This is a genomic window from Brevundimonas sp., assembly GCF_035627055.1.
Taxonomy (GTDB): domain Bacteria; phylum Pseudomonadota; class Alphaproteobacteria; order Caulobacterales; family Caulobacteraceae; genus Brevundimonas.
The window spans coordinates 335072-389004 of sequence record NZ_DASPMM010000022.1 but is presented as its reverse complement, the minus strand read 5'-3'; the positions used below and the strand labels follow the sequence as shown (position 1 = coordinate 389004).

Annotated in this window: 62 protein-coding genes (2 of these 62 running past the window's edge); 26 read left to right on the top strand and 36 right to left on the bottom strand. The window is 69.2% G+C overall.

Annotation, left to right across the window (positions count from 1 at the left end; translation table 11 throughout):
* The 8 genes from VEA98_RS12590 to VEA98_RS12555 form a co-directional block, all read left to right on the top strand.
* On the top strand, window positions 1-393 hold the 3' portion of the coding sequence (locus tag VEA98_RS12590) for a TIGR00730 family Rossman fold protein (RefSeq protein WP_414642174.1). Its footprint begins 393 nt before the window's first position; the window shows 393 of its 786 coding nt (coding positions 394-786); the start codon falls outside the window, past its left edge; its stop codon occupies window positions 391-393.
* An 8-nt stretch (window positions 394-401) separates the two neighbouring features.
* The gene (pyrE, locus tag VEA98_RS12585; protein ID WP_324814930.1) at window positions 402-986 is read left to right on the top strand and encodes an orotate phosphoribosyltransferase; all 585 of its coding nucleotides are present in this window, start codon (window positions 402-404) and stop codon (window positions 984-986) included.
* A gap of 11 nt (window positions 987-997) precedes the next feature.
* On the top strand, window positions 998-1735 hold the full coding sequence (locus tag VEA98_RS12580; RefSeq protein ID WP_324814927.1) for a pyridoxine 5'-phosphate synthase: 738 nt from the start codon (window positions 998-1000) through the stop codon (window positions 1733-1735).
* Window positions 1732-2133 (top strand): holo-ACP synthase, encoded by a 402-nt coding sequence (acpS, locus tag VEA98_RS12575; RefSeq protein ID WP_324814924.1) that lies wholly within the window; start codon window positions 1732-1734, stop codon window positions 2131-2133. Before VEA98_RS12580 ends, acpS begins: the two co-directional genes overlap by 4 nt.
* Before the next feature lie 343 nt (window positions 2134-2476).
* Window positions 2477-3367 (top strand): signal peptidase I, encoded by an 891-nt coding sequence (gene lepB / locus VEA98_RS12570; protein ID WP_414642180.1) that lies wholly within the window; start codon window positions 2477-2479, stop codon window positions 3365-3367.
* Window positions 3367-4086: a ribonuclease III gene (gene rnc / locus VEA98_RS12565; protein WP_324814921.1), complete on the top strand. Its 720-nt coding sequence runs from the start codon at window positions 3367-3369 to the stop codon at window positions 4084-4086. Before lepB ends, rnc begins: the two co-directional genes overlap by 1 nt.
* A complete protein-coding gene (gene era, locus VEA98_RS12560; RefSeq protein WP_324814918.1) occupies window positions 4083-5030 on the top strand; it encodes a GTPase Era in 948 nt (315 codons plus the stop codon). The genes rnc and era overlap by 4 nt, the downstream gene beginning before the upstream one ends.
* Window positions 5031-5079: 49 nt before the next feature.
* Window positions 5080-6261 carry a serine hydrolase domain-containing protein gene (locus VEA98_RS12555; protein ID WP_324814962.1) on the top strand — a complete coding sequence of 394 codons (1182 nt, stop codon included), beginning with the start codon at window positions 5080-5082 and terminating at the stop codon, window positions 6259-6261.
* Here VEA98_RS12555 and VEA98_RS12550 read toward each other — a convergent pair.
* Genes VEA98_RS12550 through VEA98_RS12520 form a run of 7 tightly spaced genes read right to left on the bottom strand, consistent with a single transcriptional unit; the run spans window position 6258 to window position 10212 of the window.
* A complete protein-coding gene (locus tag VEA98_RS12550) occupies window positions 6258-6926 on the bottom strand; it encodes a dihydrofolate reductase family protein (protein WP_324814915.1) in 669 nt (222 codons plus the stop codon). The genes VEA98_RS12555 and VEA98_RS12550 overlap by 4 nt on opposite strands.
* Before the next feature lie 8 nt (window positions 6927-6934).
* Window positions 6935-7918 carry an alpha/beta hydrolase gene (locus tag VEA98_RS12545; protein WP_324814912.1) on the bottom strand — a complete coding sequence of 328 codons (984 nt, stop codon included), beginning with the start codon at window positions 7916-7918 and terminating at the stop codon, window positions 6935-6937.
* Window positions 7915-8316, bottom strand: coding sequence for a DUF1801 domain-containing protein (locus VEA98_RS12540; RefSeq protein ID WP_324814908.1), 402 nt, complete (start codon window positions 8314-8316; stop codon window positions 7915-7917). Before VEA98_RS12540 ends, VEA98_RS12545 begins: the two co-directional genes overlap by 4 nt.
* 42 nt (window positions 8317-8358) lie before the next feature.
* Window positions 8359-8799, bottom strand: coding sequence for a VOC family protein (locus tag VEA98_RS12535; protein ID WP_324814905.1), 441 nt, complete (start codon window positions 8797-8799; stop codon window positions 8359-8361).
* Between the two features lie 52 nt (window positions 8800-8851).
* Window positions 8852-9334: an SRPBCC domain-containing protein gene (locus tag VEA98_RS12530; protein WP_324814902.1), complete on the bottom strand. Its 483-nt coding sequence runs from the start codon at window positions 9332-9334 to the stop codon at window positions 8852-8854.
* A gap of 40 nt (window positions 9335-9374) precedes the next feature.
* A complete protein-coding gene (locus VEA98_RS12525) occupies window positions 9375-9881 on the bottom strand; it encodes an SRPBCC family protein (RefSeq protein ID WP_324814899.1) in 507 nt (168 codons plus the stop codon).
* The gene (locus VEA98_RS12520; RefSeq protein WP_324814896.1) at window positions 9865-10212 is read right to left on the bottom strand and encodes a metalloregulator ArsR/SmtB family transcription factor; all 348 of its coding nucleotides are present in this window, start codon (window positions 10210-10212) and stop codon (window positions 9865-9867) included. The genes VEA98_RS12525 and VEA98_RS12520 overlap by 17 nt, the downstream gene beginning before the upstream one ends.
* A 128-nt stretch (window positions 10213-10340) precedes the next feature.
* Between VEA98_RS12520 and VEA98_RS12515 the strand changes: the two genes are divergently transcribed.
* Together VEA98_RS12515 and VEA98_RS12510 are read left to right on the top strand one after the other, a co-directional pair.
* Window positions 10341-10958 carry a flavodoxin family protein gene (locus VEA98_RS12515; protein ID WP_324814893.1) on the top strand — a complete coding sequence of 206 codons (618 nt, stop codon included), beginning with the start codon at window positions 10341-10343 and terminating at the stop codon, window positions 10956-10958.
* A gap of 29 nt (window positions 10959-10987) precedes the next feature.
* Window positions 10988-11482 carry a nuclear transport factor 2 family protein gene (locus VEA98_RS12510; protein ID WP_324814890.1) on the top strand — a complete coding sequence of 165 codons (495 nt, stop codon included), beginning with the start codon at window positions 10988-10990 and terminating at the stop codon, window positions 11480-11482.
* On the opposite strand, the gene VEA98_RS12505 is transcribed toward VEA98_RS12510, so the two are convergent.
* A complete protein-coding gene (locus tag VEA98_RS12505) occupies window positions 11483-12439 on the bottom strand; it encodes a hypothetical protein (protein ID WP_324814888.1) in 957 nt (318 codons plus the stop codon).
* A 120-nt stretch (window positions 12440-12559) separates the two neighbouring features.
* Here VEA98_RS12505 and recO point away from each other — a divergent pair, with 120 nt between their 5' ends.
* The 4 genes from recO (at window position 12560) to VEA98_RS12485 (ending at window position 17236) form a co-directional block, all read left to right on the top strand.
* Window positions 12560-13291, top strand: coding sequence for a DNA repair protein RecO (recO, locus tag VEA98_RS12500; RefSeq protein ID WP_324814885.1), 732 nt, complete (start codon window positions 12560-12562; stop codon window positions 13289-13291).
* A gap of 39 nt (window positions 13292-13330) precedes the next feature.
* Window positions 13331-15532, top strand: coding sequence for a DNA topoisomerase IV subunit A (gene parC / locus VEA98_RS12495; RefSeq protein WP_324814883.1), 2202 nt, complete (start codon window positions 13331-13333; stop codon window positions 15530-15532).
* Window positions 15533-15626: 94 nt separating this feature from the next.
* Window positions 15627-16205 carry a LemA family protein gene (locus VEA98_RS12490; protein ID WP_324814880.1) on the top strand — a complete coding sequence of 193 codons (579 nt, stop codon included), beginning with the start codon at window positions 15627-15629 and terminating at the stop codon, window positions 16203-16205.
* Window positions 16206-16216: 11 nt separating this feature from the next.
* Window positions 16217-17236: a M48 family metallopeptidase gene (locus tag VEA98_RS12485; protein ID WP_324814878.1), complete on the top strand. Its 1020-nt coding sequence runs from the start codon at window positions 16217-16219 to the stop codon at window positions 17234-17236.
* On the opposite strand, the gene VEA98_RS12480 is transcribed toward VEA98_RS12485, so the two are convergent.
* Window positions 17233-17967 carry an arginyltransferase gene (locus VEA98_RS12480; RefSeq protein WP_324814875.1) on the bottom strand — a complete coding sequence of 245 codons (735 nt, stop codon included), beginning with the start codon at window positions 17965-17967 and terminating at the stop codon, window positions 17233-17235. The genes VEA98_RS12485 and VEA98_RS12480 overlap by 4 nt on opposite strands.
* A 124-nt stretch (window positions 17968-18091) precedes the next feature.
* A complete protein-coding gene (locus VEA98_RS12475) occupies window positions 18092-18994 on the bottom strand; it encodes a flagellar motor protein MotB (protein ID WP_324814872.1) in 903 nt (300 codons plus the stop codon).
* 139 nt (window positions 18995-19133) lie between these two features.
* Here VEA98_RS12475 and VEA98_RS12470 point away from each other — a divergent pair, with 139 nt between their 5' ends.
* The 4 genes from VEA98_RS12470 (at window position 19134) to VEA98_RS12455 (ending at window position 21289) form a co-directional block, all read left to right on the top strand.
* The gene (locus VEA98_RS12470; RefSeq protein ID WP_324814871.1) at window positions 19134-19634 is read left to right on the top strand and encodes a flavin reductase family protein; all 501 of its coding nucleotides are present in this window, start codon (window positions 19134-19136) and stop codon (window positions 19632-19634) included.
* Between the two features lie 10 nt (window positions 19635-19644).
* Window positions 19645-20532: an NAD(P)-dependent oxidoreductase gene (locus VEA98_RS12465; protein WP_324814868.1), complete on the top strand. Its 888-nt coding sequence runs from the start codon at window positions 19645-19647 to the stop codon at window positions 20530-20532.
* Complete coding sequence (locus tag VEA98_RS12460; protein ID WP_324814865.1) at window positions 20460-20999, top strand: hypothetical protein; 540 nt, start codon at window positions 20460-20462, stop codon at window positions 20997-20999. The genes VEA98_RS12465 and VEA98_RS12460 overlap by 73 nt, the downstream gene beginning before the upstream one ends.
* A 107-nt stretch (window positions 21000-21106) precedes the next feature.
* On the top strand, window positions 21107-21289 hold the full coding sequence (locus tag VEA98_RS12455) for a DUF3606 domain-containing protein (protein WP_324814863.1): 183 nt from the start codon (window positions 21107-21109) through the stop codon (window positions 21287-21289).
* A gap of 14 nt (window positions 21290-21303) precedes the next feature.
* On the opposite strand, the gene lpdA is transcribed toward VEA98_RS12455, so the two are convergent.
* The 15 genes from lpdA to lipA all read right to left on the bottom strand — a co-directional run bounded on the left by lpdA (window position 21304) and on the right by lipA (window position 34483).
* Window positions 21304-22707: a dihydrolipoyl dehydrogenase gene (lpdA, locus tag VEA98_RS12450; RefSeq protein ID WP_324814860.1), complete on the bottom strand. Its 1404-nt coding sequence runs from the start codon at window positions 22705-22707 to the stop codon at window positions 21304-21306.
* Between the two features lie 81 nt (window positions 22708-22788).
* On the bottom strand, window positions 22789-23736 hold the full coding sequence (locus VEA98_RS12445; RefSeq protein WP_324814858.1) for a DUF3667 domain-containing protein: 948 nt from the start codon (window positions 23734-23736) through the stop codon (window positions 22789-22791).
* Between the two features lie 71 nt (window positions 23737-23807).
* Entirely contained in the window at window positions 23808-25073 is a 1266-nt protein-coding gene (locus tag VEA98_RS12440; RefSeq protein ID WP_324814856.1) for a pyruvate dehydrogenase complex dihydrolipoamide acetyltransferase, read from the bottom strand.
* Window positions 25070-25387, bottom strand: a complete 318-nt coding sequence (locus VEA98_RS12435; protein ID WP_324814854.1) for a DUF5076 domain-containing protein — start codon at window positions 25385-25387, stop codon at window positions 25070-25072. The genes VEA98_RS12440 and VEA98_RS12435 overlap by 4 nt, the downstream gene beginning before the upstream one ends.
* The gene (locus tag VEA98_RS12430; protein WP_324814851.1) at window positions 25384-26760 is read right to left on the bottom strand and encodes a pyruvate dehydrogenase complex E1 component subunit beta; all 1377 of its coding nucleotides are present in this window, start codon (window positions 26758-26760) and stop codon (window positions 25384-25386) included. Before VEA98_RS12430 ends, VEA98_RS12435 begins: the two co-directional genes overlap by 4 nt.
* A 3-nt stretch (window positions 26761-26763) precedes the next feature.
* Entirely contained in the window at window positions 26764-27792 is a 1029-nt protein-coding gene (pdhA, locus tag VEA98_RS12425; protein WP_324814848.1) for a pyruvate dehydrogenase (acetyl-transferring) E1 component subunit alpha, read from the bottom strand.
* A gap of 113 nt (window positions 27793-27905) precedes the next feature.
* Window positions 27906-28223: an FtsB family cell division protein gene (locus tag VEA98_RS12420; protein ID WP_414642179.1), complete on the bottom strand. Its 318-nt coding sequence runs from the start codon at window positions 28221-28223 to the stop codon at window positions 27906-27908.
* A gap of 103 nt (window positions 28224-28326) precedes the next feature.
* Entirely contained in the window at window positions 28327-29604 is a 1278-nt protein-coding gene (gene eno / locus VEA98_RS12415; RefSeq protein ID WP_324814843.1) for a phosphopyruvate hydratase, read from the bottom strand.
* Between the two features lie 230 nt (window positions 29605-29834).
* Window positions 29835-30443: a hypothetical protein gene (locus VEA98_RS12410; RefSeq protein ID WP_324814841.1), complete on the bottom strand. Its 609-nt coding sequence runs from the start codon at window positions 30441-30443 to the stop codon at window positions 29835-29837.
* Between the two features lie 124 nt (window positions 30444-30567).
* On the bottom strand, window positions 30568-30750 hold the full coding sequence (rpmF, locus tag VEA98_RS12405) for a 50S ribosomal protein L32 (RefSeq protein ID WP_324814960.1): 183 nt from the start codon (window positions 30748-30750) through the stop codon (window positions 30568-30570).
* 127 nt (window positions 30751-30877) lie between these two features.
* The gene (locus VEA98_RS12400) at window positions 30878-31429 is read right to left on the bottom strand and encodes a GNAT family N-acetyltransferase (protein WP_324814839.1); all 552 of its coding nucleotides are present in this window, start codon (window positions 31427-31429) and stop codon (window positions 30878-30880) included.
* A complete protein-coding gene (locus tag VEA98_RS12395; RefSeq protein WP_324814836.1) occupies window positions 31426-31956 on the bottom strand; it encodes a GNAT family N-acetyltransferase in 531 nt (176 codons plus the stop codon). Before VEA98_RS12395 ends, VEA98_RS12400 begins: the two co-directional genes overlap by 4 nt.
* Complete coding sequence (locus VEA98_RS12390; RefSeq protein WP_324814833.1) at window positions 31949-33061, bottom strand: NAD(P)/FAD-dependent oxidoreductase; 1113 nt, start codon at window positions 33059-33061, stop codon at window positions 31949-31951. Before VEA98_RS12390 ends, VEA98_RS12395 begins: the two co-directional genes overlap by 8 nt.
* Window positions 33058-33513, bottom strand: coding sequence for a type II toxin-antitoxin system RatA family toxin (locus tag VEA98_RS12385; RefSeq protein WP_324814831.1), 456 nt, complete (start codon window positions 33511-33513; stop codon window positions 33058-33060). Before VEA98_RS12385 ends, VEA98_RS12390 begins: the two co-directional genes overlap by 4 nt.
* A 7-nt stretch (window positions 33514-33520) precedes the next feature.
* Window positions 33521-34483, bottom strand: coding sequence for a lipoyl synthase (gene lipA, locus VEA98_RS12380; protein WP_324814829.1), 963 nt, complete (start codon window positions 34481-34483; stop codon window positions 33521-33523).
* Between the two features lie 167 nt (window positions 34484-34650).
* On the opposite strand from lipA, the gene VEA98_RS12375 reads away from it, so the two are divergent.
* Both VEA98_RS12375 and VEA98_RS12370 read left to right on the top strand, forming a co-directional pair.
* Complete coding sequence (locus VEA98_RS12375; RefSeq protein ID WP_324814827.1) at window positions 34651-36204, top strand: AMP-binding protein; 1554 nt, start codon at window positions 34651-34653, stop codon at window positions 36202-36204.
* Window positions 36205-36278: 74 nt separating this feature from the next.
* Window positions 36279-36677 (top strand): DoxX family protein, encoded by a 399-nt coding sequence (locus tag VEA98_RS12370; RefSeq protein ID WP_324814825.1) that lies wholly within the window; start codon window positions 36279-36281, stop codon window positions 36675-36677.
* On the opposite strand, the gene ygiD is transcribed toward VEA98_RS12370, so the two are convergent.
* The 3 genes from ygiD to VEA98_RS12355 all read right to left on the bottom strand — a co-directional run bounded on the left by ygiD (window position 36674) and on the right by VEA98_RS12355 (window position 38879).
* Complete coding sequence (ygiD, locus tag VEA98_RS12365; protein ID WP_324814822.1) at window positions 36674-37438, bottom strand: 4,5-DOPA dioxygenase extradiol; 765 nt, start codon at window positions 37436-37438, stop codon at window positions 36674-36676. The two genes, VEA98_RS12370 and ygiD, sit on opposite strands and share 4 nt — an antisense overlap.
* Window positions 37439-37509: 71 nt before the next feature.
* Window positions 37510-37977 carry a hypothetical protein gene (locus tag VEA98_RS12360; RefSeq protein ID WP_324814820.1) on the bottom strand — a complete coding sequence of 156 codons (468 nt, stop codon included), beginning with the start codon at window positions 37975-37977 and terminating at the stop codon, window positions 37510-37512.
* Window positions 37974-38879 carry a M15 family metallopeptidase gene (locus VEA98_RS12355; protein WP_324814817.1) on the bottom strand — a complete coding sequence of 302 codons (906 nt, stop codon included), beginning with the start codon at window positions 38877-38879 and terminating at the stop codon, window positions 37974-37976. The genes VEA98_RS12360 and VEA98_RS12355 overlap by 4 nt, the downstream gene beginning before the upstream one ends.
* Before the next feature lie 144 nt (window positions 38880-39023).
* On the opposite strand from VEA98_RS12355, the gene VEA98_RS12350 reads away from it, so the two are divergent.
* From VEA98_RS12350 to VEA98_RS12340, 3 genes are all read left to right on the top strand, one after another.
* Window positions 39024-40406 carry an MFS transporter gene (locus tag VEA98_RS12350; RefSeq protein ID WP_324814815.1) on the top strand — a complete coding sequence of 461 codons (1383 nt, stop codon included), beginning with the start codon at window positions 39024-39026 and terminating at the stop codon, window positions 40404-40406.
* A complete protein-coding gene (gene mazG, locus VEA98_RS12345; RefSeq protein ID WP_324814813.1) occupies window positions 40403-41188 on the top strand; it encodes a nucleoside triphosphate pyrophosphohydrolase in 786 nt (261 codons plus the stop codon). Before VEA98_RS12350 ends, mazG begins: the two co-directional genes overlap by 4 nt.
* Window positions 41189-41306: 118 nt before the next feature.
* Window positions 41307-41666, top strand: coding sequence for an endonuclease domain-containing protein (locus tag VEA98_RS12340; RefSeq protein ID WP_324814812.1), 360 nt, complete (start codon window positions 41307-41309; stop codon window positions 41664-41666).
* 99 nt (window positions 41667-41765) lie between these two features.
* Here VEA98_RS12340 and hflX read toward each other — a convergent pair whose 3' ends face one another.
* The 6 genes from hflX to dusB form a co-directional block, all read right to left on the bottom strand.
* Window positions 41766-43082: a GTPase HflX gene (hflX, locus tag VEA98_RS12335; protein ID WP_324814809.1), complete on the bottom strand. Its 1317-nt coding sequence runs from the start codon at window positions 43080-43082 to the stop codon at window positions 41766-41768.
* Window positions 43083-43158: 76 nt separating this feature from the next.
* Window positions 43159-43404, bottom strand: a complete 246-nt coding sequence (gene hfq, locus VEA98_RS12330) for an RNA chaperone Hfq (protein WP_055830158.1) — start codon at window positions 43402-43404, stop codon at window positions 43159-43161.
* Window positions 43405-43489: 85 nt separating this feature from the next.
* Window positions 43490-44353 (bottom strand): D-amino-acid transaminase, encoded by an 864-nt coding sequence (locus tag VEA98_RS12325; protein WP_324814806.1) that lies wholly within the window; start codon window positions 44351-44353, stop codon window positions 43490-43492.
* Entirely contained in the window at window positions 44350-45768 is a 1419-nt protein-coding gene (locus VEA98_RS12320; protein ID WP_324814804.1) for a sigma-54 dependent transcriptional regulator, read from the bottom strand. Before VEA98_RS12320 ends, VEA98_RS12325 begins: the two co-directional genes overlap by 4 nt.
* A 9-nt stretch (window positions 45769-45777) precedes the next feature.
* On the bottom strand, window positions 45778-48078 hold the full coding sequence (locus VEA98_RS12315) for a PAS domain-containing sensor histidine kinase (protein ID WP_324814801.1): 2301 nt from the start codon (window positions 48076-48078) through the stop codon (window positions 45778-45780).
* Window positions 48075-49127, bottom strand: coding sequence for a tRNA dihydrouridine synthase DusB (gene dusB, locus VEA98_RS12310; RefSeq protein ID WP_324814798.1), 1053 nt, complete (start codon window positions 49125-49127; stop codon window positions 48075-48077). The genes VEA98_RS12315 and dusB overlap by 4 nt, the downstream gene beginning before the upstream one ends.
* Window positions 49128-49274: 147 nt before the next feature.
* On the opposite strand from dusB, the gene VEA98_RS12305 reads away from it, so the two are divergent.
* Complete coding sequence (locus VEA98_RS12305; protein ID WP_324814795.1) at window positions 49275-50411, top strand: bifunctional 2-C-methyl-D-erythritol 4-phosphate cytidylyltransferase/2-C-methyl-D-erythritol 2,4-cyclodiphosphate synthase; 1137 nt, start codon at window positions 49275-49277, stop codon at window positions 50409-50411.
* Here the strand turns inward: VEA98_RS12305 and VEA98_RS12300 are convergent, their stop codons facing one another.
* Window positions 50412-52715, bottom strand: coding sequence for a fused MFS/spermidine synthase (locus tag VEA98_RS12300; RefSeq protein ID WP_324814792.1), 2304 nt, complete (start codon window positions 52713-52715; stop codon window positions 50412-50414). It lies immediately after the preceding gene.
* 84 nt (window positions 52716-52799) lie between these two features.
* Here VEA98_RS12300 and VEA98_RS12295 point away from each other — a divergent pair, with 84 nt between their 5' ends.
* Together VEA98_RS12295 and VEA98_RS12290 are read left to right on the top strand one after the other, a co-directional pair.
* The gene (locus VEA98_RS12295) at window positions 52800-53291 is read left to right on the top strand and encodes a CinA family protein (protein ID WP_324814789.1); all 492 of its coding nucleotides are present in this window, start codon (window positions 52800-52802) and stop codon (window positions 53289-53291) included.
* Window positions 53288-53518, top strand: coding sequence for a sulfurtransferase TusA family protein (locus tag VEA98_RS12290; protein WP_324814787.1), 231 nt, complete (start codon window positions 53288-53290; stop codon window positions 53516-53518). Before VEA98_RS12295 ends, VEA98_RS12290 begins: the two co-directional genes overlap by 4 nt.
* Here VEA98_RS12290 and VEA98_RS12285 read toward each other — a convergent pair.
* Window positions 53481-53933: the 3' end of a YihY/virulence factor BrkB family protein gene (locus VEA98_RS12285; RefSeq protein ID WP_324814785.1), read on the bottom strand. The gene runs 501 nt beyond the window's last position; 453 of the gene's 954 nt are visible here — the last part of the coding sequence; the start codon falls outside the window, past its right edge — the gene reads right to left on this strand; its stop codon occupies window positions 53481-53483. The genes VEA98_RS12290 and VEA98_RS12285 overlap by 38 nt on opposite strands.

The window sequence follows — 53933 nt, the reverse complement described above, 5'->3', positions numbered from 1 at the left end:
AACCCCTGGTCGACGCCGGAGCTGACCTTCCGCTTCCACTACTTCGCCATGCGCAAGATGCATTTCGCCATGCGGGCCAATGCGCTGGTGGTGTTCCCGGGCGGGTTCGGGACCTTCGACGAGCTGTTTGAAATCCTGACCCTTCGCCAGACAGGCAAGGAGCGGGCGATCCCGATCGTGCTGGTCGACAAGGCGTACTGGAACTCGGTCGTCGGCTTCGAAGCGCTGGTCCAGCACGGCATGGTCACGGCCAAGGATCTGGAACTGATCAGCTTCGCCGAGGACGCCGAGGGGGTCTGGAGCGAGTTGCTGACGCGGGGTCTGCACCCGGGCGGCGAGAACTGGGTCGATCCGCACCAACCTTCGCTTCAAAGCGAGAGCGTGACGGGGTAGGGAGGCGCATGACCTCCGAAGACGTCCTCACCGAATTCCGCGACGCCGGCGCCCTGCGCGAGGGCCATTTCGTTCTGTCCTCTGGCCTGCACAGCCCGGTCTTCCTGCAGAAGAACCTCGTGTTCATGGACGCGGCCCGCTGCGCCCGGCTGTGCAAGGCGCTGGCGGAGAAGATCACCGCCGCCGTCGGACCCGTCGACATTGCCATTTCGCCCGCGGTCGGCGGCATCATCCCCGGCTACGAGACCGCCCGCTGGCTGGGCGTGCCGTCGATGTACGTCGAGCGCGAGGGCGGCGAGTTCAAACTCCGCCGCGGCTTCCACGTCGAGCCCGGCCAGACGGTCGTCATGGTCGAGGACATCATCACCACCGGCCTGAGCTCGCGCGAATGCATCGCCGCGATCCGGGCGGCGGGCGGAGAGGTCGTTGCGGCCGCCTGCATCGTCGACCGCTCCGGCGGCCGCGCCGACGTCGGCGTGCCGCTGGTGGCGCTGGCCACGCTCGACGTGCCTGCATATCCCGCCGACGCCCTGCCGCCGGACCTCGCCGCCCTGCCGGTCGAGGATCCGGGCAGCCGCCGACTGGCGAAATAGGGGAGGGCGCGGTGGTCTCGCCCGTCCGACTCGGCGTCAACATCGACCACGTTGCCACCGTCCGCAACGCCCGCGGCGGACGTCATCCCGATCCCGTCCGCGCGGCCCGCGAGGCCCTCGCCGCCGGCGCCGACGGCATCACCGCCCACCTGCGCGAGGACCGGCGGCACATCACCGACACCGACATCGAGGCGCTCAGCGAGCTCTGCGCCGTCGCCGGTCGACCGCTGAACCTCGAGATGGCCGTCACCGACGAGATGCTGACCATCGCCCTGCGCCATCGCCCGCACGCGGCCTGCCTGGTGCCCGAGCGGCGCGAGGAGGTCACCACCGAAGGCGGCCTCGCCGTCGCCGGCCACGAGGCGCGCATCGCCCCCGTCGTCCGCGCCCTGGCCGAGGCCGGCGTCCGCGTCTCCCTGTTCATCGAGCCGGCCCTGGAGCAGGTCGAGGCCGCCCACGCCGTCGGCGCCCAGGTCGTCGAGTTCCACACCGGCCGCTACTGCCACCTCTCCGGGGCCGGCCGGGCAGTGGAGTTCGCCCGGCTGCAGGCCGCCGCCTCCCGCGCCGCCGACCTCGGCTTGGAGGTCCACGCCGGCCACGGCCTCGATTACGAAACCGCCGCCGACATGCTGGCCATCGCGGAGGTGCGCGAGCTCAACATCGGCCATTTCCTGATCGGGGAGGCGGTGTTCGTCGGCCTGACCCAGGCCGTCCACCGCATGCGCGCCGCCATGGACGCCGCCTCATGATCATCGGCGTCGGCGCGGACCTGTCGGATATCCGGCGCATCCAGAAGTCGCTCGACCGCTACGGCGACCGCTTCAGGGCGCGCTGCTTCACCGACCTGGAGCGGACCCGCTCCGACCGCAAGCCCCAGCCCGCCTGGAGCTACGCCAAGCGGTTCGCGGCCAAGGAGGCCTGCGCCAAGGCCCTCGGCACCGGCATGCGGGCCGACGTCTACTGGCGCGACATGGGGGTGGTGAACCTGCCCTCGGGCCAGCCCACCCTGGCCCTGACAGGCCACGCCGCCGAGCATCTCGCGCGCCTGACGCCGCCCGGCCACGAGGCCCGGATACACCTGACGCTGAGCGACGAGCATCCCTACGCACTCGCCTTCGTGGTGATCGAAGCCTTGCCGATGGCTTAATCACGTTATACCGCTTTGCCGCTGAAAGACCGCGGAACAGCGGCCGGGGGACAGGGTCCAGATGAGCGACGAGAACAAGCCTCACGACGAGCATGGCCACGACGCCCATCCCGCGCCCGCCGCGCCGGCGGCCGGGCATGACGACCATGGCCACGAGACTCCGGCCGCCGACGACGCGCAGGCCGCAGCCCCCGAAGCTCATGACGACCACGCGCATGAGAGCCACGGCCACGAAGACCACGGCCATCATGACGACCACGCGCACGACCTCCATCCCGTCGCCGACGCCCATGCGGCGGAGCACGCCGGCCACGGCCATGAAGCCCACGCCGCCGACGACCACGTGACCCCTGCCGAGCCGGCCGCCGTCGCCTCTTCGAAGTCGCCGGTGTGGAGCGATTCCGGCGACGCCCCGTTCGAGGACGTCGACGCCACGCCGGTCTACGCGCGCGGCAAGAAGGGCGGCCGCCGCAAGGGCAAGTCCGGCGCCGGCAACGAGACCGTCGAGATCATCAAGACGATCTTCTTCGCCCTGCTGATCGCCTTCGTCCTGCGCGTCCTGCTGTTCCAGCCCTTCACCATCCCGTCGGCCTCGATGGAGCCCAACCTGTACGAGGGCGACTACATCGTCGTGTCGAAGTGGAGCTACGGCTATTCGAAGCACGCCATCCCGTTCAGCCCGCCGCTGTTCGAGGGCCGCATCTCCCTGCCGCTGGTCAGCCACGAGCCCCGGCGTGGCGACATCGTCGTGTTCAAGCTGCCGCGCGACAACAAGACCGACTACATCAAGCGTCTGATGGGCCTGCCGGGCGACCGCCTGCAGATGATCAACAACGTCCTCTTCATCAACGGCGAGGCCGTGAGGGATGTCGAACTGAGCCGTCAGGACGTCGAGAACCTCTACGGCGGCTCTCAGGTGACCATCAAGCTGCGCGAAACCCTGGCCGACGGCCGGCAGTTCAACATCCAGGACTGGGGCCCGAACAACGTCTCCGACAATACGCCGGAGTTCGTGGTCCCCGCCGGGCACTACTTCATGATCGGCGACAACCGCGACAACTCCCAGGACAGCCGCTTCGACATCGCCGAAGGCGTCGGCTACGTCCCGGCCGAAAACCTGATCGGCAAGGCCGAGATCATCCTGTTCTCGTGGTCCGAGGGCGCGTCGCTGTGGAATCCGGTCAGCTGGTTCTCGAAGGTGCGCCCGAGCCGGTTCTTCACCGTCCTGCACTGATGGCGGCGGACCGGCGGGCCGAGGCGGTTGCGGCCCTGGCTCGCAAGCTCGGCCATGAGTTCCGTGATCCCTCCCTGCTCGAGCAGGCCCTGACCCATGCCAGCGTGGGGGAGGGGGCCGAGCGCGACGCCCGCGGCCGGCCTTTCCTCGACAACCAGCGGATGGAGTTCCTCGGCGACCGCGTGCTCGGCCTGCTCGTCGCCGACCGGCTGATGCGCGACCTGCCGACCGCGGACGAGGGCGAGATGTCGTCGCGCCTGCACGCCCTTGTCGACAAGGCGACCTGCGCCCGCGTGGCGGAGGGGCTTGGGGTCGGCGACGCCATGCGGCTGTCCCCCGGCGAGGCCAAACAGGGCGGCCGCCGCCGTGAGGGCGCGCTGGGAGACGCCATGGAGGCCATCCTCGCCGCGGTCTGGCTGGACGGCGGCATCGACGCCGCGCGCGCCGTCTTCGAGCGGATCTGGTCCGCCGAGCTCATCGCGCCGCCGCGAAAATCGCTGACCAATCCGAAATCAGCCCTGCAGGAGTGGGCGCTCGGGCAGGGCAGGCCGCTGCCGGCCTACCGCATCGTCGAGCGCACCGGCTCCGACCACGCCCCGACATTCACCGTAGAAGCCAGCGTAGCCGGATATCCGCCCTTGACCGCGCAGGGCCGTTCGCGTCAGGACGCGGAGAAGGCGGCCGCCGTCGGCCTGCTGCAGCGTGAAGGCGTGATTTGACCGATCAACAGAACCAGCGAGCCGGCTTCGCCGCCATCATCGGCGCGCCCAACGCTGGCAAGTCGACGCTGGTCAATCGTCTGACCGGAACCAAGGTCTCGATCGTCACCCAGAAGGTCCAGACCACCCGCTTCCCCGTGCGCGGCATCGCCATGGAGGGCGACGCCCAGATCGTGCTGGTCGACACCCCCGGCATCTTCACGCCGCGCCGCCGGCTGGACCGCGCCATGGTCGCGTCGGCCTGGGGCGGCGCCGACGACGCCGACGTGGTCGTCCACCTGATCGACGCCGCCTCCCACATCGCCGCCGAGGGCAAGGAAGGCCAGGCCGCCGACCGCCGCTCGGCCGAAGACACCGAGACCATCATCGCCGCCCTCAAGGCGGCGGGCAAACAGGTCATCCTCGCCCTCAACAAGATCGACGGCATGCGCCGCGACACCCTGCTGGCCCTGTCGCAGGCGATGTTCGACACCGGCGTCTACAGCGAGGTCTATATGATCTCGGCCCTCAGCGGCGACGGCGTCGACGATCTCAAGGCCCGCCTGGCCCGGTCCATGCCGCCCGGGCCGTGGCTCTACCCGGAAGACCAGTCCGCCGACGTGCCGATGCGCGTCCTGGCCGCCGAAATCACCCGCGAAAAGGTCTATCTGCGCGTCCACGAGGAACTGCCCTATTCGGCGGCGGTCGAGACCACCTCGTTCGAGGACAAGGCCGACGGCTCGGCCCGCATCGAACAGACCATCTATGTCGAGCGCGAGAGCCAACGGCCGATCGTGCTCGGCAAGGGCGGCCAGACCCTGAAATGGATCGGCCAGAAGTCGCGCGAGGAGCTGATCGAGCTGCTCGACCGGCCCGTGCACCTGTTTCTGACGGTCAAGGTCGACCCGAAATGGCAGGACAGCCGCGCCCTCTACGCCCAGTTCGGGCTGGATTACGACGTCTAGGCCGGTGTTCCACGTCCCCAGACATTCGGGCGGCCATCCCCGCGTGGCGATGGTCTTTCTCGCCGCGCTGTTCATCCTCGCCGCCGGTCTGGTCGCCTGGGTCACGGTTCGGCCCCTGCCGCAAGCCGCCGCCGCCGAGCCGCCGCCGCCCCGTCCGCCGGTGGTGGTGGTTCAGGACCTGCCGCAGCTGACCGCGCAGCTCGAGCGTTGGGGCGGCTCCGGCGCCTTCACCGGCGGCGTCCTGGTGGCCAGGGGCGACGAGGTGCTGTTCCGCCAGGTCTACGGTTCCGCCGACCGCAGCCTCGGCAAGCCTCTGGCCCTCGACTCCCGCTTCCGCCTCGCCTCGGTGAGCAAGCAGTTCACCGCCGCCGCCATCCTGCGCCTGCAGGATGAGGGCGTGCTCTCGGTCGATGATCCCGTGTGCCGCTGGGTCGATCCGTGCCCCGCCGCCTGGGCCCCGGTGCGCCTGCATCACCTGCTGTCGCACACCTCGGGCATTCCCGACCTGATGGCCCGCCCGGGCTGGGGCGTGCGCCGGGTCACTCCTGCCACGCCGGAAGAATTGACCGAGGAATCCAGGCAGTATGGCCTTCAGTTCGCGCCGGGGACGAAGGTCCGGTACGACAACGCCGGCTACAACCTGCTCGGCTATGTGGTCCAGAAAGCCAGCGGCCTGCCGCTGCAGGACTATCTGCGCGACGCCTTCTTCGCCCCCCTCGGCATGGCCGACACGGGCTTCGAGGATGACGCCTCGGACGTGGTCATGGGCTACGCCAATCTCGCCGGCGGGCCAACGCCGCAGCCGAACCACAACGTCAGCATCATCTTCGGCGCCGGGGCCCTGTATTCGACGCTGGACGACCTGCTGATCTGGGAGCGCGCCCTGCACGGCGGCAAGCTGCTCAGCCCCGAAAGCTATGCCCGGATGATCGCCGACCACGCCCCGGCCGACACGCCCCCCGAGCGCGGCCGGCCCCGCCGCGACTGGGGCTACGGTCTGTTTTCCAACAGCCTCGGACGGCGCGTGACCCCCGCGTTCGACGACCGGCAGATCTACCACACCGGCAGCTGGTCCGGCTTCCGCAACCTGATCACCTACCAGCCGGACGCGGACGTCACCGTCATCGTGCTGTCGAACAACTACCACCAGCGTGAGGCGGTCTTCCTGCTGTCGCAGCAGGGCGTGGCCGAGGCGCTGGGGCGGCCGTTCCCGACCGCCATGGCGCGCTAGGCTTCATCGTTCGCCTGCGCCTGCCGTTCGAGGCGCGCCTGCCGCGCGTCGCTGGTCGCCTCGTCCATGAAGGAGCCGGTCGGCACCTCGCCGTCGCGCCGGTAGGTGGTCACGACCACGCCCTTGCCGGTCACCTCCGTGGCGACGGGGCTCCAGACACGCGGATGGGAGCCGGAGTCGAACAGCCGTTTGCCCTCGCCCAGCACCAGGGGGAAGGTCAGGACCGTCATCTGGTCGATCAGGTCGGCGGCGAGCAGGGCGTGGATGACCTCGCTCGACCCCTGGATCAGGAGATCGCGGCCCTCCGTCGCCTTCAGCGCCCGCACCGCCTCGGCGACGTCGCCCTCCAGCCGATGGCTGTTGGCCCAGGGCGTCGGCGTTCCCGGACTGGCGACGACGTATTTGTTGGCGGCGGTGAAGGCGCGGCCGATGTCGTCGTCCTGATGCGGCCAGAAGGCGGCGAAGATCTCGTAGGTGCGACGCCCGAGGAGCAGGTCGTAGTCCTCGCCCATGGCGCCGTCCATCAGGCCACCCAGCGCATCGTCCCAGAAGGGAAAGACCCAGCCGCCGAAGCGGAAGCCGCCGCGGGGATCTTCCTCCGGCCCGCCGGGGGCCTGCATGACGCCGTCCAGGGAGACGAAGGTCGCGGTTCTGATGGTGCGCATGACGGGCCTCACTCGCTTCCCGGGATGTCTTCGAACAGGCCGCCCGGCATCGGCCGGGTCTCATCATCGAGGAAGGGCAGGATCATCGCCGCCAGCAGGGCTGGATCGCCGAACACATCGATATGCGAACTGGCCGGCAGGATGGCCAGCCGCGCCGGCGGGCTCTCGGTCAGGAAGGGCTGCGAGGCCCGCGCCGTGTCTCCGCCGCCGCGCAGCCGGTACAGCTCGACCGCGTGTTCGGGCCGCACGATGTCGTGGTCTCCGACGATGATGAAGGTGGGCGAGGTCAGGGCGCGGATGTCCTCCGCCGGCCAGTCCTGGCCCCGGTCCATGACCTTGATCTTGTCCACGACGGACGCAAAGGCGTCCGGATCGGGCGCCAGCCGCTTGAACTCCGCCTCCATCGGCGTGCCGGCGAAGATCTCCGGCGTGATCCCGTCCATCATGGCCGAGAAGCCCGGCAGATTGCCGGCCTCGTTGAAGCTGACCGAGGCGATGACCAGATGGTCGACCGCTTCCGGGTGGCGCAGCGCCAGCTGCAGGGCCGCGCCGGCCCCCATCGAATAGCCGATCACGTCCGCCTTCTGCACGCCGGCGTCGGCCAGCACGGCCGCGGCGTCGTCTGCCAGGTTTTCATAGGTGATCGGGCCAGGCAGGTCGCCCGTGCGGCCGTGGCCGCGCTGGTCCACGACGATCAGGGGCCGATCGGTCATCAGGTCGGTCAGCGGCTTCATCGCATCGGATGACATGAAGGCGCCGTGCAGGATCAGCACCGGCCGCTTGCCCGAGCCGAGATCGCCATGGACGAAGTAGCGGACCTCGCCGCCCTCGACGGCGGCGGTGTCGGCGCGCGGCGCGGCCGGAGTGGCGGTCTGGGCCGTGGGGGTCGCGGGGGCGGGCGTACCGGCCTCGGCGGAGGTCGCCAGGACCGCGCCGGCCAGCACGGAGGCGGCGGCGAGAACGGCGAAGCGATGGATCGGCAGGGGGCTCATGAGGCCTTCTCCTTCTTCAGGGCCTTGGTGGGGTCTCCCAGTCTGGCGTTCAGATCGACGGCCGCGCGGGTCAGGGCCGTGACCACGGCCGGATCGACCGCCTCACCCTCCGCCAGGCTCAGCGTCGCCATTTCGTGCTGGCCGCCCGGCTTCAGCCGCGGCTCCAGGTCCCGCAGTCTCTGGCCGCGCCAGAAACCCAGCAGGACCCGCCGCGTCTCGGCCCGGATCAGCAGGACGGGTCCGTTCGAGAGGTAGACGGGATGACCCCATTTGATCACCTCATCCATCCCCTCGATGGAGCGCACGGCTGCGCGCACGGCCTCGGCCTGCCCGCGTCGCCAGCCCTCGAGACCGGCCACATAGGCGTCGGGGTTCGCCGCGGCCGGTCCCATCTTCATCTCAGTCTCCCGTGGAGGCCGGGGCGATTATCGGCCAGGCCTTCACGGCGCCGGCTTCCAGTCGGCCGACGGCATGGTGTTGACCATCCACGGCACGCCGAATCTGTCGATCAGTCCGCCGTAGCCCGGCGACCAGAAGGTCTCGCCGAACGGCATGGTCGGCTGGCCGCCCTCGACAAGCGCGTCGTACCAGCGCCGCGCCTCGGCCACGTCGTCGGTGTGGAGGGTGACGTCGAAGCCGTTCTTGGGCTTGTCGATGTTCTTCGCCCAGTCGACGTCCATGTCCGCGCCCATGATGGCCTGGTCGCCGACCTGCAGCCAGCAGTGCATCATCCAGTCACGGTACTGCGGACCCATCGGCATGTCGGGCGGACCGTCGCCGTACGGTATGGCGGCGGTGATCTCCCCGCCCAGGACCCTGGCGTAGAACTCGAAGGCTTCGCGGCACTGGCCGCGGAAACTCAGGCTGGTCACGATCTTCATGCTCGTCTCTCCTTGAGCAGGTTGAACCGAACGCGAGGCGCCGTCCGCGCCCTTACTGATCTGCCCCTCCGGCCGTGAGGAAGGCCTCCAGCCGTTCGAAGGTGCTGGTCCAGCCATGCCTGTGGCCGACCAGGCTCTGTTCCGACTTCAGGCCTTCGTGGGTGAAGTCCATCACGGTGCCGCCGTCCGGCGCGTCGCTCAGCTGCACCGTCACCAGGGTGTCGACCGGCGGCCCGTCCTCGTGCGACTCGTCCCACCGGAAGGTGAAGACCAGCCGCTCTTCGGGCACGATCTCGCGATAAACGCCCCCCTGCCACAGCTCCTGGCCCGTGTCGGGCGAGCGCAGGCAGGCCCGCCAGGCGCCGCCGACCCTCAGGTCCTGCGAGGCGCTGACCGCCGGCCATTCGACCGGACCCAGCCACAGCACCATGACCTCGGGGTTGGTCCAGGCCCGCCACACCAGCGCCCGCGGCGCATCGAAATGCCGCTGCATCTGCAGGGTGGGGCGGGTGGCGACGTCTTCTACCAGGGTCATCGGGCGGCTCTTCGGCGGGTCCGGTCGCGGCCGGGGAGGGTCAGTGCGGCTTCTTCAGGAGCTCGGCCAACTGGTCGGCGCACTGGCCCCAGCCTTCATGGAAGCCCATCGCCTCGTGCTGCTTCATGGTCTCGGCGTTCCAGTGGCGCGCCGTGGCGACATAGTCGGTCTTGCCGTCCTCGCGCGGCGTCAGCTCGACGGTGGCCACCATGAACGGCTGCCCGGCCGGCTCCCAGTTCGGCGTCAGGGCGTCGGTCGTGATCCAGCGCTTGTTCGGCTCGACCGCCAGGAAGACGCCGCTGTTCGGGAAGCGCTCGCCGTCCGGGCCGTGCATGATGAAGTTGAACACGCCGCCGGGACGGGGATCGACCTGCACGTCCGAGATGCTCCACGGCTTCGGCGCGAACCACTGCTGCAACAGCTCCGGAGTCATCCAGGCCTTCCAGATCTGCTCGGGCGTTGCGTCGAGGACGCGGCGCAGCACCAGGGCGTGCTGGTGGGCCGCGCCGTCCGTTTCGCAGGGATTGTTTTCAGTGTCCTGGGCCATTCGGGTCCCCTTTCTGGATCTTCTTCAGGTAGGCGTCGAGCCGGTCGAAGCTGGCGTCCCAGTAGCGGCGGTAGTGCTCGATCCACTCGGCGATGCCTTTCAGGCCCATGGGTTCGAGGCGGGCGGGACGCCACTGCGCCTCGCGGCCCCGGCTGATGAGCCCGGCCTTCTCCAGCACCTTCAGATGCTTCGACACGGCCGGAAGGCTCATGTCGAAGGGCTCGGCCAGATCGCTGACGCTGGCCTCGCCCTCGCACAGCCGCGCCAGGATGGCCCGGCGAGTCGGGTCGGCCAGGGCGGCGAATTTGGCGCTGAGCGGGTCGGTTTCCATCGGTCTGCTTCGTATCTAACTGATGGGTTAAATGCGCCGGCAGCCCGGGCTTGTCAACCGCTCGGTTAAATAAAATCCGGAACGGCGCCGGCGGCCCGGTGTTGCTCTTCGGGAAGGGAGCGAAACCGATGAAGGCCCTGATCCTCAACTGCACTCTGAAGCCGTCGCCCCAAACCTCCAACACCGAGGCCCTGGCCCGCGTCGTGATGGCCGAGCTGGACAGGGGCGGCTCCGAAACCGAGCTGATCCGTCTCGTCGACCTCAACCTCAAGCCCGGGGTGAAGACCGACCAGGGCGACGGCGACGACTGGCCCATGGTGCACGCGAAGCTGATGGCCGCCGACATCCTCGTCATGGCCACGCCGACCTGGCTCGGCCAGATGTCCAGCGTCTGCATGCGCGCCCTGGAACGGCTCGACGCCCTGTTCTCTGAGACCGACGACAGCGGCCGCCCCGTCGCCTTCGGCAAGGTCGCGGGCGTGGTCATCACCGGCAATGAGGACGGCGCCCACCACATCGTCGCCACCGTCTGCCAGGGCCTGATCGACATGGGCTTCACCATCCCGGCGCAGAGCTGGACCTACTGGCACCTCGGCCCCGGTCCGGGGCCCGACTACCTCGATACGGACCAGGCGCACGACTATTCCGATCGCGTCGGCCGCAACGCCGCCCGCAACCTGCTGGCCCTCGCCCGCGTCCTGCGCCCCGACACCTATCCGGTTCCGGAAAGCGCCGAGCGGGTCTAGGCTCCGGACCGTCGCTGTCCGGAGGTCCCATGTCCCTGCTGCTCGCCGCCCTGTCGGCCCTGGCCCTGCAGGCCGCCCCCGCGCAGGTCCCCACGCAGACTCCTGCGCCGGCCGCGGAAGAGGCCGCGGTCGCCGCCGTGCTCGACCGGCTCAACGCCGCTTCTACCGCCGCCGACGGCCCGGCCTATTTCGCCCTTTTCACCCCCGAGGCCCGCTTCATCGGCACCGACGCCACAGAGCGCTGGTCGCTGTCCGAATTCCGCGCCTTCGCCGAGCCCTATTTCGCGCGCGGCCGCGGCTGGACCTACACCCCCAGCGCCCGGGTCATCACCGTCGCCCCCATCGCCTGCCGCTGCATCGCCTGGTTCGACGAGGAACTGGACAACGCCGGCTACGGCCAGACGCGCGGCTCCGGCGTCCTGCGCCTCACCACCGACGGCTGGAAGATTGAGCAGTACGTGCTCAGCTTCGCCGTGCCCAACGACCGTTCCGCCGCCGTCGTCGCGGCCATCCGCGGCGACTGATCACTCGCGGACGGCGGCTTCGATGACCCGGTCGATGCCTTCGTTGGTCTCGGCGTCCAGGGTGGCGATCTCGCGGTAGAGCCGGTCGTGCTCGGTCGCCGCCGCCCGCCGTTCGCGGCCGATGCGGTTCAGCTGGTTGAACAGAGTCATGCTGGTCACCGTTCCGCCGCCATAGGCGTTCGGCCGCCACCGGCCCCGGTTGGCGTAGAGCAGGTTCACCTCCTCCTCGCTCAGGGCGATCAGGCGGTCGTGGATGGCGAACACCTTCTCCATCTGCGCCTTGCGGATCACCTGGGCCGTGTCGAAGCGGTCCAGCACCGCCTCGCGGTCGAACCGGTCGACGATGACGTCCGCCAGCGCCCGGCGAGCCTTGGCCTGGCCCCCGTCATAGTCGCGCCGCGCCGCCGCCAGCAGATCCTTCTGCCCGGCGATCGCCTTGCGCGCCTCTTCCAGCCCGTCCGCCGTGCGCAACGTCTCGACGCCGAACCCCTGGTGTCGGCTCAGCAGATAGAGCCGCCGGTAGAAGTCGGTCTCGGCCTGCCGCGCCTCAATGCGGGCTTCCGCCACCGCCGACTTGAGCCGCATCTCATACCCGATCCGGTCTGCATCCATCCCCTTGGCGACGCTCAGCGGCGCCGCGCCCAGCGCCGCCACGGCCATCAGCCAGCCGCTCCATTTCAGCGCGCCGGGCCGTCCGGCCGGCGACAGGAAGACCCCGTTCAGCAAGGCTCCTGCGGCGGCGCCGATGACCAGCGCCGGAATGGCGATGTTGGACGCCGTCTTGATCCACACCAGCGCCCGTCCGCCCGAGGTGCCGTCGCCGAGGATCACGCCGCTGGCGTAGAGACTGATCAGCACCCCGCCCGCGGCGGCGAGGGCGAAGGCCGCGATCAGGAACGGCCACAGCGGCGCCTTCGACTGCCAGCTGGCGCGCCGTCGGCCGGTGAATTTGTCCATGAACGCCCCCCGGCGCTGAAAAAGGCGAAACAGGAGCGACGCTACCTTGCTGGTTGCAAGCCGCGCAAGCCGCCCGCCGGAACGTATGGCCAACACGGACCCGGCAGGCTAACGGAGGCCATGGACTTCACCGACGACGCCTTCGTCCTCTCGGCCCGGGCGCATGGCGACACCGGCGTCGTCGTCGAACTGCTGACCGCCGGGCATGGCCGCCACGCCGCCTACGTCGCCGGCGGGGCCTCCCGCAAGATGAAGGCCTTCCTGCAGCCGGGCGCCAAGGTGGTCGCCGACTATCGCGCCCGCACCTCGGACCACCTCGGCTCGGCGCGGCTGGAGCCGGTGGGGGAGGGGCCCAGCGCCCTGTTCGACGATCCCCTGGCCCTGACCGGCCTCGCCGCCGCCGCCGCCGTGGCGCAGGGCGCGCTGCCCGAACGCGAGCCGCATCCCGGCGCCTTCCTCGCCTTCGAGGCGCTGATGGGGGCCTTCGCCGTGCCCGATGTCTGGCCCGCCATCTTCGTCCGCTTCGAGGCAGGCCTGCTGGAGGACCTGGGCTTCGGTCTCGACCTGTCGCGCTGCGCCGTCACCGGAAGCATGGACGACCTCGTCTGGGTCAGCCCGCGCACCGGTCGCGCCGTCAGTCGCGCGGCCGGCGAGCCCTATGCCGACAAGCTGCTGGATCTGCCGCCCTTCATGCTCGGCGCCCAGGCGGGCCTCGGCCAGGGCGACGTCGGCGCCGGCCTGAACCTGACCGGCCATTTCCTCGAGCAGTTCGTCTTCCATCCCCTCGACAAGCCCCTGCCGCCCGCGCGGGTGTGGATGATCGACAAGCTGCGCGAGGCGGGACGGCTTTAGGCGCTAGACTTCGGACTCCAGTTTGCCGATTCGGACCGCATGACCGTTCACACCCCGCCGCCCGAGGGCGGACGCATCATCGACGAACCCATGAGCGAGGCGCTGTCGCGGCGCTATCTCGCCTATGCGCTGTCGACCATCACCAACCGCGCCCTTCCGGATGTGCGCGACGGCTTCAAGCCGGTGCACCGGCGCATCATGTACGCCATGCACCAGATGCGGCTGAACCCGCAGGCGGCGGCGCGCAAATGCGCCAAGGTCGTCGGCGAGGTCATGGGCGGCTACCACCCGCACGGCGACGCCTCGATCTATGACGCTCTCGTCCGCCTGGCGCAGGACTTCTCGCAGCGCTATCCGCTGGTCGACGGCCAGGGCAATTTCGGCAACATCGACGGCGATAGCGCCGCGGCCATGCGCTACACCGAGTGCAAGCTGACGCCGGCCGCCGTCCTGCTGATGGACGGCATCGACCAGCACGCCGTCGATTTCCGCCCCACCTACGACGACCAGGACGAGGAGCCGGTCGTCTTGCCGGCCGGCTTCCCCAACCTGCTGGCCAACGGCTCGTCGGGCATCGCCGTCGGCATGGCCACCTCGATCCCCCCGCACAATGTCGGCGAGCTGATCGACGCCTGCCATCTGCTGCTCGAGCGGCCCGAGGCGACGACCGAGGAGCTGGCCCAGATCGTTCCGGGACCGGACTTCCCGACCGGCGGCGTCGCGGTCGAAGGCCACGCCTCCATCCTCGACGCCTATGAGACCGGCCGCGGCGGCGTGCGCCTGCGCGCCCGCTGGGAGACCGAGGATCTGGGCCGCGGCGTGTGGCGCATCGTCGTCACCGAGATGCCCTATCAGGTGCAGAAATCGAAACTGATCGAGGCGCTCGCCGACCTGATCGAGAACAAGAAGGCCCCTCTGCTGGCCGATGTCCGCGACGAGTCGGCCGAGGACATCCGGCTGGTGCTCGAACCCAAGTCGCGCACCATCGAGCCGGAGGTGCTGATGGAGAGCCTGTTCAAGCTCTCCGACCTCGAGGTCCGCTTCCCGATCAACATGAATGTGCTGGACGCCACCGGCACGCCGCGGGTCATGGGCCTCAAGGCCTGCCTGCAGGCCTTCCTCGATCACCGCCGCGAGGTGCTGGTGCGCCGGGCCCAGTGGCGCATCGAACGGGTCGAGAAGCGGTTGCACCTGTTGGAAGGCTTGAGGATCGTTTTCCTCAACCTCGACGAGGTCATCCGCATCGTCCGCGAGGAGGAGCAGCCCAAGGCGGTGCTGATCGCCCGCTTCGGCCTCACCGAGGCCCAGGCCGACTACATCCTCGACACCCGGCTGCGCCAACTGGCGCGGATCGAGGAAATGGCGATCGAGAACGAATACAAGGAACTGTCGGAAGAACTTGCGGCGCTGCAATCACTGTCCTCGTCGCCCGCGAAACAGTGGAAGCAGATCGGCAAGGATCTGGAGGCCACCCGCAAGGCTCTGGTCTCGCCGCGCCGGACTACGATCTCGGAAGCGGTCGATTCCTCCGCCATCGCCTCCATCGAGGCCTTCATCCCCCGCGAGGCCATCACCGTCATCTTGTCCGAGCGCGGCTGGATTCGGGCCGCCAAGGGCAAGGTGGACGACCCGTCCGAGCTGAAGTTCAAGGAGGGCGACAGCCTGGCCTTCCTCGTGCCTGGCTACACCACCGACAAGCTGCTGGTGGCGGCCTCGGACGGGCGCATCTTCACCGTCGGGGCGGACAAGCTGGCCTCGGGCCGCGGCCACGGCGAACCGCTGCGCCTGATGATCGACCTCGACGAGAAGGCCGAGATCGTCAACCTGTTGGCCCACCAGCCCGGCGGCAAGCTGCTGGTGGCCTCGAAGGCCGGCTACGGCTTCATCGCCCCCGAGGACGAACTGCTGGCGCAGAAGCGCGGCGGCAAACAGGTGCTGAACGGCGAGATGGCCGCGGCCATCCGCGTCACAGGCGACCACGTCGCCACGGTGGGGGAGAACATCAAGGCGCTGATCTTCCCGCTCGCCGAACTGCCCGAGATGGGTCGCGGCAAGGGCGTCAAGCTGCAGTCCTACAAACAGGGCGGCCTCGCCGACGTCACCGTCTTCGACAGCGCCCATGGCCCGGAGTGGACCGACGGCGGCGGCCGCCGCCGCCAGTGGCCCGACTGGAAGGACTGGCTCGGCAAACGCGCCGGCGCCGGCCGTCAGGGCCCGAGGGGACTGAGGAAGTTTAGGTGATGGACTGGGAGGTGACGCCGATTTCACTATCCGCCGCCCCGCGCACGCCCCATATTCAAGCGTGGCCGGAGCCCGGCCGGGAGTGGAGATCGATATGCTCACGACCCTGATCGTCATCGGCGTCATCGTCGCCGTGGTGCTGTTCGTCGTTGTCGGCGGCTACAACAAGCTCGTCGCCCTCGACCAGCGCGCCGACCAGTCGTTCGCGGACATCGACGTCCAGCTCAAGCAGCGTCAGGACCTGATCCCCAACCTGGTCGAGACCGTGAAGGGCTACGCCACCCACGAGCGCGGCACCCTCGACGCCGTCACCCAGGCCCGCGCCGCCGCGGCCGGGGCCACCTCGGTCAACGACAAGGTCCAGGCCGAGAACATGCTGACCGCCACGCTCGGCCGCCTGTTCGCCGTCGCCGAGGCCTATCCGGACCTCAAGGCCAACACGAACTTCCAGCAACTCCAGACCGAGCTGTCGGACATCGAGAACAAGCTCGCCGCCGCCCGCCGCTTCTTCAACAACGCGGTCAGCGAGTTCAACGCCGTGCGCCGCCAGTTCCCCACCGTGGTGTTCGCCGGCATGGTCGGCTTCGGCTCGGACAAGCCCTTCTTCGACGTGGGCGAGGCCGATCGGGCCACGATGAGCGCGGCGCCGCCCAAGGTGAGCTTCACGGCTTGAGGATTGCGTAGATGGGCGCCGTAGGGCTCCAGACCCATATCTGGGCGAACAACACGCGCTCGATCCTGCTGCTGGTCGCCTTTCCGGTGCTGATGATCGGCATCCTGTATGGCGTGCAGCTGATCCTGATGGGCTTCGGCTTCCTGCCCGGGACGGGGCGGGGGCTGGGCGACGACATGGCCTTGGCCGCGTCCTGGCTGGGCTGGACCGTGCCGACGGCCTTCGTCATCGCCGGCATCTGGTTCGCCATCGCCTATTTCGGCAACCAGGCCATGATCGACGCCTTCACCGGGGCCCGGAAGGTGGACCGGCGCACCGAGCCCGGCCTCTACAACCTGCTGGAAAACCTCGCCATTTCACGAGGCCTGCGGACCCCGGCACTGCGCATCATCGAGACCGACAGCCTCAACGCCTTCGCTACCGGCCTGCATGAGGGCCGCTACAGCGTCACCGTCACCCGCGGCCTGCTCAACACCCTGGACCGCGACGAGCTCGAGGCCGTCCTCGCCCACGAGCTCACCCACGTCATCAACAAGGACGTGCGGACCATGGTGATCGCCTCGATCTTCGCGGGCATCATCAGCGTCATCGCCGAGCTGGTGTTCCGGGGCCTGCTGTATTCCCGCGGCGGGCGGCGCGACAACAAGAACGCCATGCCGCTGATCCTGATCGGCCTGGCCTTCGCCGTGATCGGCTTCGTGCTCGCCTTCGTCATCCGCATGATGCTGTCGCGCACCCGCGAGTTCGTCGCCGACGCCGGCGCCGTCGAGCTGACCAAGAACCCCGACGCCATGATCTCGGCCCTGCGCAAAATCGAGGGCCGCTCCTCGATCAAGGGCCCCGACGAGGTGCAGCAGCTGTTCCTCGACAACCAGCCTGACGGAGTCGGCCTCGAAGGCCTGTTCGCCAGCCACCCTCCCATCCAGAAGCGCATCGACGCGCTGGTGAGGTTCGGGGGAGGGCGCGATCCCGGGCCCCGGTCGGGAGACGGGCTGTCGCCCTTCGACACCTCGGTGCCGGCGGCAGGTTAGGGCAGGCGCTCCCAGCCCAGCCGGGTCAGCTGCTCCAGCGGCCGGAAGCCGGCCTTGTAGTCCATCTTCTTCGAGCCCCGGACCCAGTAGCCCAGATAGACGAACGGCAGCCCCACCGTCGCCGCCTGCCGGACGTGATCCAGGATGGCGAACCGCCCCAGGCTGCGCGCCTCCAGCGCCGGGTCGAAGAAGCTGTAGACCATCGACAGGCCGTCCGAGAGCAGGTCGGTCAGGCACACCCCGACCAGATCGCCCGGCCCGCCATCGGGGGAGGGCAGGCGGTATTCGATCAGGTGCGTCCGCACCGCCGTATCCTCGACCATGGCCACATAGTCGAGCCAGCCCATGGCGGTCATCCCGCCGCCCGGATGCCGTCCGTTCAGATAGCGGCGCAGCAGGTCGAACTGCTCCATCGTCGCCTCGGCCTCGACCAGGTCGCGGGTCAGGTCGTCATTCCGCTTCAGCACCTTGCGCTCGGACCTTGAGAAGCTGAACTCGGGTACGGGCAGCCGCACCGACACGCAGGCGTCACAGCCTTCGCAGGCGGGGCGATAGGCGATGTTCTGACTGCGCCGGAACCCGGCCTGGGTCAGCTCGTCGTTAACGTGCGCGCCCTCGCTGAACGGCAGGTTGGCGAACACCTTCCGCTCCGTCTGCCCCGGCAGATAGGGACAGGGGGCTACCGAGGTCATGTAGAAGCGAAGCTGACGCGAAGGGACGAACTGGGTCACGGGCGACAGCTCCCCACCCAAATCCGACGACAGTTTGGCGCCCGCTGCAGCATGCCCCGATTTGGCGCTGCGTCGCGCGCCGCGGCAAGGCCATTCGCCCGACGCAGGAGCGGCGGGCGGGCGGTCACAGGCTGGTGTCCGTCGGCAGCACCGGCGCCTCGCGCAGCAGCACGATGGCGATCCGGCGGTTCCCCGCCAGCGTTGGGTCGTCGGGATACAGCGGGTCCGAGCCTGCCTTGCCCGAGACCTGATAGACCCTGTCGGGATCGACGCCGGCAGCCTGGAGGATCTGGCGCGAGGCGTTGGCGCGCGCCGCCGACAGCGGCCAGTCGTTCGGGCTCGTCGCCCGGTTCGAGCCCGGCGCGGCGGAGGTGTGGCCGGTCACCGAGATGCGGTTGGGCAGCTGGTTGATCACCCTCGAGATCGCCCGCAGCAGCAGCTGGGCGCGCGGGTTTGGCCGCGCCGAGTTCTGCTCGAACATTGAGCGGCCCTCCTGATCGACCAGCTGGATGCGCAGGCCCTCCGGCGTCTGGTCGATGATCAGTTGCTTCGACAGCTCGGCCAGTTCCGGCATCGACTGCATGGCCTGGCGCAGGGACTCCGCCGCCGAAGAGAATTCCGCGGCCTCGCGGCGCGCGATCTCGTCGCGCAGCGCCGCCTCGCTGGCGGCCGCGAGGCTCTGGCTCTGGCCCGCCTCCTGCGGCGCGTCCGGCGGGGCCTCCGGCGCCAACTGGCTGATCACCGACTGCGAACCCGATCCCTTCGCGCCGTCGTCACCCAGAGAGGTGCCGCCGAGGATGCCGCCCGATCCGGAGGTGGTCTGCGACACGCTGGCCGGGGCGAAATACTCGGCGATGCCGCGCTTCTGCTCCGGATCGGTCGTGTTGATCAGCCACATCAGCAGGAAGAAGGCCATCATGGCCGTCACGAAGTCCGCATAGGCCACCTTCCACGCGCCGCCGTGGTGGCCGCCGCCGATGACCTTCTTGACCTTCTTGATGAGGATCGGACGATCGCTCATGGACATCGGGGGACTCGCGAGACGCCTACGTTCGCCGTAGAGTCGGCAGTCGGCGTTAAGAACCCGTTTGCGATAATCCGCTCACGCGATCGGGGGTGAGGAATCTGAACTTGCCGGGCGTCCGGGCCTCGCCTAGTCGTGCGGTGTGACCGTTCCCGCTGCCCCTGACGCGTTCGACATACCGGCCTACCGACGGGCCCTCGGCGGATTCGCGACGGGCGTCTGTGTGGTCACCGCCCACACGGAGGAGGGGCCATTCGGCATCACGATCAACTCCTTCACTTCGGTTTCGCTGCGGCCGCCGCTGATCCTGTGGTGCCTGGATCGTGCGTCATGGCGCCATGACGCCTTCGCCCGGGCCGATCATTTCGCCGTCCACATGCTGCCGGTCGAGGACCGGGACATGTCGGACCGCTTCGCCTGGGGCGTCTGCCGACTGTCCTCAGAGGAGTTCGACAGCGCCATCCCCGAGCCGCCCCGGCTCAAGAACGCCCTGACCCGGCTGGACTGCGTCGCGCGCGACCGCATCGTCATGGGCGATCACCTGACCATCGTGGGAGAAGTCCAGCGGTTCGAGACCCGGCCCGGCGACGCCCTGACCTACTATCGCGGCCGGTACGGAGCCGCCGTCGAACCGCAGACGTGAGGACCCCTGAATGAAGATCGGTTTCGCGGGCCTCGGCGTCATGGGCGCGCCCATGGCGCGTCATCTCGTGCAGGCGGGCCATGAGGTCGCCGGCTTCAACCGCTCGCCGGACAAGGCGCGAGCCTGGGCCGCCGCAACGGGCGGTCGGTTCGCCGCGACGGTCGAGGACGCCGCGCACGGCTCCAACCTGTTCCTCCTGTGCGTCGGCAACGACGACGACGTCCGCGAGGTGGTCGCGGCAGCGCTGCCGTCAGTGGGGGAGGGGGCCGTGATCGTCGACCACACCACCACCTCGGCCAAGGTGGCGCGGGAGATGGCGACGCTGGCGGCGGGGCAGGGCGCCTTCTTCATCGACGCGCCGGTGTCGGGCGGCCAAGCCGGCGCCGAGAACGGCCAGCTCAGCGTCATGGCCGGCGGTGACGCGGCGGCGCTGGCGCGGGTCGAGCCGGTCCTCATGCACTACGCGAAGGCGGTGAAGCACATGGGGCCCGCCGGCAGCGGCCAGCTGACCAAGATGGTCAACCAGATCGCCATCGCCGGGGTCGTCCAGGGCCTGGCCGAGGCCGTTAACTTCGCCCGGACGGCCGGCCTCGACACCGACGCGGTCTATGACGCCGTTTCCAAGGGCGCGGCGCAGTCGTGGCAGATGGACAACCGCTGGAAAACGATGGCGGCCGGCCAGTTCGACTTCGGCTTCGCCGTCGACTGGATGCGCAAGGACCTGGGGTTGGTGCTTGACGAAGCGCGGTCGAACGGCTCGCATCTGTCGCTGACGGCGCTCGTGGATCAGTTCTATTCCGAGGTGCAGTCCATGGGGGGATCGCGATGGGACACGTCGAGTCTGGCGGCGAGGCTTCAGAAGCCCCGACCGACGCCTGGGGGCTCTGGAACCGGCTGAAGACCTATTTCCCGACCTGGAGCCTGCTGCCGTCCAGCCTCTACACGCCCGGCGCCTGGGGTTATATGGGCGTCGACTTCATCAGCGGCTTCCGCCGCAATCGCTCGACCCGCCAGACCTTCGAACTTCTCGCCGGCGTCGACAACCGAACCTTCGACGCAATCTCGGCGCTGGCGAACCTGAATGCCCGACGACAGGACCAGATGCTGCGCGCGGTGATCATCGCGTACCTGACCATCCCGGTATCGATCATCGCGATCCTGGCCGAGGTCGCGGGCGACAGTCTGATGTCGTTCGTGCGGGCGAACCTGGAGACATCGGTTCAGTTCGGCGTGGCGGTCACATTGGGACCGGTGGTCTATTATCTGAGTCACTGGCGGTCGCGGCAGATTGTCAGTGTCCTCGATTTGATCCGCATCGAACGCGGACAGTCGCCGTACACGGCGCTGGAACTCAGGCCGGAGTGATATCCCGAATTTCGCATAATATATCTTAGGCGCGATACGGACCGGGGATTGGACCTCGCCAACCCCGCCTCTTCCCGCTACCCCTCCTGCCGAACCTCGGAGTGATCATGGCGGGTCTCAAGGACAAGCGCGGCTTCATCGACAAGGATCGGCTCGACCTGTCGGAGCGTCAGGCCGTGGAATACTGGATGAAGCGCTGGGGCGTTACCCGCGACCAGATCGTCTCCGCCCACCGCAAGGCCGGCCGCATGGTCAAGGACATCGCCGCGGAGCTTGGCAAGAAGCGATAGCCGCAGGCGCCGCCCTACAGGTGCAGCACCCGCTGATAGGCGTCGAGCGAGGCCTCGTGCATGGCTTCCGACATGGTCGGGTGCGGATAGACGATGCCGTGGATGTCCTCCTCAGTCGCCTCCATGGTGATGGCGGTGACATAGCCCTGGATCATCTCGGTGACCTCGGCCCCGATCATGTGCGCGCCGATCAGTGCCCCGGTCTTCGCGTCGAAGATGGTCTTCACAAAGCCCTCGATCTCGCCGGCGGCCACGGCCTTGCCGTTCACCCGGAACGGGAACCGGCCGATCTTCACCTCCCGCTTCGCCTCGCGCGCGCCCTGCTCCGTGATCCCGACAGACGCGACCTGCGGCTGGGCATAGGTGCAGCCGGCGATCGGCGAATGGACGTTCGGGGTCTTGAAGCCGGCGATGTGCTCGGCGGCGTGGATGCCTTCGTGTGAGGCCTTGTGCGCCAGCCAGGGCGCGCCGGCGCAGTCGCCGATGGCGTACAGCCCCTTCACGTTGGTCTGGCAGTGGCCGTCGATGGTGATGTGGCCGCGATCCATGTTCACGCCAAGCGCCTCAAGTCCGATGCCGTCGGTGTTGGCGGTGATGCCCACCGCCGAGATGCACACCTCGGCCTCCAGCGTCTCGGCCTTGCCGCCGGCCTCGATGGCGACTTGCACGCCCTTCCCGCCTTTCGAAACCCTGGTGACCTTGCAGCCGGTGCGGAACTTCATGCCACGTTTCTCGAAGGCCTTCTGGGCCGCCTTCGAGACCTCCTCGTCCTCCACCGGCATGATCCGGTCGACCGCTTCCACGATCGTAACTTCGACGCCCAAGGCCCTGTAGAAGCTGCCGAATTCCACGCCGATCGCGCCGGAACCGATAACCACGATCGAGGCCGGCATCTTCTTCGGCGCCATCGCCTCGCGGTAGGCCCAGATGCGGTCGCCGTCGGCCTCCAGGCCGATCTGCGGGATGGCCTTGGCGCGGGCCCCGACCGCCAGCATGACGGCCTTGGCCTCGACCGTGCGCGACCCGCCCGCCTTCAGAGCAATGACCACCTCGGGCGCGTCCCCGCCCTTCTCCAGCTTCGCCGAACCCTCGATCACCTCGATCTTGTGCTTCTTCATCAGGAAGGCGACGCCCTTGTTCATCTGGGCGGCCACCCCGCGCGAACGCTGGATGATGGCGTCGAAATCAAATCCGGTCTTCTCGGCCGACAGACCGTAGTCCTTCAGGTGCGACAGGCTCTCGTACTTCTCGCCCGACTTGAGCAGGGCCTTGGTCGGGATGCAGCCCCAGTTGAGGCAGATGCCGCCCAGGTTCTCGCGCTCGATGATGGCTGTCTTCAGCCCCAGCTGGCTGGCGCGAATCGCCGCCACATAGCCGCCCGGACCGGAACCGATGACGACCAGATCGAACTCAGCCATGCCAGAATCTCCTTGAGCAGCGCGTCTTAACGCGCCGGAGCCGCGAAAGGCACCCTCCCCGGCCCCGGACGAAACGAAAAGTCAGGCGTTGATGAAGGCGATGAACGCCTCGGGGTCCATGACGGAGATCGCGACGGCCAGGCCTGCCGGAAACAGCACAAGACCCCCGTAGAGCGCGAGGTGCGCCGCCCCGCGCCACAACGCCTGACCCATGCTCACCCCGTAGTAGCGTCTGGCGGCGAGCGCGAAGTACGCAAGGTAGGGAACCACCACCGGCCAGGCCGGCGCTCCGACCCCGAACTTGTTGACCAGCGCCAGCAGGCTCAGCAGGACAAACGCCGTGACGTGGGCCCACATGGCGAACACCAGATGCTCCACCAGCAGCCGCCGGCGGAAGAACGGGGCAAGCAGCAGGGCGTACATCGGCATGAGCAGCCACAGGATATTGGGCAGCCAGCTGGCCAGCCGTTCCGAAATTATCCCCTGTTCACGGTTGGACTGGTTCTCGTAGACCAGGTTCTGGCGGTCCTTGTTGGTTACGGCGCGTTCGGCCGATGCCGTTATGGCGGCGGTGATGGCGGGATCGATCGCCGGTTCGACGCGCCGCTGCATCCAGACTTCGCCCTGGACCGCGTTCTGCAGATGGACCGTGGCCCCGTCGGCGTCGGCTGTAGAGACGACGGGACTGGCCGGATCCAGGACCCGGCCGACGTACTGATAAATCTGCACGTCGGCGAAATTCAGCGTGAGCAGGAACAGGGCGGTGGCGACGACAAACAGCTTGGTCGGCGTCTGATACCGGCTTCCGGCGCCCGTTCGATAAGCCTCCAGCAGCCGGCCGGGCCGGGTCGCCAGCGCGGCGAGGGTTCGCGCCGTGCGGCCGTCGACCAGGTTCGTTTCGGAGAAGGCTTCGGCGGCCCATTCCCGCAACGGGCGCGGCCGGGCGTGCGTGTCCTGGCCGCAGTCGTGACAGTACCGCCCGCGCAGACCGGCCCCGCAGGCCGGACAGGCTTCCCCTTCGGTGGTCACAGCGCGCCGGACATTGAATCTTCCCCCGCACCATCTTGAGACGGTCCGCAGGCGGCGTGCAAGCCCGTTGCTCAGGCCAGCATGGTCACCGGGTCCTCGATCATCGCCTTGAAGACCTGCAGGAATTTGGCCCCCGTCGCGCCGTCGACGACGCGGTGATCGCAGGTCAGGGTGACCGACATCACGGTGGCGATCGCCAGCTGGCCGTTCTTCACCACGGGACGCTGCTCGCCCGCCCCCACGCTCATGATCGCGCCCTGCGGCTCGTTGATGATCGAGGCGAACGACTTGATGCCGAACATGCCGAGGTTGGAGACGCTGAAGGTGCCGCCCTGGAACTCCTCGGGCTTCAGCTTGCGGTCCCGGGCGCGCTTGGCGAGGTCCTTCGACTCGGCTGCAATCTCGCGCAGCGACTTGGTCTCGGCCTTGCGGATGATCGGGGTGATCAGACCGCCCTCGATGGCCACAGCCATGGCCACGTCGGCGTTGTGGTGCATGGCCAGGCCTTCGGGCGAGTAGCTGGCGTTGGCCTCGGGCACGGCCTTGAGGGCCATGGCGGAGGCCTTGATGACGAAGTCGTTGACCGAGACCTTGATTCCGTCCTTCTCGAGCAGGGCGTTGACCCTGGCGCGCGCCGCCAGCAGGCCGTCGATCTCGCAGTCGATCTCGAGCGGGAAGTGCGGCACGTCGCGGAAGCTGTCGGTCATGCGCCGGGCGATGGCCTTGCGCATGCCGTCCAGCGGCACGAGGTCGTAGCTGCCGTCGGGAATGCCCATCTGGGCCAGCGACTGGACCTTGCGGGCCTCGCCGGCGGAGGCCGGGGCTGCGCCGGTGGACGCCGGAGCCGCGGAGCCCCTGGCGGCGCCCTCGACGTCGCGTTTGACGATCCGGCCGTGCGGGCCGGTGCCCTTGATCGATTTCAGGTCCACGCCGTTCTGCGCCGCAATGCGGCGGGCCAGCGGCGAGGCGAAGACGCGCTCGCCGTCGGCCTTCGTGGGCGCCGGAGACGCCTTGGGAGCGGCAGCGGCCTTCGGCGGCTCGGCCTCCCCGGGCTCCGCCTTCGGCGCTTCCGCCCGGGGAGCCGGAGCGGCCGCGCCGCCCTCGTCCTTCAGCCGGGCGATCGGCGTATTGACCTTCACGCCTTCCGAGCCCTCGGCGACGAGGATGTCGGTGACCTCGCCCTCGTCGACCGCCTCGACCTCCATGGTCGCCTTGTCGGTCTCGATCTCGGCGATGACGTCGCCGGCCTTGACCACGTCGCCGACCTTGACGTGCCACTTGGCCAGCACGCCCTCTTCCATCGTGGGCGACAGGGCGGGCATCAGGATGTCGGTCATTGCGCGCTCCCTGTCTGGTCCCCGGTCTCCGCGACGGTTTGGACGTTCTGCGCCTTGAGCGCTTCGCTCATGCCGCCCAGGATCTGGTTGTAGGCGGCGCGCTCGTCCATCCCGTGCCGCACCTTGTAGCCGTGCGCCATATGGGTCGCGGCGTAGGCCAGCATGCGGCCGAACATGGCGGGATCGTTGAAGGCCGGCTTGATCGCCATGACCGGTTCCTTGTTCGACCACCACATCCGCAGGATCTCGATCGCCTCGGGATCGGCGGCGACGCTGGCTGGCGTCTTCAGCTGGTGTTCCTCGGCCTGGCTCATGCCATCACCTGCTTCACGGCGGCGACGATCTTGTCGGCGCCCGGCAGCGACAGGGCCTCGAGGTTGGCGGCGTAGGGCAGCGGCACGTCCTCCTGATGCACCCGCAGCGGCGGGGCGTCGAGGTAGTCGAAGGCGTGCTCGATCACCCGGGCCACGACCTCGGCGCCGACGCCCATGGGGCCCCAGCCTTCCTCGGCCGAGACCAGGCGGCTGGTCTTCTTCACGCTCTCCACGATGGTTTCATGGTCGAGCGGACGCAGGGTGCGCAGGTCGACCACCTCGCAGGAGATGCCCTCCCCGGCCAGCTGCTCGGCGGCCTGCAGGGCGAAGCCGACCATGCGGCTGTGCGCCGTGATGGTCACGTCCGTGCCTTCGCGCCGGACCTTCGCCTTGCCGATCGGCAGGACGTAGTCCTCGACGTCCGGCACGTCGAACTCCAGCCCGTACATCATCTCGTGCTCGAGGAAGACGACCGGGTTGGGATCACGGATCGCGGCCTTCAGCAGGCCCTTGGCGTCGGCGGCGTCATAGGGGGCGATGACCTTCAGGCCCGGCACCTGGGCGTACCAGGCCGAATAGTCCTGGCTGTGCTGGGCGGCGACGCGGCTGGCGGCGCCGTTCGGGCCGCGGAAGACGATGCCGGCGCGGATCTGGCCGCCCGACATGTACAGGGTCTTGGCCGCCGAGTTGATGATGTGGTCGATGGCCTGCATGGCGAAGTTGAAGGTCATGAACTCGACGATCGGCTTCAGCCCCGCCATGGCCGCGCCGACGCCGAGGCCGGCGAAACCGTGCTCGGTGATCGGGGTGTCGACGACGCGTTTGTCGCCGAACTCCTGCAGCAGTTCGCGGCTGACCTTGTAGGCGCCCTGGTACTGCGCGACCTCCTCGCCGATCAGGAAGACGCCCTCGTCGCGGCGCATCTCCTCGGCCATGGCGTCGCGCAGGGCGTCGCGGATGGTGGTCTTGACCAGTTTGGCGTCGGCGGGGATTTCGGGATCGCGCAGCTCCACCTTCGGGCCCTTGGCCGTGTCGTCCTTCTTCTCGGGATCACCCGACCTGTCGGCGGGCGGCTCGTCCGCGACGGGGCTGGCGGCGGGGGCATCAGCCTTGGGCGGCGGTGCGGCGGCTCCGTCCTCACCCGCCAGACGCGCGATCGGCGTGTTGACCTTGACGTTCTCCGAGCCCTCGGCGACGAGGATTTCAAGCACCTCGCCCTCGTCGACGGCTTCGACTTCCATCGTGGCCTTGTCGGTTTCGATCTCGGCGATAACCTGGCCGGCCGACACGGTGTCGCCCGCCTTGATGTGCCACTTGGTCAGCGTGCCCTCTTCCATCGTGGGCGACAGCGCCGGCATGAGAATGTCGGTCACGAATCAGGCCTCCACGTAGACGTCGGTGTAGAGCTCGGACGGGTCCGGCTCCGGGCTTTCCTGGGCGAACTGCACGGCCTCGGCGACGATGCCCTTGACCTCGTTGTCGATGGCCTTGAGCTCGTCCTCGGTCGCCTTGGCGGCCGCCAGCAGGGTCTTGATGTGGTCGATCGGGTCGCGGGTCGTCTTGACCTGGTCGACCTCTTCCTTGGTGCGGTATTTGGCCGGATCCGACATGGAGTGGCCGCGGTAGCGGTAGGTCTTCATCTCGAGGATGAAGGGCCCGCCCCCTTCCCTCGCCCGCTTGACGGCGCGGGCCACGGCGTCGCGCACCGCCAGCACGTCCATGCCGTCGACCTGCTCGCCGGGGATGCCGAAACTGGCGCCGCGCTCGCTCAGCTGGGTCGTCGACGACGAGCGCTCGATGCTCGTGCCCATGGCGTACTGGTTGTTCTCGATGATGTAGATGGCCGGCAGCTTCCACAGCTGGGCCATGTTGAAGCTTTCGTAGACCTGGCCCTGGTTGGCCGCGCCGTCGCCGAAATAGACGAAGGCGACCGAGTCATCGCCGCGGTAGCGTCCAGCGAAGGCCAGGCCGGTGCCGAGCGCGACCTGGGCGCCGACGATGCCGTGGCCGCCGTAGAAGCCGGTGGCGGTGTCGAACATGTGCATCGAGCCGCCCTTGCCCTTTGACGAGCCGCCGATGCGGCCGGTCAGCTCGGCCATGACCTCCTTCGGGTCCATGCCGGCGGCCAGCATGTGGCCGTGGTCGCGATAGCCGGTGATGATCTTGTCGTGGCCCTGTTTGACGCTCTCCTGAACGCCGACCGCCACAGCCTCCTGCCCGATGTACAGGTGGCAGAAACCGCCGATCAGACCCATGCCGTACAGCTGGCCGGCGCGCTCCTCGAAACGGCGGATCAGCACCATCTCGCGATAGAAGCGCAGCAGGTCCTCCTTGGAGGCCGTGGGCGTATTGGGCAACTTGGTCGCCTTGCTGGAATCAGCTTTGGCGGCGGGGGCTTTCGCCATCCGTCATCTCCCGGCTGGGCCGCGGGTCCGAGGCCTCTTGTCGTTACGGAAAGGGGCTTTAGCAGCCTTCGTTCCCGAAAGGCAAAGCCGCCTCACGGGGATGTAACGAAAGTTCACGCCCTGGGCGTGGGGCCTTCCGCCGCAGCCGGCGTGGAGACGCGGATCACGTAGTCGCGCGGGTCCGAGAAACCGAGCACGGCGCGGGCCCGCTCCTCGAGCAGATCGCGCGACAGGCTGTCGGTGCGCAGGTAGCGGACGCGGATTTCGAGGTCGCGGCGCTGTTCGAGGATCTGGGCCAGCTGGGCCTCGCGGCGCAGCAGCATGGCGTCGCGCTCGCCGCCGCTCAGGAGCCCGCGTTCGCCCGTCAGGGCCTGAACGCCCAGATAGGCGATCAGCAGCAGCAGCATGGCTGACGGGAAATACGGCTTCATCCGCTCGGGCACTGACGGACGCTCCTTCTGAGCGGGAACTCGTGATCAACGAGTTCTGACCGAAAATGCCTAACGAACCGTAGCTTGGCCGCAGCCGCTGACGCTATTTCAGCAGCATGCCGTCGCCGTAGTAGGCGCCCTGGTCGCCCAGCATTTCCTCGATGCGGAGCAGCTGGTTGTACTTGGCCGTGCGGTCCGAGCGGGCCAGGGAGCCCGTCTTGATCTGACCGCAGTTGGTGGCGACGGCGAGGTCCGCGATGGTGGAGTCCTCGGTTTCGCCCGAGCGGTGGCTCATGACGGCGGTGTATCCGGCCCGGTGCGCCATATCCACTGCGTCAAGAGTTTCGGACAAGGTGCCGATCTGATTGACTTTAATCAGGATGGAATTCGCCAATCCCTCGCCGATGCCGGCGGCCAGGCGGGCCGGGTTGGTGACGAACAGGTCGTCGCCGACGATCTGCACCCGGTCGCCCAGCCGGTCCGTCAGCAGCTTCCAGCCGTCGAAGTCGTCCTCGGCGCAGCCATCCTCGATCGAGACGATCGGGAAGCGTTCGCACAGGTCGGCGAGGTAGCCGACCATGGCCTCCGCCTCCAGGGTCTTGCCCTCCCCGGCCATGACGTATTTGCCGTCCTTGAAGAATTCCGTCGCCGCCACGTCGAGGCCGAGATGGAAGTCCTCGCCGGCCAGATAGCCCGCCGCCTGCCCGGCCTTGGTGATGAAGCTCAGCGCCTCCTCGGCCGAGGCCAGGTTCGGGGCGAAGCCGCCCTCGTCGCCGACGTTGGTGTTGTGGCCGGCGTCCTTCAGCTGCTTCTTCAGGGCATGGAAGATCTCGGCGCCCATGCGCAGGGCTTCCGAGAAGCTGTCCGCGCCGGTCGGCAGGATCATGAACTCCTGGATGTCGATCGGATTGTCGGCGTGGGCCCCGCCGTTGATGATGTTCATCATCGGGGTGGGCAGGATGCGGGCCGAGACGCCGCCGATGTAGCGGTGCAGCGGCAGGCCGGCCGAGATGGCGCTGGCCTTGGCGCAGGCCAGGCTGACGCCAAGGATGGCGTTGGCGCCCAGTCGGCTCTTGTTGGCCGTGCCGTCGAGGCCGATCAGGGCCTCGTCGATGCGGCGCTGGTCTTCGGCGTCCATGCCGCTGAGGGCGTCGAAGATCTCGCCGTTGACGGCGTCGATGGCCTTGCCGACGCCCTTGCCGCCCCACAGATCCTTGTCGCCGTCGCGCAACTCGACCGCCTCGTGCGCGCCCGTGGAGGCGCCCGAGGGCACCGCCGCGCGCCCGAAGCTGCCGTCATCGAGGATGACATCCACCTCGACCGTCGGATTGCCCCGGCTGTCGAGGATCATACGGGCGGCGATGTCGGCGATATCGGTCATGGGGACGGCTCTGTCACGGAGGAGATGGGTCGCTCGCGTTTAGCCCGCGCGGGGCCGCGGGGGCAAGGAAGGCGTGGCGGGGCACGTGGCCGGAATGGCCGCGAAAACATCGGCCGCTTCGGCACTCCGGCCAGTTCGGGGTCGCTGGCGGACGGGGCGGAGACGGAGGTGCGGCGGCTTCATCCCGCCAGTCTGGTCGACCAGCCCGTCAAAAGCCGACGCAGGTCCTCTCAGGCGCAGCCCTCGACGTACTGGATGCTGGGCCCGCCGCCGGCGATCGACTGCACGCGGCCGTCCTGGCCGATCTCGTAGACGAGGCCGCGCGCGGCGGCGATCTGATGATCGGCCGTCGACCAGACCGTGATGTATTCAGAGGGAGCGGGCTCGTACTTGTGCGGTACGACCTCGGCGGCGGCGCCGTAGACGCGCTTCACCTCGGCGGCGTGGTCGCCGATGTTCAGCGCCCGGTCGGTCTCGATCGTGGTGTTGCGGGTCAGCCAGACGCTGGTCAGCACACCGTTCTCGACCATGACCAGCAGCCCCTCGGGCGCCCGCGCCGGACGGAACATGTCGCAGGAGGCGGGATCCGGCCCGCCGACGGCTTCGGGATCGGAGTCCGGCCCGAGCGCGGCTTCGACCTCGGCCCGGGTCATGCCGATGCGCAGGGGGCCGAAGCCCTGGGCGGTCAGCTTCTCGGCGGCCGAGACGGGCGCACCCGGCTCCATCGGACTGGTCGGAGCGGCCGGGTCGGCGGGCGCATCAGCCGACTCGGGCGGAGGCGCGCCGCAGGCGGCGAGGGACAGAACGGCGACCGAACCGAGGGCGACAAGGCGGATCATGGGAGGTCTCCAGCGTTGCGATGCCGGACACAAGGCACGAAAACGGCGCGCGAGGCTATCGCGCGCCGTGAAAAGCTTCGTCGGCCCCGGACACCGACCTTGGGGCCCGAACCGGTCGAAAGACCTAGTCTTCCTTCGGGGTCAGAACCTGGCGGCCGCGGTAGGTGCCGGTCTTCAGGTCGATGTGGTGCGAGCGGCGCAGCTCGCCCGTGTCCTTGTCCTCGGTGTAGGCGTTCGTGCCCAGCGAGTCGTGGGCGCGGCGCATGTTGCGACGCGAGGGCGATACTTTGCGCTTCGGAACGGCCATGTCCGTCTCAATCTTCTTAGGGTCGGGCGCCAAGGGTCTGTAAGACCGAAAGCGCGAAAACAATTGCGGCGGCCCTCGGAAGAGCCGCCACGTGAGCGCGGGCTTATGCCTGAACCCGCCGGGGAGTTCAAGTCTGGAGACGCGCGCTCCAGACCGCCCGCGAAAGCCCGTAGTAGAGGCTGTCCTTCCACTCGCCGCCGACATGCCAGGTGCGTTCGGCGAAACCGGTCCTTGCCCAGCCCAGCCGCTCGAGCAGGCGAATCGACGCGGCGTTGTCCGGATCGACATCGGCGGTCAGGTCGTCGAGGTCGCGGGTGGCGAAGACGTGGTCGATGGCGGCCGCCACGGCCTCGCCCGCCAGTCCCCGACCCCAGTGGTCTGGATGCAGGATGTAGCCGACCTCGGGCAACCGCCAGAAGCCCGCCTTGCCGATCACGCGCCCGTCCTGCTCGATGACGAAGTCGGGGTTGTCCGGCCCGTTGGCGATCATGCCGTTCAGCCAGTCCTGCGTCTGTTCGAGGCTGTCGTGCGCCGGGGTCGACCACCAGCGCGTCGCGCGCGCGTCCGACAGCACGGCGTGCATGGCCTGAAGGTCGTCCTCGCGGGCGCTCCTCAGCTTCAGGCGGGCGGTGACGATCTCCATGTCCCCGCCAGTGCGGCGCGCGGGATGAATGGTCAAGCCAGTGGGCGTTCCATGACCACGAAATGGAGGTCGTCCCGCAGCGGCAGGCCGAACCGGGGATTGCCGTACGGGAACGGCAGGGTCTCGCCGGTCAGGCGATAGCCCAGCCGCTCATACCAGGCCAGCAGGGTCTCGCGCTGTGGAAACGCCGAGATGCGCACGCGACGGGCGTCGAAGCGGTCGCGCAGGGCGTCATGCGCCGCTTCGACCAACCGCCGCCCCAGGCCTGCGCCCTGCAGGGTCGGGCTTACCGACAGCATGCCGAAATAGCCCGTGCCCTGCCCTTGGTCGGCGATCAGGATGCAGCCGATCAGCGCCTCCCCTCGCCAGGCCGTCAGCAGGGCCTGGGCCGGGTCGGCCAGAATGTCGGCGAGGTCCTCCGGGTCGGTGCGCTGGCCGGCCAGCAGGTCCGCCTCCGTGGTCCAGCCGGCCCGCGACGCCTCGCCGCGATAGGCGCTTTCGATCAGTTGGTGCAGGGCCGGAATATCGGCCGGCGTCGCATCGCGGAAGGTCAGGTCAGTCATGCACGAGACCCTCCGCCGCCGCCTCACCGATGGCCAGTGAGCTGGTCAGGCCCGGGCTTTCGATGCCGAACAGCGCCAGCAGGCCGTCGACGCCATGGACGTCGCGGCCATGGAGCTGGAAGTCCGGCTGCGGCTCGCCCGGCCCGTGCAGCTTCGGTCGGACGCCGGCGTAGTCGGGCGTCAGCGCCCCCTGCGGCAGGCCGGGCCAGAAGCGGCGGATGTAGTGTTCGAACTCCGCCGCCTTGGCCGGATCGACCGAATAGTCCTCGCCCCCGACATATTCGAGGTCCGGCCCGAACACGGCCTGCCCGCCGAGATCCTTGCGGTAGTGGGTGCCCAGCGCGCCCGGGATCGGCGGCGGATAGATCAGCCGCTCGAACGGCGCCTTGCCGGTCAGCCGGAAGTAGACGCCCTTGCCGAAATGGCCCGCGGGAATCCGTTCGACAGGATAGCCGGCGATGCGCCCGGCGACGTCCTGCGCCGCCAGACCGGGAGCGGTGACCAGCAGGCGGGCGGTCAGGGTCGCCCCGCCCTCCCCGCCCGCCGTGACCGCGAACCCGCCGCCGGGCAGCGGCTCGGCCCGTTCGAAGGGCGTGGAGATCACGACCGAACCGCCGGCGTCCTCGATCTCGCCCTGCAGGGCCAGCATGTATCCGTGGCTGTCGAACACGCCGCTCTCGGGCGACAGGATGGCGGCATGGGCGTTCAGCCCCGGCTCCAGCGCCCGGACCTGGGCGCCGGTCAGATGCTCAAGGTTCTCCACCTCGTTGGCCGTGGCCTGTTCGAAGATAGCCTCGATGCGGGGGACCTCGGCCTCGTCGGTCGCCACCACCAGTTTGCCGCAGCGGCGATAGTCGACCTTGTGGCTGTCGAGGAAGGCGTACAGCTGCCGCCGACCCTGCACGCAGAACCGCGCCTTCAGCGAGCCGGTCGGATAGTAGAGGCCGCCGTGAATGACCTCGCTGTTGCGCGAGGAGACGCCCTGGCCGATGTGCGGTTCCTTCTCAAGCACCAGGACGGAAAGGCCGCGCGCCGCCAGCGATCGTCCGCAGGCCAGTCCGACGGCCCCGGCCCCCACGACCACGGCGTCGAAATCGAAGCTCATCCCTTGGGGCCGTAGAGATGCGCCGCCCGGGCCTCGAAACAGTGCATCAGCTTGCCGACGGCGCGGTCGAAATTGGCCTGCAGCATCATGTCGAGCAGCCGCGACTTGAAGGCGAAGTCGATGAAGAACTCGACGCGTGTGCCCTCGGGGTGCGGGAAGAATTCCCAGCGGTTCTTCAGGTGATGGAACGGGCCGCGCAGCAGCCCCACCTCCACCTTGGGCGCATTGCGGTCGTGCCGGACCCAGGTCGAGAACCGTTCCTTGAGGAAGGAGAAGCCGACGCCGGCCTCGGCGTCGACCAGGGTCACGCCCGGGGCCTCGTCTCGCGCGCCCCAGACCCGCATCGACGACACCCACGGCACGAACTCCGGATAGGCGCGCACGTCGGCGACCAGCGCGGCGAGTTGTTCCGGCTGCCAGGGGAGGATTTTGGTGACGCTGTGGACGGCCAACGGCGGCTCAGCGGCCCGTCTGAGCCAGACGCGCCGCCTTCAGCCGCGCGAAGTCCTCGCCGGCGTGGTGCGAGCTGCGAGTCAGGGGCGAGGACGACACCATCAGGAAGCCCTTGGCCCGGGCGATCGCCTCATAGGCCTTGAACTCTTCCGGCGTCACGAACCGCTCGATGGCCGCGTGTTTGCGGGTCGGCTGGAGGTACTGGCCGATGGTGATGAAATCGACGCCGGCGGAGCGCATGTCGTCCATCACCTGCATGACCTCTTCGCGGGTCTCGCCCAGGCCGACCATGATGCCGGACTTGGTGAACTGGTTGGGGTCGCGCTCCTTGACCATCTGCAGCAGGCGCAGGCTGTGGAAGTAGCGGGCGCCCGGCCGGATCTTCAGATACAGCCGCGGCACGGTCTCGAGGTTGTGGTTGAAGACGTCCGGCGTGGCGTCGATCATCACCTCGGCCGCACCGTCCTTGCGCAGGAAGTCGGGCGTCAGGATCTCTATCGTCGTGCCCGGCGCCTGCAGGCGGATCTGGCGCACCACCTCGGCGAAATGGGCCGCGCCGCCGTCCGACAGGTCGTCGCGGTCAACCGAGGTGATGACCACGTGGTTCAGCCCCATCTGCTGCACCGCCAGACCGACCTTCACCGGCTCGTCGGGGTCCAGGGCCTGCGGCAGGCCCGTCTTGACGTTGCAGAAGGCGCAGGCCCGCGTGCAGGTGTCGCCCATGATCATCAGGGTGGCGTGCTTCTGGCTCCAGCACTCGCCGATGTTCGGGCAGGCCGCCTCCTCGCAGACCGTATGGAGACCCTTCTCCTTCACGATCGCCCGGGTGGCGTTGTACTGGCCCGAGCCGGGCGCCTTGACGCGCAGCCAGTCGGGCTTCTTCAGCACCGCCGTTTCGGGCCGGTTCTGCTTTTCCGGGTGACGCAACTCGGCCGGCGTCTTCGTCAGGGTGTCGATCAGCGTGACCAAGGCGTCGCGGGCTCCGGGCGTTGCGAAACCGCTATGTCGTCTTTCCGGGTGGCGAAGGCAAGGCGAGGCGGAACCTCACGCAAGGTAACGTATCTTTTCATCGCCACCGCCCCGCTCTAGTTTGCGCGTTCGGACAAGGCGCGGCCAACGCGCCACGGAGGCTGTCTTTGCGCGTACCCCTGGACCCCAAGGCCGTTGAGGAAACGATCTTCGACGCCCTGATCGCGGCCCGCGAAACCTACGGCGACAAGGAGATCCTGGAGGACCAGGATCGCAAGCCCCTCACCTACACCGGCCTGATCCGCGCCGCCTTCGTGCTCGGCCGCAAGATCGCCGCCATGACCGAAGTCGGCGAGCGGGTCGCCATCCTGTTGCCTTCCAGCATGGGGGTGGTGGTCACCTTCTACGGCCTGCACGCCCACGGCCGGGTGCCGGTGATGCTCAACTTCACCTCCGGCGAGCGCAACGTGAAGGCGGCCATCAAGGCGGCCGGGGTCGGCAAGGTGCTGACCGCGAAACGCTTCATCCAGCAGGCCAAGCTCGAAGAGCTGATCGGCCATATCGAGAGCGTGGCCGAGGTCGTCTGGCTGGACGACGTGCGCAAGTCGATCGGCCTGCCCGACAAGCTGTACGGCCTGATGGCCGGGCTGATGCCGAGGCGGTTCCGGGTCAGGACGGAGCCGTCGTCGCCCGGCGTGGTGCTGTTCACCTCCGGCAGCTTCGGCGCGCCCAAGGGCGTCGTGCTCAGCCAGTGGAACCTGGTGGCCAACTGCCGCCAGGTGGCGCAGCACATCGAGCTCAAGCCCGAATGGGTGATGTTCAACCCGCTGCCGACCTTCCACTGCTTCGGCCTGACCGGCGGGGTGCTGCTGCCGCTGCTGCAAGGCATGAAGGCGTTCCAGTACCCCTCGCCCCTGCACGCCAAGCAGATCGTCGAGCTGCTGCCGCAGGTGAAGGCGTCGATCCTGTTCGCCACAGACACCTTCCTGAACCAGTACGCCCGCGTGGCCGGGCCGGACGACTTCGCCACCCTGGAGTTCGTGGTGGCCGGGGCCGAACGCGTACGCGACGAGACCCACCACCTGTTCAACACCCGCTTCCACGGCCTCAAGCTGCTGGAGGGCTACGGCGCCACGGAGGCCGCGCCGGTCGTGGCGGTCAACCATCCGGACCGCAACCGGCCCGGCACGGTCGGCCAGGTCCTGCCCGGCATGGAATGGCGTCTCGACAAGGTCGACGGCATCGACGAGGGCGGCCGGCTCTATCTGCGCGGGCCCAACGTCATGGAAGGCTATCTGTCGGCCGACGATCCCATGGCGATCGAACCTCTGGCAGACGGCTGGCACGACACGGGCGACATCGTCGCCATCGACGACGAGGGCTACGTCTGCATCCTCGGTCGGGTGAAGCGGTTCGCCAAGATCGGCGGCGAGATGGTCTCGCTGACCGCGGTCGAGGGCCTGGCCAGCGCGGTCTGGCCCGAGGCGCGCCACGCGGTGGTCTCCGTGCCCGACAGCCGCAAGGGCGAGAAGCTGGTGCTGGTCACCGACCGCAAGGACGCCGACGTCTCGCGCCTGGCCGAATGGGCGCGCAGTCATGGCGCGCCGGAACTGGCCGTGCCCAAGAAGATCATGCGCGTCGGCGAGGTGCCGGTGCTGGGCACAGGCAAGACCGACTACGTCGCCATCCAGCAGATGGTCGAGCTCGATAAGGCCGCCTGAGTCCGGAAGCGGACTCTTGTTGTAACCGACACCGACTCCGTTCCAGACTGGCCGTCCCATTGAGGGAGGGACCCATGTTCGACCGGTTTACCGCCTATCAGCCGCAGTTGCTCAGCCTGCTGCGCATCGTCACGGGCTTTCTGTTCGTCTGCCACGGCACCGCCAAGGTGCTGGGCTTTCCCGCCGCCGAGGGCCTGCCGCCGATCGGCTTCAACCTCGCCGGCCTCTCGGGTCCGTTCGAGCTGCTGCTCGGCGCCCTGTTCCTGATCGGGCTGTTCACCCGTCCGGTCGCCTTCCTGGCCTGCGGCTTCTGCGCCGTCGGCTATTGGGCGGTGCACGGCACCCAGTCGCTGCTTCCGTTCACCAACGGCGGCGAGACGATCGTCCTGTACTGTTTCGTCTTCCTGTATTTCGTCGCGGCCGGGCCCGGGCCCTGGAGCGTCGACGCGGCGATGCGAAAGCCCGCCGCCTAGCCGATCCGAACGCCTGTCATCGAGATCGATCCGCCCTCGATGACGTCGTTGAAGAAGCTGACGTCGTCGCCCGGCATCCGCTGGGCGGCGACATACAGCAGCGGCAGGAAATGCTCGTCGGTGGGCACGCTCAATTGCGCGTCCTCGGCCAGTCCGACCCAGTCGATCAGGGCCTCGTCATCGCCACGGACCAGGGCCGCCTTCACCGCCTCGTTGAACTGCGTCGCCCACGCGTAGGGCTCGCCCCCTGCCCGCTTCCAGGTGCGCAGGTTGTGCACGAAGTCGCCCGAGCCGGCGATCACCACCCCCTCGTCCCGCAGCGGCGCGAGACGCCGGGCGAGTTCGAAATGGCCGCGGGCGTCGAGCCGACGGTCGAGCGAAAGCTGCACCACGGGGACGTCGGCTTCGGGCCAGACATGGGCCAGCACCGACCAGGTCCCGTGATCCAGCCCCCATTGCTCGGTCGGCGCGGCGCCGGTCAGGGCTGCGACCCGCAACGCCAGCGTCGGTGAACCCGGCGCCGGATACTGCATCGCATGCAGTTCTGCAGGGAAGCCGCCGAAATCATGGAGGGTTTGAGGTGAAGCTTGGGCGGTCACCGCGAGGCCTTCGGTTTCCCAGTGGGCCGAGACCATGACCACGCCGCGGGGCTTGCCGATCGTGCGGCCGAGCGCGCGCCAGGCGTCCGCATGGGGGCCGCCGAGCGCGTTCATGGGCGAGCCGTGTCCGAAGAACAGGGCGGGTTGGCGTGTCGGCGTCATCGTCATTCCTCAATCTGTAACAAATGATGTGCCAGATATGGGGGCTGTGTTCTGAACGACAACCATCCGCTTCAGCCCCGGATGCGCGGCCCCACCGGGCAGACGCGGTCGTAGAAGTCAGGCGGCGCCGGCGCGGCTCCGCCATGGAGCAGGCGGAAACGATGCTCCACCACCATCGCCTGCTGCTCAATGTTCAGGTCACCCCAGCTGCAGTCCATGCCGGTCGGGTATTCGTAGGAGGCCGGCCGGTCGCCCGCCCTCAGCTTGCCGGTCAGCAGATTGACCCCCTGCTGGGCCTGCCAGACGTGGGTCAGCTCATGGATCAGCACCGCCTGCGTGCGCAGCGGCTCCGCGGCGATGTCGGCCGCAAGGGTGTGACGGGGCCAGACGATCCACTCCCGTCCGAACCAGCGGCCGGCCACGAAGGCGCGGTCGAACGGCCACGGAGCGGTCACGAAACGGATGCTCTCACAGCGCAGGGCGTCGCCGAACGCCTCGCGCGCCAGGGCCGCCTCCCCGTTGGTCAGCGGCCGGATCATGGGGCCGCCGCAGTCACCGCATAGTCGCCGGTGGGGCTGACCCATTCCCAGTGCCACGGCTCATAGACATAGGGCACGAAGCCGAACCGCCCGGCGTTCTTCACCAGCCAGCGGTAGGTGGCGGTGCGGGTCATGTGCAGCCGGCTGGCCGGCGAGGTGTTGTCGACCCCCAGGTCGGCGAGTTGGCCGACATACAGGTCCACGGCGGTGCCGGTGCGGTGCGGCGAGCAGACGGCGCGGCGCAGGCCGTCGCAATTGCCCTGGGCGGCGCAGCGGGCGGCGTCGGCCTCGGGATCGCGGAAGGCGGAGAAGATCTGCAGCAGCTCGGGGTCGGCGGCGACCTCCGGAACCTCGGCCCGGGCGGCGGCGACCAGCCGCCGGTAGGCGTCCAGCACGTCGCGGCGCAGCAACCGGGTGAGGCGGTCGGCGTGCTCCTCCGATTCGACGAGGTAGCCGAGCTGGTACAGCGGCGGCGGCTCCGGGCACGGCTCCTCGCGCACCCGCGCCATGATGAACGGTCGGCGCTCCTGCCAGACCCCGCGCAAGACCTGGAATGTGGCCGGGTCGAACCAGCCGGTGGGCGGCAGGGCGTGGGCGTACTGGAACTCCGCCAGGGCGCGGGCGAAGACCGGGGAGTTGGGAGCGCAATCCGTGCCGATCTCCCTCTGGATCAGCGGCAGATAGGTCTCCCAGCCCCATTCCGCGGCGCCGTACGGGGACCATTCGAGGGCGTAATGCGAGACCCCGTTGGCGAAGGCTGGCGCGCCCCATTCGACGGCCCCGGCCTCGCAGGCCTCGGCCGCGCGGGTTCGCCCCTGCGCCCGCGCCTCTCCCGCGCCCGCGATCGCCCCGAGAAGGAGCGGCAGGGCGGCCAGCATCGACAGGAAGACGCGCTTCGACATGGTCCAATGGTGACCCCAGGCCTGTGTCGACGGCAAGGCCCTTCCCTTCGTGCCGGACACGGCGCGGCGGGTGCTCGCGCGCGACGCTCAAAATCGGCATGGTGAGGGGGCGGGCGACTCATCCGCCGCGCTCCGGATCCGTTCATGACCGACGCCGCCTCGCCCGCCCCGGCTCCCAGCGCGCCGCGCCGCTCCAACCTCGTGCTGGCCGCCTTTTCCGGGCCCTGCCTGCCCTACGCCGCCGTCGGCCTGCCGCTCGCGGTGAGCCTGCCCGCCTTCTACAGCCAGTACGTCGGTCTCGACCTCGCGGCGGTCGGCGCCGCCTTCCTGCTGGTGCGGATGATCGACATCTTCTTCGATCCCGTGGTCGGCTGGGGCATGGACCGCACCCGCAGCAAATGGGGCCCCTACCGGACGTGGCTGACGCTCGGCACGCCCGTGCTGATGCTGGCCGTCGCCTTCATCTTCTTCGTCAAGCCGGGGGCCGGCTTCGGTTATCTGTTCGGCTGGCTGCTGGTGCTCTACCTCGGCTTTTCGATCACCACCCTGGCGCAGCTGGCCTGGGGCGCGGTTCTGGCGCCCCAGTACGACGAGCGGTCGCGCCTCTACGGCTGGTGGCAGGCGGCCAACATCGTCGGCGTGCTGATCGCCCTGTTCATTCCGACCGTGGTGATGAAGGCCGACCTGGGCAGCTATGAGGACGGGGTGCGGGCCATGGGATGGTTCATCCTGATCAGCCTGCCCGTCACCCTGCTCGCCGCCGTGCTGATCGCGCCCGAACCCCAGACCGTGAAGGCGCAGCCGCACGGCGCGCTGAAGGCTTGGATCGCCCTGTTCCAGCGGCGGGTCGTCCGCAAGGTGCTGCTCTGCGACCTGTTCCTCGGGATCGCCCCCGGCATCACGGGCGCGCTGCTGTTCTTCTATTTCGAGAGCATCAAGGGCTTCGACCGCGGCGCCAGCCAGATCTTCATGGTGCTGTATTTCGTCGCCGGCCTGCTGGCCGCGCCGTTCTGGAGCTGGCTGGCGGTGCGGCTGGGCAAGGACCGGGCCCTGCAGATCGCCTCGGTCGCCTTCGCCGTCCTCTACGCCCTGGTCGGCTTTCTGCCGACGGGGAATTTCACCGTCACCGCCATCGGCCTGTTCATCGCCGGCCTGCCTTATGCGGCCGGCCTGCTGCTGACCCGCGCCATGATGGCCGACGTCGCCGACGAGGTCCGGCTGGAGACCGGCGACGACCGCATGGGCCTGCTGTTCTCCTTCCTCAGCCTGACCACCAAGCTGGGCTACGCGATCAGCGTCGGCGTGCTGATCATCCTCGGCTGGGTCGGCTTCGACCAGACGCCCGGCGCGGCCAACGGGTCTACGGCCCTGACCACCCTGTCGATCCTGTTCCTCGCCGTGCCGACGGTGCTGCTGTTCGCCTCCGCCTGGGTGCTGAACCGCTATCCGCTCGACGCCGCCCGCCACGCCGAGGTCCGCGCCCGGCTGGCCGAGCGGGACGCCGCCGCGGCCGCGGAGCCCGCATGACCCCGATCGACCGCCTCAACGCCATCATGGCGAAGCTGCGCGATCCGGTCGGCGGCTGCCCCTGGGACGTCGAGCAGACCTTCGCCACCATCGCGCCCTACACGCTGGAGGAGGCCTACGAGGTCGCCGACGCCATCGAGCGCGGCGATTTCGACGAGCTGAAGAGCGAACTGGGCGACCTGCTGTTCCAGGTCGTCTTCCACGCCCGCATGGCCGAGGAGCAGGGTCTGTTCGCCTTCGACGACGTGGCGAACGCCATCGCCGACAAGCTCGAACGCCGCCATCCGCATGTCTTCGGCGATGAGGCCGCGAAACCGGACGGCGCCGCCCAGAAGGCGCGCTGGGAGGACATCAAGGCCGGTGAACGCAAGGCCAAGGCCCAGCATGGCGTGCTCGACGACGTCCCGGTCGGCCTGCCCGCCCTCGCCCGAGCCGCGAAACTGACGAAGCGCGCCGCCCGCGTGGGCTTCGACTGGCCCTCCACCGACGAGGTCTTCGACAAGCTGGACGAGGAGGTCGCCGAACTCCGCGCCGAGATCGCCGCCGGCGACCTCGACAAGGCCCGCGACGAGATGGGCGACCTGCTCTTTGTCCTCGCCAATCTGGCCCGCAAGCTGGGCGTCGAGCCGGAGGACGCCCTGCGCGGCGCCAATGCGAAATTCGTCCGGCGGTTCGGGTTCATCGAGGCGGAACTGGCGAAGGACGGGCGGACGCCGGAGCAGTCGGACTTGGCCGAGATGGACGGGCTGTGGGACGCGGCGAAGGCGGCGGAGCGGGCCTGAACCCCGACCACTCGCGTAGATTGTAAACGATAGACACGTAAAACGCACACACCTACCGTCTCCTCCCTGTCGCGAAGCGATGGGGAGGGGGACCATGCGAAGCATGGTGGAGGGGTAGATGACCGCACTCCTGACAGTCGAAAGAGCCCGCGCCCTTCGACGACGCTTGTCGCCGCCCGAGGCGCGGCTGTGGGTCCAACTGCGACGCCGCCGGCTTCGCGGGCTCAAGTTCCGGCGCCAGCACCCGATTGGCCCCTACATTCTCGACTTCTACTGCGCCGAAGCGAGACTGGCGGTTGAGGTGGACGGGCAATGCCATGATCAGCCGAACCGGATCGCACATGATCGCCGACGCACCGCCTGGCTGCGGGAACAGAATATTCGGGTGATGCGACTGGCGGCGGAGAGCGTGAGGGTTCACCTCGATGATGTGCTCGACTTCATCGCGCGGACGGCCCTGGAGCGGCGCACCGGCTGACCCCTCCACCATCCGTCGCCTGCGGCTCCGGATGGTCCCCCTCCCCATTCGCTGCGCGAACAGGGAGGAGACAAGCTGATCAACGCCCGGCGCCTGCGCTCAAACGCCGAACTGCCGCTCGAACCGCCCCAACGCCGCCGGGTGCAACCGCACTACGACATGCGTCCGGCCCTCGTCGTCCGTCTCACGCCCGGTGACCCGGCCGTTTTCGTAGAGCCAGGCCAGCGCCTCGCCCTGTGACGGGTCCAGCACCAGCTCCGTCTCCGGATCGTCGTCGATCAGCGAGGCGATGGTCTCGCGCAGCAGCTCGATCCCCTCCCCGGTCCAGGCCGAGACCGCGACGGCCTCGCCCTGCGCTTGCAGACGCTCGGCCTGCCCGAGCACCGCCTCGCGGGTCTCGTCGTCCAGCAGGTCGATCTTGTTCCAGACTTCGAGCACCCGCCGCGTCTTGCCCTCCGGCGTCTCGATCTGCTCCAGCACCGCCTCGACGTCCTTGCGCTGGGCGTCGCTGTCGGGCGAGGCGATGTCGCGCACGTGCAGGATCAGATCGGCCTCGCCGACCTCTTCCAGCGTGGCGCGGAAGCTCTCGACCAGTTCGTGCGGCAGGTCGGAGATGAAGCCGACCGTGTCGGCCACGATCGCCGGCCGTCCCTGCGGCAGGCGGATGGTGCGCTGGGTGGTGTCCAGGGTAGCGAACAGCAGGTCCTTGGCCAGCACCTCGGAGCCCGTCAGCCGATTGAACAGCGTCGACTTGCCGGCGTTGGTGTAGCCGACCAGGGCCACCGTCGGGAACGGGACCTTCTGGCGTTGCTTGCGGTGCAGGCCGCGCGTCCGCCGCACCTCCTCCAGCTCGGCCTTCAGCTTGACGATGCGGTCGGCGATCAGCCGCCGGTCCAGTTCGATCTGGGTTTCGCCGGGGCCGCCGGTCGAGCCGGTGCCGCCGCGCTGCCGCTCCAGGTGGGTCCAGGTCCGCACCAGCCGCGACCGCTCATAGTCGAGCCGCGCCAGTTCGACCTGCAGCCGGCCCTCCTTCGTCCGCGCCCGGCGGCCGAAGATCTCGAGGATCAGGCCCGTCCGGTCGATGACCTTGCAGTCCCAGGCCTTCTCCAGATTGCGCTGCTGCACCGGCGACAGATCGTCGTCGACGACCACGGCCTCGGCCTCGGCGGCGCGCACCAACGCCGCCAGCTCTTCAACCTTGCCGGAACCGAACAGGGTCGCGGGCGCAGGCTTGCGGACCCGCACGATCTCTTCGCCGCGCACATCGAGGTCCAGCGCACGCGCGAGGCCGACGGCCTCCTCCAGCCGCTCGGTCGACTGCCGCGAGCTTTCGCTCGCGCCGAAGCCCGAACGCTCGGGGTGGATGACGAGGGCCCGGATCAGCGGGACGGCGTGGTCGATCAGTTGGGTGGCCAAGTGGGCGTATGCTCTCTGGGATCAGCGGGGGGCGACAGATAGGTATGGAAGGCCCGCGCGGCTATCCCCCAAACCCTCAGTCCTCGTCCGCTTCCGGCTCGTACAGCTGCACCGGCGCCGACGGCATGATGGTCGAGATGGCGTGCTTGTAGACCAGCTGCGACTGGCCATCCCGGCGCAGCAGGACGCAGAAATTGTCGAACCAGGTGACGATGCCCTGCAGCTTGACCCCGTTGACGAGGAAGATGGTCAGCGGCGTCTTGGTCTTGCGGACGCTGTTGAGAAAGGTGTCCTGAAGGTTCTTGGACTTGTCTTGCGACATGGCAGGTTCAGCCTGTTCTTGTTGTTTCACTGGCCGATCGACGCCGGCCCGGGCACCATAAACGCCCCCGCGCCGGTCGCAACGCCTAGATGGCGTCGTGGCGGGCCTGTTCGATGTAGAGCGCGCGCAGCTTCGTCGCGACCGGCCCCGGCTTGCCGTCGCCGATCTTCGCCCCGTCGATCGACACCGCCGGCATCACGAAGCCGCTGGCCGAGGTGTAGAAGGCCTCCTTGGCCCGCTTGGCCTCATCGACCGAGAAGGCCCGCTCCTCGACCTCAAGCCCCTCCTCGGCCGCCATCCGCATCACCGCGGCGCGGGTGATGCCGTGCAGGATGTTCGACTGGGTATCCCGCGTGCGCAGCTTGCCGGTCTCGTCGATGATCCAGGCGTTGGTCGAGGAGCCTTCGGTGACCAGCCCCATCTCGTCGACCATCCAGGCCTCGGCGGCGCCGCGTTCCTTCGCCGCCTGCTTGGCCAGCACATTGGGCAGCAAGCCGACGGTCTTGATGTCGCAGCGGCCCCAGCGGATGTCCGGCTGGGTGATCACGGCCACGCCCTTTGCCGCCGCCGCATTGCCTTTCGACAGCGGCAGCGAGCGGGCGGTGACGATCACGCTCGGCGGGGTGCCTTCGGGCGGGAACGGGTGGTCGCGCCGCGCCGTGCCGCGCGTCACCTGGATGTAGACCAAGCCTTCGCGCACCCGATTGCGCCGGACCGTCTCCTTCAGCACCTGCCCCAGCGCCTCGCGCGTCATCGGGACCGGAATGCGGAGTTCGGCCAGGCTGCGGTGCAGCCGGGTCATGTGGCCGTCGAAATCGGCCAGGCGGCCGTCGAACACCGACCAGACTTCATAGACCCCGTCGGCGAACTGGAAGCCGCGGTCCTCGACGTGCACCGTCGCGTCCGCGTGCGGGCGGTAGGCGCCGTTGACGTAGGCGACGCGGCTCATGCCTCGACGACTCCCTCTTCGTCCTCGTCGACCGCGCCGCGCGCGGGCGAGACGCCCAGAGACTTCAGCTTTCGGTGCAGGGCCGAGCGTTCCATGCCGATGAAGGCGGCGGTGCGCGAGATGTTGCCGCCGAAGCGCATGATCTGCGCCGCCAGATACTCCCGCTCGAACACCTCGCGGGCTTCCCGGAGCGGTAGGGCGATGATCCGTTCCGCGCCCAGCGAGCCGCTCGCCCCGGCGCTGGTCGCCTCCTGCGGCAGGGCGTCGGCCCCGATCGGCTCGCTCGGATCGCCCGTGGCGAGGATCAACAGCCGTTCGACGTTGTTCCTCAGCTGGCGGACGTTGCCCGGCCACGGATGGACCTGCAGCACGGCGATGGCGTCGTCGCCCAGCCGCCGCCGCGGCAGGCCCTGGGAGACGGCCAGCGTCTCGATGAAATAGTCGACCAGTTCCTGGATGTCCTCGCGCCGCTCCGACAGGGCCGGCACCCGGATCGGCACCACGTTCAGGCGGTGGAACAGGTCCTCGCGGAAACGGCCCTCGGCGATCTCCTGCTTCAGGTCGCGCGAGGTGGAGGTGATCACCCGCACGTCGACCTGCACGTCCTGCTCGCCGCCGACGCGGCGGAAGCGCTGCTCGACCAGCACGCGCAGGATGCGGCTCTGGCTCTCGCGCGGCATGTCGCCGACGTCGTCGAGATAGAGGGTGCCGTTGTGGGCCCGCTCGAACACGCCGATCTTGCTGGGACGGCCGTCCTGGCCCTCCTCGCCGAACAGTTCGAGATCGAGGCGCTCGGGCGTCATCCCCGCCGCGGCGATGGCCACGAACTCGCCGCGCGAGCGGGCGCTGGCCTCGTGGATCTGGCGCGCGACCAGCTCCTTGCCGCAGCCGGGCGGGCCGGAGATCAACACCCGGCTGTTGGCGGGCGCGACCTTGGCGATGGTGCTGCGCAGCGCCTGCGCCGCCGCCGACCGGCCGATGAAGCCCGTCGGAGCCGCCACCTGGGCTCGCAGCCGGCGGTTCTCGCGCTTCAGCGACGACGCTTCCAGCGCTCTTTGAACAACCACCACCAACCGATCGGATTTGAACGGTTTTTCGATGAAGTCGTAAGCGCCGCGCTGCAGCGCGGTGACGGCGGTTTCGATATTGCCGTGGCCCGAGATCATCACCACGGGCAGGTCGGGATCCAGTTCCTTGATGACGTCCAGCAGCTCCAGTCCGTCGAGGCCGCCGCCCTGCATCCAGATGTCCAGCAGGGCCAGCGACGGCTTGCGGGCCCGGATCGCGGCCAGCGCCTCGTCGGAGTTGGAGGCGACCCGGACGGCGTGGCCTTCGTCCTCAAGCAGGCCGGAGACCAGCTCGCGGATGTCGGCCTCGTCGTCGACAACCAGAATATCGGCTCCCGTGGATCGCATGTCGCCTCGCTATTCGTCGGCCGTGACGGTCGAGGCCCGGGACGCTTTCGCGTCCCTGCCCCCGGCCGCGGCCGCTTGCAGTGGAGATTTCAGGGGGAAGACAAGGCACACCCGGGCGCCGGTCAGCTGCTCGGCGTCGGCCAGCTTCAGCTCGCCGCCGTGCTCCTCGCAGATGCGTTTGACGATGGCCAGGCCAAGGCCGGTGCCCTTTTCGCGGGTGGTCACATAGGGTTCGGTCAGGCGGTCGCGGTCCCGCGCCGGCAGGCCGACGCCGTCGTCCTCGATGACGAAGGTGGCGACGCCGTCCTCCACCTCCAGACGGGCGGAGACGCCCGGGCGCTTGCCGTCCTCGGCCTTGGGCGCGATCGCCCGCCGCGCCGCCACCGCCTCGCCGGCGTTCTTGAGGATGTTGGTCAGGGCCTGCCCGACCATGCGGCCGTCGGCGTGCAGGATGACCGCGGGCAGCGGCTCGATGAGTTCGACGCCGATGTCCGGCGCGGCCACGCGCTGGGCGAACACCGCCTCGCGCAGCAGTTCGGCCGGGTTCTCGGCGGTGAAGCGCGGCGCCGGCATGCGGGCGAACGACGAGAATTCGTCGACCATCCGGCCGATGTCCCCGACCTGTCGGATGATGGTCTCGGTGCAGCGGTCGAACACCTCCAGGTCGTCGCCGACCTGTTTGCGGTAGCGCCGCCGCAGCCGCTCGGCCGACAGCTGGATCGGGGTCAGCGGGTTCTTGATCTCGTGAGCAATGCGCCGGGCCACGTCGCGCCAGGCGGCGTTGCGCTGGGCCGTGACCAGCCGGGTGATGTCGTCGAAGGTCAGCACCATCTCGCCGCCGACGCCGCCCTCGATCCGCACCCGCAGGCGGCGCGTCTCGCCGCCCCGGCTGACGTCGATCTCTTCCTCGATGTGGGCCTCGGCGCGGCCGGCGAGCTCGCTCAGTTCGGGCGCCGCCTCTCCGAGCGGCCGGCCGATGATGTCTTCGCCCGCAGTCAGCCCGAGAAGCTCAACCGCGCTGTCGTTGATGGCCGAGACCCGCCGGCGCTTGTCGACGCCGATGACTCCGGCCGAGACGCCCGACAACACCGTCTCGATGAACCGGGTCCGGCCCGTGGCCTCCTCGCTCGCGGCGCGCAGCGCGGCCTGCTGCGCCTCGAGGTCCCCGGTCATGCGGTTGAACGCGGCGTTCAGGTTCTTGATCTCGCCGGGGCCGTCCTCGCCCTCGACCCGGGCGGTCAGGTCGCCGCCCGCGACCCGGTCCGCCGCTTCGACCAGCCGGCCGATCGGCGCCGAGATCGCGGTCGCTGCGGACATGCCCAGCCACACCGCGCCGACCAGCACCAGCAGGGCCGTCTCGATGTAGCTCAGGGCGAAGGCGGCCTGGATGCGTTCGCGGCTCTCGGTCGCCTCGCGGTAGGCGACGATCGCGGATTCGCCCTGGCGCATCTGGGCGATGAGCCCCGGCTGCAGGGGCCGCACGAGATAGAGGTAGGCGTCGCCATAGCCCGACAGCGGGTACAGGGTCCGGATGGTGTCCGGGTTTTCGGTCACGTCGATAGGCGCGTTTTCTCCCTGGGCGGCCTCTTCCAGGTCTTGCCGCGAGGGAGCGAAATAGGGGGGAGCATTGGCCAGTTCGCCACGCGCCAGCACCTGCCCCTGGGCGTCGACGATATACAGCGCCGGGTAGCCGAACAGGTCGGCGACCTGGGCCAGAAGCTCGGAGAACTGGATCCGGTGATCGAAGCTGGAGCGCGCTTCCGGCGCCGCCAGCTCGTTGGCGATGGTCGCGAGGTCGGATTCGACCTCGATGCTGATGTCGCGGACGTAGGCCCTGCCGATGTTGGCCCCGTTCTCGACCGCCGACGACACGTTGTCGCTGAACCACTGGTCGACGCCCCGATTGACCAGCACGCCGAACACCAGGGCGATCAGCACCGCCGGGACGAGCGCGACCAGGGAGAACAGCGTCACGAAGCGCAGGTGCAGCCTCGAGCCGGCGTGGGTCCGCTGCTGGAACAGCAGGAACACCCGCCGTCCGACCACGATCGCCAGACCGCCGATCATCAGCAGGTTGACGCCCAGGACGGCGAGGACGGCCTGGCTCGCCGCCCCCCGGGCCCCTTCCCCGCTGGCGCCGGGCGCCACCGCGACCAGCCAGATCGCCGCCACGGTGATCAGGAAGGCGATGGTGTAGGCGATCAGGAAGGTGTTGCGCCGGCGCTCCTCTGACCAGCCGGCGAGCCAGCGCGCCAACCCTTTCGAAGGGGCGGCGTCGGGCTCGGCTGCCGTGGAGGGCGTGTCCGTCATGCCGCTCCAGCTTCGGCGAACTGTGGCTCAATATCAACAGCCGAGTTGCCGGAATGTGTCACCGTTCGCCACAGCTCGGCCAGGGCGGTCTCGACCTGCCCGGGGTCGTCGATCCGGCACAGCCGGGCCTTGGCCGCGCGCCGCTCGAGCGGATCGGCGGGCCACGGGGCCTGTTCGACGTACCAGCCGAGGTGTTTGCGGAACATCTTCAGCCCCAGCGGCATGCCGTAGAAGGCGACCGAGGCGCGCAGATGCTCGAGGACGATGGCCAGCCGCTCCTCGACGTCCGGCTCCTGCAGCACCGCCCCGTCGGCCAGCGCCCTTTCCAGATGCGCCGCCAGCCACGGACGGCCATAGACGCCACGGCCCAGCATCAGGGCGTCGGCGCCCGACTGCGCCAGCGCCGTCCGGGCGTCCTCCGCCGTGACGATGTCGCCGTTGACGATCACCGGCACGCCCACCGCCGCCTTGACCTCGCCGACAGCGCTCCAGTCGGCGACGCCGGTGTAGAACTGTTGCCGCGTCCGGCCGTGCACGGTCACCGCCCGGACGCCGAGCGCCTCGGCCCGGCGGGCCAGTTCCGGCGCATTGCGGCTGGCGTCATCCCAGCCGAGCCGCATCTTGACGGTGACGGGCCGCGAGGTGGCGTTCACCGCCGCCTCGATCAGCCGGCAGGCCAGGTCCGGCGTGCGCATCAGGGCCGAGCCGCAGGCGGCGCCGGTGACCTCCTTGGCCGGGCAGCCGAAATTCAGATCGATGATGTCGGCCCCGGCCCGCTCCGCCATGCGCGCGCCCTCGGCCATGGCCGCCGGATCCCGGCCGACCAGCTGGATGACCGTCAGCGGCAGGCCCTCGCCCACCGCCGCGCGCCGCACCACATCGGGCCGCGCCCGCGCCAGTTCGGCCGCGGCGACCATCTCGGTGGCGACATAGGCCGCGCCCAGCCGGCTCGCCAGCCGCCGGAACGGCAGGTCGGTGATCCCGGTCATGGGGGCGGTCAGGACCCGTCCGGGCACCTGCACGTCGCCGATCTGGAGGCCGCTTCGCATGAGGCGGGCAGATAGGGGTTTTGCCGCCCCGGGTCCAATCCGGGGCGCGGACCTCATAAGGCGGCGCTTGCGGCGCGGATGCCGAGACCGGCCTCCCCACGCAACGGGCCCTCGTCAGCGCCGCGCGCGGTGGGTAGAAGCGGCGCCATGAGCTTTTCCGCGATCATCGTCGCCGCCGGAACAGGATCCCGCGCGGGCGGACCCAAACAGTGGCGCCCGCTCGGCGGACGGCCGGTTCTGCGCTGGTCGGCGGAAGCCCTCTTGTCCGCCGGCGCCTCGGAGCTGGTCGTCGTCGTCGCGCCCGGATCCGAAAGCCTGGCCGAAGAGGCGCTGGCGGGGCTGGCGGGCTGGTCCGCCGTGGCCGGCGCCGCGACCCGGGCCGCTTCGGTCCAGGCCGGGCTCGCCGCGCTCGGCGCAGGGGCCGAGGCCCGGGTCCTGATCCACGACGCCGCCCGCCCCTTTCTCGAAGCGGCGACGATCGAGCGGGTTCTGGCGGCTCTGGAGACTCATGAGGCCGCCCTGCCCGTCCTGCCGGTCGCCGACAGCCTGAGGCGCGGGGCCGACGGCGTCATGGGCGAGCCGGTCAGTCGCGACGGCTTGTGGCTGGCGCAGACTCCGCAGGGGTTCCGGCTTGGCGCCATCCGCGCCGCCTACGCGGCCTGGCCCGACGAGTCGCCCCCGACCGATGACGTCGAGGTCGCCCGGGCGGCGGGTCGGACCGTGGCCATGGTTCCGGGCGATCCCCGCCTGATGAAACTGACCTGGCCGGAGGATTTCGCCATGGCCGAGGCCCTGCTGCCGCGCCGGACCCGTGTCGGCCAGGGCTTCGACGCCCACCGCTGGGGGCCCGGATCCTCGGTTTGGCTGTGCGGTGTGGAGATCGCCCACGACCAGACCCTGATCGGCCATTCCGACGCCGATGCCGGCCTGCACGCCCTGACCGACGCCATCCTTGGGGCCATGGGCGACGGCGACATCGGCGACCATTTCCCGCCGAGCGATCCGCAGTGGAAGGGCGCGTCGTCCGACCGCTTCCTGAGCCACGCCGTCGAGCGGCTCCGCGCCCGGGGCGGGCGGCTGGTCAATGTCGACGTCACCCTGATCTGCGAGCGGCCCAAGGTGAAGCCGCACCGCCAGGCCATGCGCGAACGCCTCGCCGCCCTGCTGTCGCTCCCGCTCGACGCCGTCAGCGTCAAGGCCACGACGACCGAGGCGATGGGCTTCACCGGCCGTGGCGAAGGCCTCGCCGCCCAGGCGATCGCGACCGTCGACCTTCCGGCCTGACTACACCGGCCGTTCGGGCGGCGGCCGGAACGCCCGCCACAGCGAGCCGAACAGATTGACGTAGTCGTCCGTCCACGGCCGCACCGGGGTCGCCGGCGACGGGGACCAGTCGGAGTTCGTCCGGAAATCGGCCAGACCCGCCTCGGTCGGCGAGATGACCAGGGCCTCCGTCGAGGCGATGGCCATGTCGGGCTGGCTGAGGTCTTCCAGATACAGATTGTGCAGGCTCGGCTTGGCGAGCGCCGCCGCCGCCGCGATGGCCGGAAGGGTGATGTCCAGGTTGCGGTTCGACAGGTGCAGCAGCACCACACCGTTCGGCTTCAGCAGCTTCAGATAGCCATCGATGGCCTCCACCGTCAGCAGGTGCGTCGGCACCGCGTCGGACGAAAAGGCGTCGATGATCAGCAGATCGTACGACCCCGCCGGCTCGCGGTTCAGCGTCAGCCGGGCGTCGCCCAGCACGGTGCGGACCTCGCCCGCGGCGCAGTCCGAGATGTAGGTGAACCAGCGCGGATCGCGCGACAGCCGGTCCACCATCGGATCGATCTCGAAGAAGGTCAGCCGATCCTCGGCCCGCTTGTAGGCCGCCATGGCGCCCGAGCCCTGGCCGACCACGCCGATGTTGGCCGGTCCTCGGGCGCCGACGATGGTCGCGGCCTGCCCGATCGGGGTCTGGGCGTTGTAGTAGAGGGTCGGCTGGCAGTCGAAACGGCTGTCGCGGGCCTGGGCCCCGTGCAGGGTCGTGCCGTGCATCAGCACATGGACCGCGCCGCCCATCCGCTGATCGTCGATCTTGGCCACCCGCATGACGCCGAAGAAGCTGCGCTCCGAATAGCTCCAGTCGTAGACGCGCACGACGTATTGGGACGACAGGGCGACCATCGCCAGCACGGCGATGAAGGCCAGGGCCCGGTCCCTCAGCAGGAAGGCGCACACGGCCGCCGGCCCGAGGATCCACAGCGCCAGTTGGTCCACGCCGAACGGCGAGATCGCATAGAATTTCGCCCGCGCGGCGTCGTCATAGGTCAGCCAGGCCGAAAGCAGCACCGGGATCAGGGCCAGCAGCGCGGCGGCGACCAGTGCGCCCGTCTCCTCGGGGCGCAGCCTCCCCTTGCCCCACGGCCGCGCCAGGCCCACCAGGACGAGGACCAGCGGATACTCCCAGACCATGTTGAAGATCACCGGCGCCAGCAGGGCGGTGAAGGCGCCGCCGACCACGCCGCCGACCGACAGCAGCAGGTAGAACTCGGTCAGTCGGTCCGGCGGCGGCCGTCGCGCCGCCAGCGTCTGGTGACACATCAGGGCCGCGAAGAAGAAGGCCAGGATGTGCGCCGCGAAGGCGATCGGCCATTCCAGGGTCCGGAACGCCACCAGCAGAACGCACACCGCTCCGACCCCGCCCTGGATCAGCAGGGTGAGGGGCAGCGGAATCCACGGTCGGGCCTGGAAGGCGATCACGAAGGTCAGCAGGTACAGGGCCAGCGGAATGACCCACAGGAAGGGGGCCGAGGCGACATCGGTCGACAGGTGGGTGGTCACGCCCAGCATCAGGCTGGACGGCGCGGCGGCGAGCAGGACCAGCTTCGCCTTCTCGCGCCACGGGATCGGCGCGGTCTGGGCCAGCTGGGCCGGTTCGGCGTCTCGGTCGAGCCGCCGGCTCCAGACCACGAAGGCCAGGCCGGCGACCATCAGCAGGAAGGCTGCATAGCCGCCGCTCCAGCCCATTCTCTGATCCGCCAGATTGGTCAGCGGCTCGATCAGGAAGGGATAGGACAGCAGCGCCAGGAAGCTGCCCAGGTTGGACGCGGCATAGAGGACATAGGGGTTCTTGCCGTCAGGATAGCCGGCCCGGACCCGGGCGAACCACGCCTGCAGCAGGGGCGCGGTCGCCGACAGCACCGCGAACGGCGCTCCGACCGACAGGGCCAGCGTCGCCAGCAGCCAGCCGATCGGCGCGGCCGGATCGGGATCGCCCAGCCAGCCGTTGATGTGCAGCGGCAGGAACAGCGCGGCGGCCAGCAGCAGGATCAGATGGATCGCCACCTGCAGCTTGATCGAGGCGATCCTCTGCAGCAGGTGGGCGTACAGATAGCCGCCCAGCAAGGCGGCCTGGAAGAACACCATCGCCGTGTTCCACACCGCCGGCGAGCCGCCGAGCATCGGCAGGACCAGCTTGGTGACCATCGGCTGGACCACGAAGACCAGCGAGGCCGAGGTGAAGATGGCCAAGGCGAACAGCAGCGGAGTCAGCCGGTCGGTGGGTCGCACGGCGAGGCCGCCGGAGTCGCCAGTGGTGTCGCTCATGCCCGCCCCGTATGCTGGCGCCGCCCCCGGGCGCATTGCACCACCCTGAACCGACTCGCCGCCGCTTCGGAAGGCCCCCGTCCCATGTTTCCAGACGACATCCAACGTCTCGCGCGCAGGGCCATCGACGCCGCCATGGCGCGCGGCCTGATGGTCGCCACGGCCGAAAGCTGCACGGCCGGCCTCGTCAGCGCCGCCCTCACCGACGTCGCCGGCTCGTCGGCCGTCGTCGAGCGCGGCTTCGTCACCTACAGCAACGCCGCCAAGGTCGAGATGCTTGGCGTGCCGGCGACCCTGATCGAGCGCTACGGCGCCGTCTCGGAACCGGTCGCGCGCGCCATGGCCGAGGGGGCGCTCGCCCGCTCCACGGCGCAGGTCTCCGTGTCCGTGAGCGGGATCGCCGGGCCCGGGGGCGGCTCGTCGGACAAGCCGGTCGGCCTGGTGCATTTCGCGGCGGCGGGACCCGCGGGACTGGTCCACGCCGAGCGACGGTTCGGAGATATCGGCCGGGAGGCGGTCAGGCTGGCCAGCGTCGCCGTTGCGCTGGAGTTGCTGCTGGACCGGATCGGCGCATGATCGTCGACGCTCGAGGCCATCGCTGCCCCACCCCGAGTCTGCGGCTGCAGAAGGCGATGCGCGACGCCGTCCCGGGCGCGCGCCTGACCCTGCTCGCCACCGATCCCATGGCCCGGATCGACGTGCCGCACCTGATGGCCGGCCTCGGCGGCCGGGTGATCTCGATCAAGGAGGCGGACGGCGTGCTGGCTATCGCCGTCGAGACGCCCGCCGCTCAGACAGGCTGACCACGGAGTCCGGAAGCGGTTCCGCGGGTTCCAGGTCCGGGGCTCCGGTCGACCGCTGGACGATCTCCATCTCGGTGGCGAAGGCGCCGCCGTAGAAGATGGCGTTGACGTTCCACGACAGCCAGATCAGCAGCACCACAATGGCGCCGACCGAGCCGTAGGTGGCCCCCAGCGGAGCGATCTGCTCGACGTAGATGGCGCACAGCCAAGACGAGACGGTCGACATCACCGTCGCCACGATCCCGCCGACGATAGCCGGGAACCAGGCCACCGGGGTCCTGTGGGACATGGCGTAGCGGTAGAGCATGGTCAGGCCCACGCCGAGCCCGAGCGCCGGCCACAGGCCCACGAGCGGCAGGCCGCCGCCATCTCCGGCCACGCCGGGGCCGGTGTGCTCCAGCAGGCGCGAGGTCAC

Excerpts from the sequence above, each read along its gene's own strand:
- VEA98_RS12525 (WP_324814899.1), bottom strand. The coding sequence starts at position 9,881 with ATGGCCCAGGACACTGAAAACAATCCCTGCGAAACGGACGGCGCGGCC.
- VEA98_RS12460 (WP_324814865.1), top strand. The coding sequence starts at position 20,460 with ATGGGACACGTCGAGTCTGGCGGCGAGGCTTCAGAAGCCCCGACCGAC.
- VEA98_RS12510 (WP_324814890.1), top strand. The coding sequence starts at position 10,988 with ATGTCCCTGCTGCTCGCCGCCCTGTCGGCCCTGGCCCTGCAGGCCGCC.
- VEA98_RS12305 (WP_324814795.1), top strand. The coding sequence starts at position 49,275 with ATGAGCTTTTCCGCGATCATCGTCGCCGCCGGAACAGGATCCCGCGCG.
- VEA98_RS12410 (WP_324814841.1), bottom strand. The coding sequence starts at position 30,443 with ATGATCCGCCTTGTCGCCCTCGGTTCGGTCGCCGTTCTGTCCCTCGCC.
- VEA98_RS12465 (WP_324814868.1), top strand. The coding sequence starts at position 19,645 with ATGAAGATCGGTTTCGCGGGCCTCGGCGTCATGGGCGCGCCCATGGCG.
- VEA98_RS12300 (WP_324814792.1), bottom strand. The coding sequence starts at position 52,715 with ATGAGCGACACCACTGGCGACTCCGGCGGCCTCGCCGTGCGACCCACC.
- lpdA (WP_324814860.1), bottom strand. The coding sequence starts at position 22,707 with ATGGCTGAGTTCGATCTGGTCGTCATCGGTTCCGGTCCGGGCGGCTAT.
- VEA98_RS12540 (WP_324814908.1), bottom strand. The coding sequence starts at position 8,316 with ATGAAGATGGGACCGGCCGCGGCGAACCCCGACGCCTATGTGGCCGGT.
- VEA98_RS12325 (WP_324814806.1), bottom strand. The coding sequence starts at position 44,353 with ATGAGCCGCGTCGCCTACGTCAACGGCGCCTACCGCCCGCACGCGGAC.
- VEA98_RS12455 (WP_324814863.1), top strand. The coding sequence starts at position 21,107 with ATGGCGGGTCTCAAGGACAAGCGCGGCTTCATCGACAAGGATCGGCTC.
- parC (WP_324814883.1), top strand. The coding sequence starts at position 13,331 with ATGACCGTTCACACCCCGCCGCCCGAGGGCGGACGCATCATCGACGAA.
- mazG (WP_324814813.1), top strand. The coding sequence starts at position 40,403 with ATGACCCCGATCGACCGCCTCAACGCCATCATGGCGAAGCTGCGCGAT.
- rpmF (WP_324814960.1), bottom strand. The coding sequence starts at position 30,750 with ATGGCCGTTCCGAAGCGCAAAGTATCGCCCTCGCGTCGCAACATGCGC.
- VEA98_RS12435 (WP_324814854.1), bottom strand. The coding sequence starts at position 25,387 with ATGAGCCAGGCCGAGGAACACCAGCTGAAGACGCCAGCCAGCGTCGCC.
- VEA98_RS12550 (WP_324814915.1), bottom strand. The coding sequence starts at position 6,926 with ATGCGCACCATCAGAACCGCGACCTTCGTCTCCCTGGACGGCGTCATG.
- VEA98_RS12390 (WP_324814833.1), bottom strand. The coding sequence starts at position 33,061 with ATGAGCTTCGATTTCGACGCCGTGGTCGTGGGGGCCGGGGCCGTCGGA.
- VEA98_RS12515 (WP_324814893.1), top strand. The coding sequence starts at position 10,341 with ATGAAGGCCCTGATCCTCAACTGCACTCTGAAGCCGTCGCCCCAAACC.
- rnc (WP_324814921.1), top strand. The coding sequence starts at position 3,367 with ATGGCGGCGGACCGGCGGGCCGAGGCGGTTGCGGCCCTGGCTCGCAAG.
- VEA98_RS12555 (WP_324814962.1), top strand. The coding sequence starts at position 5,080 with ATGGTCTTTCTCGCCGCGCTGTTCATCCTCGCCGCCGGTCTGGTCGCC.
- VEA98_RS12340 (WP_324814812.1), top strand. The coding sequence starts at position 41,307 with ATGACCGCACTCCTGACAGTCGAAAGAGCCCGCGCCCTTCGACGACGC.
- VEA98_RS12535 (WP_324814905.1), bottom strand. The coding sequence starts at position 8,799 with ATGAAGATCGTGACCAGCCTGAGTTTCCGCGGCCAGTGCCGCGAAGCC.
- ygiD (WP_324814822.1), bottom strand. The coding sequence starts at position 37,438 with ATGACGCCGACACGCCAACCCGCCCTGTTCTTCGGACACGGCTCGCCC.
- VEA98_RS12545 (WP_324814912.1), bottom strand. The coding sequence starts at position 7,918 with ATGAGCCCCCTGCCGATCCATCGCTTCGCCGTTCTCGCCGCCGCCTCC.
- VEA98_RS12290 (WP_324814787.1), top strand. The coding sequence starts at position 53,288 with ATGATCGTCGACGCTCGAGGCCATCGCTGCCCCACCCCGAGTCTGCGG.
- VEA98_RS12530 (WP_324814902.1), bottom strand. The coding sequence starts at position 9,334 with ATGACCCTGGTAGAAGACGTCGCCACCCGCCCCACCCTGCAGATGCAG.
- VEA98_RS12355 (WP_324814817.1), bottom strand. The coding sequence starts at position 38,879 with ATGTCGAAGCGCGTCTTCCTGTCGATGCTGGCCGCCCTGCCGCTCCTT.
- VEA98_RS12420 (WP_414642179.1), bottom strand. The coding sequence starts at position 28,223 with ATGAAGCCGTATTTCCCGTCAGCCATGCTGCTGCTGCTGATCGCCTAT.
- recO (WP_324814885.1), top strand. The coding sequence starts at position 12,560 with ATGGACTTCACCGACGACGCCTTCGTCCTCTCGGCCCGGGCGCATGGC.
- VEA98_RS12370 (WP_324814825.1), top strand. The coding sequence starts at position 36,279 with ATGTTCGACCGGTTTACCGCCTATCAGCCGCAGTTGCTCAGCCTGCTG.
- VEA98_RS12315 (WP_324814801.1), bottom strand. The coding sequence starts at position 48,078 with ATGACGGACACGCCCTCCACGGCAGCCGAGCCCGACGCCGCCCCTTCG.
- VEA98_RS12505 (WP_324814888.1), bottom strand. The coding sequence starts at position 12,439 with ATGGACAAATTCACCGGCCGACGGCGCGCCAGCTGGCAGTCGAAGGCG.
- VEA98_RS12360 (WP_324814820.1), bottom strand. The coding sequence starts at position 37,977 with ATGATCCGGCCGCTGACCAACGGGGAGGCGGCCCTGGCGCGCGAGGCG.
- acpS (WP_324814924.1), top strand. The coding sequence starts at position 1,732 with ATGATCATCGGCGTCGGCGCGGACCTGTCGGATATCCGGCGCATCCAG.
- VEA98_RS12485 (WP_324814878.1), top strand. The coding sequence starts at position 16,217 with ATGGGCGCCGTAGGGCTCCAGACCCATATCTGGGCGAACAACACGCGC.
- VEA98_RS12475 (WP_324814872.1), bottom strand. The coding sequence starts at position 18,994 with ATGTCCATGAGCGATCGTCCGATCCTCATCAAGAAGGTCAAGAAGGTC.
- pyrE (WP_324814930.1), top strand. The coding sequence starts at position 402 with ATGACCTCCGAAGACGTCCTCACCGAATTCCGCGACGCCGGCGCCCTG.
- dusB (WP_324814798.1), bottom strand. The coding sequence starts at position 49,127 with ATGCGAAGCGGCCTCCAGATCGGCGACGTGCAGGTGCCCGGACGGGTC.
- eno (WP_324814843.1), bottom strand. The coding sequence starts at position 29,604 with ATGACCGATATCGCCGACATCGCCGCCCGTATGATCCTCGACAGCCGG.
- VEA98_RS12350 (WP_324814815.1), top strand. The coding sequence starts at position 39,024 with ATGACCGACGCCGCCTCGCCCGCCCCGGCTCCCAGCGCGCCGCGCCGC.
- VEA98_RS12320 (WP_324814804.1), bottom strand. The coding sequence starts at position 45,768 with ATGCGATCCACGGGAGCCGATATTCTGGTTGTCGACGACGAGGCCGAC.
- VEA98_RS12520 (WP_324814896.1), bottom strand. The coding sequence starts at position 10,212 with ATGGAAACCGACCCGCTCAGCGCCAAATTCGCCGCCCTGGCCGACCCG.
- VEA98_RS12295 (WP_324814789.1), top strand. The coding sequence starts at position 52,800 with ATGTTTCCAGACGACATCCAACGTCTCGCGCGCAGGGCCATCGACGCC.
- VEA98_RS12440 (WP_324814856.1), bottom strand. The coding sequence starts at position 25,073 with ATGACCGACATCCTGATGCCCGCCCTGTCGCCCACGATGGAAGAGGGC.
- VEA98_RS12395 (WP_324814836.1), bottom strand. The coding sequence starts at position 31,956 with ATGACTGACCTGACCTTCCGCGATGCGACGCCGGCCGATATTCCGGCC.
- VEA98_RS12490 (WP_324814880.1), top strand. The coding sequence starts at position 15,627 with ATGCTCACGACCCTGATCGTCATCGGCGTCATCGTCGCCGTGGTGCTG.
- hfq (WP_055830158.1), bottom strand. The coding sequence starts at position 43,404 with ATGTCGCAAGACAAGTCCAAGAACCTTCAGGACACCTTTCTCAACAGC.
- pdhA (WP_324814848.1), bottom strand. The coding sequence starts at position 27,792 with ATGGCGAAAGCCCCCGCCGCCAAAGCTGATTCCAGCAAGGCGACCAAG.